Annotated in this window: 49 protein-coding genes and 1 tRNA gene (2 of these 50 running past the window's edge); 20 read left to right on the plus strand and 30 right to left on the minus strand. The window is 72.6% G+C overall.

Going from position 1 to position 57,671, the window contains the following annotated elements; genetic code table 11:
- From prmC to IE95_RS0102095, 10 genes are all read right to left on the minus strand, one after another.
- On the minus strand, positions 1-954 hold the 5' portion of the coding sequence (gene prmC / locus IE95_RS0102050; protein WP_051702642.1) for a peptide chain release factor N(5)-glutamine methyltransferase. The gene continues 54 nt to the left of window position 1, outside the view; only the first 954 of its 1,008 coding nucleotides appear in the window; its start codon is at positions 952-954; its stop codon lies beyond the left edge, outside the window.
- A gap of 50 nt (positions 955-1,004) precedes the next feature.
- Positions 1,005-2,093 carry a peptide chain release factor 1 gene (gene prfA, locus IE95_RS0102055; RefSeq protein WP_030149965.1) on the minus strand — a complete coding sequence of 363 codons (1,089 nt, stop codon included), beginning with the start codon at positions 2,091-2,093 and terminating at the stop codon, positions 1,005-1,007.
- 187 nt (positions 2,094-2,280) lie between these two features.
- On the minus strand, positions 2,281-2,499 hold the full coding sequence (rpmE, locus tag IE95_RS0102060) for a 50S ribosomal protein L31 (RefSeq protein ID WP_030149966.1): 219 nt from the start codon (positions 2,497-2,499) through the stop codon (positions 2,281-2,283).
- A 149-nt stretch (positions 2,500-2,648) separates the two neighbouring features.
- Entirely contained in the window at positions 2,649-4,721 is a 2,073-nt protein-coding gene (gene rho / locus IE95_RS0102065) for a transcription termination factor Rho (protein WP_030149967.1), read from the minus strand.
- Between the two features lie 326 nt (positions 4,722-5,047).
- Positions 5,048-6,016 (minus strand): homoserine kinase, encoded by a 969-nt coding sequence (gene thrB, locus IE95_RS0102070; RefSeq protein ID WP_051702599.1) that lies wholly within the window; start codon positions 6,014-6,016, stop codon positions 5,048-5,050.
- 65 nt (positions 6,017-6,081) lie between these two features.
- Positions 6,082-7,185, minus strand: a complete 1,104-nt coding sequence (thrC, locus tag IE95_RS0102075; protein WP_030149969.1) for a threonine synthase — start codon at positions 7,183-7,185, stop codon at positions 6,082-6,084.
- A complete protein-coding gene (locus IE95_RS0102080; protein ID WP_030149970.1) occupies positions 7,185-8,549 on the minus strand; it encodes a homoserine dehydrogenase in 1,365 nt (454 codons plus the stop codon). Before IE95_RS0102080 ends, thrC begins: the two co-directional genes overlap by 1 nt.
- 245 nt (positions 8,550-8,794) lie before the next feature.
- Positions 8,795-10,258 (minus strand): diaminopimelate decarboxylase, encoded by a 1,464-nt coding sequence (gene lysA / locus IE95_RS0102085; RefSeq protein WP_084689708.1) that lies wholly within the window; start codon positions 10,256-10,258, stop codon positions 8,795-8,797.
- On the minus strand, positions 10,255-11,949 hold the full coding sequence (gene argS / locus IE95_RS0102090) for an arginine--tRNA ligase (protein ID WP_030149972.1): 1,695 nt from the start codon (positions 11,947-11,949) through the stop codon (positions 10,255-10,257). Before argS ends, lysA begins: the two co-directional genes overlap by 4 nt.
- A 61-nt stretch (positions 11,950-12,010) precedes the next feature.
- Entirely contained in the window at positions 12,011-13,318 is a 1,308-nt protein-coding gene (locus IE95_RS0102095; RefSeq protein WP_084689709.1) for an MFS transporter, read from the minus strand.
- 188 nt (positions 13,319-13,506) lie between these two features.
- Here IE95_RS0102095 and IE95_RS0102100 point away from each other — a divergent pair.
- From IE95_RS0102100 to IE95_RS0102115, 4 genes are all read left to right on the plus strand, one after another.
- Positions 13,507-13,579, plus strand: a tRNA-Arg gene (locus tag IE95_RS0102100).
- Between the two features lie 148 nt (positions 13,580-13,727).
- Positions 13,728-14,891: a N(5)-(carboxyethyl)ornithine synthase gene (locus IE95_RS0102105; RefSeq protein WP_030149974.1), complete on the plus strand. Its 1,164-nt coding sequence runs from the start codon at positions 13,728-13,730 to the stop codon at positions 14,889-14,891.
- A gap of 22 nt (positions 14,892-14,913) precedes the next feature.
- Positions 14,914-15,540 (plus strand): CYTH domain-containing protein, encoded by a 627-nt coding sequence (locus IE95_RS0102110; RefSeq protein ID WP_030149975.1) that lies wholly within the window; start codon positions 14,914-14,916, stop codon positions 15,538-15,540.
- A gap of 118 nt (positions 15,541-15,658) precedes the next feature.
- A complete protein-coding gene (locus IE95_RS0102115; protein WP_030149976.1) occupies positions 15,659-17,359 on the plus strand; it encodes a cation:proton antiporter in 1,701 nt (566 codons plus the stop codon).
- A gap of 9 nt (positions 17,360-17,368) precedes the next feature.
- Here the strand turns inward: IE95_RS0102115 and IE95_RS0102120 are convergent, their stop codons facing one another.
- The 3 genes from IE95_RS0102120 to IE95_RS0102130 form a co-directional block, all read right to left on the minus strand.
- Complete coding sequence (locus IE95_RS0102120) at positions 17,369-18,160, minus strand: M15 family metallopeptidase (RefSeq protein ID WP_129429423.1); 792 nt, start codon at positions 18,158-18,160, stop codon at positions 17,369-17,371.
- 217 nt (positions 18,161-18,377) lie between these two features.
- Entirely contained in the window at positions 18,378-19,487 is a 1,110-nt protein-coding gene (locus tag IE95_RS0102125; RefSeq protein WP_030149978.1) for a hemolysin family protein, read from the minus strand.
- Complete coding sequence (locus tag IE95_RS0102130) at positions 19,484-20,968, minus strand: hemolysin family protein (protein ID WP_206053314.1); 1,485 nt, start codon at positions 20,966-20,968, stop codon at positions 19,484-19,486. Before IE95_RS0102130 ends, IE95_RS0102125 begins: the two co-directional genes overlap by 4 nt.
- Positions 20,969-21,187: 219 nt before the next feature.
- Between IE95_RS0102130 and IE95_RS0102135 the strand changes: the two genes are divergently transcribed.
- The 3 genes from IE95_RS0102135 to IE95_RS0102145 all read left to right on the plus strand — a co-directional run bounded on the left by IE95_RS0102135 (position 21,188) and on the right by IE95_RS0102145 (position 27,210).
- Entirely contained in the window at positions 21,188-21,949 is a 762-nt protein-coding gene (locus IE95_RS0102135; RefSeq protein ID WP_225227495.1) for a response regulator transcription factor, read from the plus strand.
- Positions 21,946-23,100: a sensor histidine kinase gene (locus tag IE95_RS0102140; RefSeq protein ID WP_084689712.1), complete on the plus strand. Its 1,155-nt coding sequence runs from the start codon at positions 21,946-21,948 to the stop codon at positions 23,098-23,100. Before IE95_RS0102135 ends, IE95_RS0102140 begins: the two co-directional genes overlap by 4 nt.
- Before the next feature lie 255 nt (positions 23,101-23,355).
- The gene (locus IE95_RS0102145) at positions 23,356-27,210 is read left to right on the plus strand and encodes a multifunctional oxoglutarate decarboxylase/oxoglutarate dehydrogenase thiamine pyrophosphate-binding subunit/dihydrolipoyllysine-residue succinyltransferase subunit (RefSeq protein WP_030149982.1); all 3,855 of its coding nucleotides are present in this window, start codon (positions 23,356-23,358) and stop codon (positions 27,208-27,210) included.
- Between the two features lie 85 nt (positions 27,211-27,295).
- Here IE95_RS0102145 and IE95_RS0102150 read toward each other — a convergent pair whose 3' ends face one another.
- On the minus strand, positions 27,296-28,291 hold the full coding sequence (locus IE95_RS0102150; RefSeq protein WP_030149983.1) for an aldo/keto reductase: 996 nt from the start codon (positions 28,289-28,291) through the stop codon (positions 27,296-27,298).
- A 146-nt stretch (positions 28,292-28,437) separates the two neighbouring features.
- Here IE95_RS0102150 and IE95_RS0102155 point away from each other — a divergent pair, with 146 nt between their 5' ends.
- Entirely contained in the window at positions 28,438-29,352 is a 915-nt protein-coding gene (locus IE95_RS0102155; protein WP_030149984.1) for an aldose 1-epimerase family protein, read from the plus strand.
- Positions 29,353-29,537: 185 nt separating this feature from the next.
- Positions 29,538-30,143 carry a GDSL-type esterase/lipase family protein gene (locus tag IE95_RS0102160; RefSeq protein ID WP_030149985.1) on the plus strand — a complete coding sequence of 202 codons (606 nt, stop codon included), beginning with the start codon at positions 29,538-29,540 and terminating at the stop codon, positions 30,141-30,143.
- Positions 30,144-30,338: 195 nt separating this feature from the next.
- On the opposite strand, the gene IE95_RS0102165 is transcribed toward IE95_RS0102160, so the two are convergent.
- The 3 genes from IE95_RS0102165 to IE95_RS0102175 are packed head-to-tail and all read right to left on the minus strand — an operon-like array spanning position 30,339 to position 32,811.
- Positions 30,339-31,232 (minus strand): DUF4097 family beta strand repeat-containing protein, encoded by an 894-nt coding sequence (locus tag IE95_RS0102165; protein WP_084689714.1) that lies wholly within the window; start codon positions 31,230-31,232, stop codon positions 30,339-30,341.
- The gene (locus IE95_RS0102170; RefSeq protein WP_030149987.1) at positions 31,229-31,831 is read right to left on the minus strand and encodes a PadR family transcriptional regulator; all 603 of its coding nucleotides are present in this window, start codon (positions 31,829-31,831) and stop codon (positions 31,229-31,231) included. The genes IE95_RS0102165 and IE95_RS0102170 overlap by 4 nt, the downstream gene beginning before the upstream one ends.
- Entirely contained in the window at positions 31,831-32,811 is a 981-nt protein-coding gene (locus IE95_RS0102175) for a DUF4097 family beta strand repeat-containing protein (protein ID WP_084689715.1), read from the minus strand. Before IE95_RS0102175 ends, IE95_RS0102170 begins: the two co-directional genes overlap by 1 nt.
- Positions 32,812-32,959: 148 nt before the next feature.
- Between IE95_RS0102175 and IE95_RS21330 the strand changes: the two genes are divergently transcribed.
- Positions 32,960-33,034 carry a 50S ribosomal protein bL37 gene (locus IE95_RS21330; RefSeq protein WP_156968370.1) on the plus strand — a complete coding sequence of 25 codons (75 nt, stop codon included), beginning with the start codon at positions 32,960-32,962 and terminating at the stop codon, positions 33,032-33,034.
- 135 nt (positions 33,035-33,169) lie between these two features.
- Here the strand turns inward: IE95_RS21330 and rsrA are convergent, their stop codons facing one another.
- Positions 33,170-33,493, minus strand: a complete 324-nt coding sequence (gene rsrA, locus IE95_RS0102180) for a mycothiol system anti-sigma-R factor (protein WP_084689716.1) — start codon at positions 33,491-33,493, stop codon at positions 33,170-33,172.
- The gene (locus IE95_RS0102185) at positions 33,490-34,266 is read right to left on the minus strand and encodes a sigma-70 family RNA polymerase sigma factor (RefSeq protein ID WP_276319040.1); all 777 of its coding nucleotides are present in this window, start codon (positions 34,264-34,266) and stop codon (positions 33,490-33,492) included. The genes rsrA and IE95_RS0102185 overlap by 4 nt, the downstream gene beginning before the upstream one ends.
- Before the next feature lie 184 nt (positions 34,267-34,450).
- On the opposite strand from IE95_RS0102185, the gene IE95_RS0102190 reads away from it, so the two are divergent.
- The 5 genes from IE95_RS0102190 (at position 34,451) to hisN (ending at position 39,368) form a co-directional block, all read left to right on the plus strand.
- On the plus strand, positions 34,451-34,996 hold the full coding sequence (locus tag IE95_RS0102190; protein ID WP_030149991.1) for a ferritin: 546 nt from the start codon (positions 34,451-34,453) through the stop codon (positions 34,994-34,996).
- 286 nt (positions 34,997-35,282) lie between these two features.
- The gene (locus IE95_RS0102195; protein ID WP_030149992.1) at positions 35,283-35,897 is read left to right on the plus strand and encodes a DoxX family membrane protein; all 615 of its coding nucleotides are present in this window, start codon (positions 35,283-35,285) and stop codon (positions 35,895-35,897) included.
- Between the two features lie 199 nt (positions 35,898-36,096).
- The gene (gene aroA, locus IE95_RS0102200; RefSeq protein ID WP_030149993.1) at positions 36,097-37,440 is read left to right on the plus strand and encodes a 3-phosphoshikimate 1-carboxyvinyltransferase; all 1,344 of its coding nucleotides are present in this window, start codon (positions 36,097-36,099) and stop codon (positions 37,438-37,440) included.
- Complete coding sequence (gene rsgA / locus IE95_RS0102205) at positions 37,440-38,585, plus strand: ribosome small subunit-dependent GTPase A (protein ID WP_030149994.1); 1,146 nt, start codon at positions 37,440-37,442, stop codon at positions 38,583-38,585. Before aroA ends, rsgA begins: the two co-directional genes overlap by 1 nt.
- Before the next feature lie 3 nt (positions 38,586-38,588).
- A complete protein-coding gene (hisN, locus tag IE95_RS0102210) occupies positions 38,589-39,368 on the plus strand; it encodes a histidinol-phosphatase (protein ID WP_030149995.1) in 780 nt (259 codons plus the stop codon).
- A gap of 150 nt (positions 39,369-39,518) precedes the next feature.
- On the opposite strand, the gene IE95_RS0102215 is transcribed toward hisN, so the two are convergent.
- From IE95_RS0102215 to IE95_RS0102225, 3 genes are read right to left on the minus strand one after another with little or no spacing between them, the layout of a single operon-like run.
- Positions 39,519-40,043, minus strand: coding sequence for a DUF6912 family protein (locus IE95_RS0102215; RefSeq protein ID WP_030149996.1), 525 nt, complete (start codon positions 40,041-40,043; stop codon positions 39,519-39,521).
- Positions 40,044-40,047: 4 nt separating this feature from the next.
- On the minus strand, positions 40,048-41,457 hold the full coding sequence (locus tag IE95_RS0102220; RefSeq protein ID WP_030149997.1) for a CpaE/TadZ family protein: 1,410 nt from the start codon (positions 41,455-41,457) through the stop codon (positions 40,048-40,050).
- On the minus strand, positions 41,454-42,143 hold the full coding sequence (locus IE95_RS0102225) for a hypothetical protein (RefSeq protein ID WP_030149998.1): 690 nt from the start codon (positions 42,141-42,143) through the stop codon (positions 41,454-41,456). Before IE95_RS0102225 ends, IE95_RS0102220 begins: the two co-directional genes overlap by 4 nt.
- Positions 42,144-42,321: 178 nt before the next feature.
- On the opposite strand from IE95_RS0102225, the gene IE95_RS0102230 reads away from it, so the two are divergent.
- Positions 42,322-42,537: a helix-turn-helix transcriptional regulator gene (locus IE95_RS0102230; protein WP_030149999.1), complete on the plus strand. Its 216-nt coding sequence runs from the start codon at positions 42,322-42,324 to the stop codon at positions 42,535-42,537.
- Positions 42,538-42,633: 96 nt separating this feature from the next.
- On the opposite strand, the gene IE95_RS0102235 is transcribed toward IE95_RS0102230, so the two are convergent.
- Positions 42,634-43,158, minus strand: a complete 525-nt coding sequence (locus IE95_RS0102235) for a hypothetical protein (RefSeq protein WP_030150000.1) — start codon at positions 43,156-43,158, stop codon at positions 42,634-42,636.
- Between the two features lie 172 nt (positions 43,159-43,330).
- Here IE95_RS0102235 and IE95_RS20800 point away from each other — a divergent pair, with 172 nt between their 5' ends.
- Positions 43,331-44,458, plus strand: a complete 1,128-nt coding sequence (locus IE95_RS20800) for a LysM peptidoglycan-binding domain-containing protein (RefSeq protein ID WP_030150001.1) — start codon at positions 43,331-43,333, stop codon at positions 44,456-44,458.
- Between the two features lie 93 nt (positions 44,459-44,551).
- Positions 44,552-45,082: an Rv3235 family protein gene (locus IE95_RS18550; protein WP_129429425.1), complete on the plus strand. Its 531-nt coding sequence runs from the start codon at positions 44,552-44,554 to the stop codon at positions 45,080-45,082.
- A gap of 31 nt (positions 45,083-45,113) precedes the next feature.
- Here the strand turns inward: IE95_RS18550 and secA are convergent, their stop codons facing one another.
- From secA to mtrA, 7 genes are all read right to left on the minus strand, one after another.
- On the minus strand, positions 45,114-48,131 hold the full coding sequence (gene secA, locus IE95_RS0102250; protein ID WP_030150003.1) for a preprotein translocase subunit SecA: 3,018 nt from the start codon (positions 48,129-48,131) through the stop codon (positions 45,114-45,116).
- Positions 48,132-48,316: 185 nt separating this feature from the next.
- Positions 48,317-49,588, minus strand: coding sequence for a winged helix-turn-helix domain-containing protein (locus IE95_RS0102255; RefSeq protein WP_030150004.1), 1,272 nt, complete (start codon positions 49,586-49,588; stop codon positions 48,317-48,319).
- A 95-nt stretch (positions 49,589-49,683) separates the two neighbouring features.
- Positions 49,684-50,331 (minus strand): ribosome hibernation-promoting factor, HPF/YfiA family, encoded by a 648-nt coding sequence (gene hpf, locus IE95_RS0102260; protein ID WP_030150005.1) that lies wholly within the window; start codon positions 50,329-50,331, stop codon positions 49,684-49,686.
- Positions 50,332-50,428: 97 nt separating this feature from the next.
- Positions 50,429-51,391: a ComF family protein gene (locus IE95_RS0102265; protein ID WP_206053315.1), complete on the minus strand. Its 963-nt coding sequence runs from the start codon at positions 51,389-51,391 to the stop codon at positions 50,429-50,431.
- A gap of 124 nt (positions 51,392-51,515) precedes the next feature.
- On the minus strand, positions 51,516-53,246 hold the full coding sequence (locus IE95_RS0102270) for an LpqB family beta-propeller domain-containing protein (RefSeq protein WP_084689718.1): 1,731 nt from the start codon (positions 53,244-53,246) through the stop codon (positions 51,516-51,518).
- Positions 53,243-55,042: an MtrAB system histidine kinase MtrB gene (gene mtrB / locus IE95_RS0102275; RefSeq protein ID WP_338068429.1), complete on the minus strand. Its 1,800-nt coding sequence runs from the start codon at positions 55,040-55,042 to the stop codon at positions 53,243-53,245. The genes IE95_RS0102270 and mtrB overlap by 4 nt, the downstream gene beginning before the upstream one ends.
- A complete protein-coding gene (mtrA, locus tag IE95_RS0102280; RefSeq protein WP_030150009.1) occupies positions 55,039-55,722 on the minus strand; it encodes an MtrAB system response regulator MtrA in 684 nt (227 codons plus the stop codon). Before mtrA ends, mtrB begins: the two co-directional genes overlap by 4 nt.
- A 217-nt stretch (positions 55,723-55,939) precedes the next feature.
- On the opposite strand from mtrA, the gene IE95_RS0102285 reads away from it, so the two are divergent.
- Together IE95_RS0102285 and IE95_RS0102290 are read left to right on the plus strand one after the other, a co-directional pair.
- Entirely contained in the window at positions 55,940-57,262 is a 1,323-nt protein-coding gene (locus IE95_RS0102285) for a glycerophosphoryl diester phosphodiesterase membrane domain-containing protein (protein WP_051702601.1), read from the plus strand.
- 2 nt (positions 57,263-57,264) lie between these two features.
- Positions 57,265-57,671 carry the 5' portion of a DUF4129 domain-containing protein gene (locus tag IE95_RS0102290; RefSeq protein WP_240666298.1) on the plus strand. Its footprint extends 343 nt past the window's final position, so the window shows 407 of its 750 coding nt (coding positions 1-407); it begins with the start codon at positions 57,265-57,267; its stop codon lies beyond the right edge, outside the window.

Below are 57,671 nucleotides of genomic sequence, written 5' to 3' on the forward strand. Positions count from 1 at the left end.
GCGTGCGCGCCGGGCCACGACCATACGTGGTCTGCCCGTGAGGTCGTCGGCCGTCCTGATGTCCTCGAAGGCACCGGTCGCGGCGACCATGTCGCGCGCGGAACGGGCCTGCACCTCGGCGTGCTCCATGACGTACAGGCCGCCGGGGGCCAGGAGCCGCGCGGCCGCGCGGGTCACCCCGCGAGGCACTTCGAGGCCGTCCTCGCCGAGCCCGTAGAGCGCGACCCGGGGGTCGTGCAGCGCGACCTCGGGGTCGCGCGGGACGGCGTCGGGCGGCACGTACGGCGGGTTGGACACGATGACGTCGCACGACCCGTCGAGCTCGGCGAGCGCCGTCCGCGCGTCCCCCCGGACCAGGTGCACGACGGCGCCGCTCGCCTCGCGCGTCCGGGCGACGTTGCGTTCTGCCCACGCGTGCGCGTCACGGTCGAGCTCGACCGCGTGCACCCGGGCGCCCGGGACCTCGGTCGCGACGGCCAGGGCGATCGCGCCCGACCCCGTGCACAGGTCCACGACGACCGGCCCCTCGGAGCCCCGGGCGACGACGCGGAGAACCTCGTCGATCGCGACCTGCGCGACCTGCTCGGTCTCGGGGCGCGGCACGAAGACGCCGGGTCCCACGACCAGGTCGAGGTGCCGGAAGGGGGCGGTCCCGACGAGGTGCTGGAGCGGCACGCGCTCGGCGCGGGCGTCGAGCAGACGCGCGAGCTCGTCGAGCACGGTGCGCACGGTGCGGGCCGGGAGAGCCTCGGCCCCGGCAGCCGTCGGCGCCGCGGCGGTCGGCAGCAACGACGAGACAGGGCGCCCCATGACCGCCGCCGAGACGACGCGCTCGCGCGGGACGCCCGCGGCGTGCGCGAGCAGCAGCTCGGCGTCCACGCGGGGCGTGTCGATCCCGGCGCGACCCAGGCGGGCCGCCGCGTCACGCACGAGGCGCGAGACGTCGTCGGGCAGGGCGAGGGCGGGACCGTCACCGGACGGGGACGGCGGGACCACCGGAGAGGTCACGACGCCGCGGCGGCGAGGCGCGCCGCCTCGTCGGCGTCGATGGCCGAACGGATCACGGGCTCCAGGTCACCGTCGAGGACCTGGTCCAGGTTGTACGCCTTGTACCCCGTGCGGTGGTCCGCGATCCGGTTCTCCGGGTAGTTGTACGTCCGGATGCGCTCGGAACGGTCGACCGTGCGCACCTGGGAGCGGCGCAGGTCGTTCGCAGCGGCGGCCTCCTCCTCCTGGCGTGCGGCCAGGAGCCGGGCGCGCAGCACGCGCATGGCCTGCTCGCGGTTCTGGAGCTGGGACTTCTCGTTCTGCATCGAGACGGTGATGCCCGTGGGCAGGTGCGTAATACGCACCGCGGAGTCGGTCGTGTTGACCGACTGCCCACCCGGGCCCGAGGACCGGTACACGTCGATGCGGAGCTCGTTCTGGTCGATCTCGATCTCGCCGGCGTCCTCGACCTCGGGGAACACGAGCACGCCCGCGGCCGAGGTGTGGATGCGGCCCTGCGACTCGGTCACGGGCACGCGCTGGACGCGGTGCACGCCGCCCTCGTACTTGAGGTTGGCCCACACCCCGTCGGCAGGGTCGGTGGAACCTGCTCGCGCCTTGACCGCGACCTGGACGTCCTTGTAGCCGCCGAGGTCCGAGTCCGTGGCCTCGATGATCTCGGTCTTCCAGCCCCGGCGCTCGGCGTAGCGCAGGTACATGCGCAGCAGGTCGCCCGCGAAGAGCGCCGACTCCTCGCCGCCCTCGCCCGCCTTGATCTCGAGGATCACGTCGCGCCCGTCGTCGGGGTCGCGCGGCACGAGCACCCGGCGCAGCTTCTCGGTCGCGGCCGCAGCCACCTCCTGGAGCGCGGGCAGCTCGGCGGCGAACGAGCTGTCCTCCGAGGCGAGCTCGGCCGCGGTCTCGGCGTCGTCGGTCGCGTCGCGCCACGCGCGGTAGGCCGCGACGACCTGGCCCAGCTCGGCGTAGCGGCGCCCGAGCGTGCGCGCCCGGCCGGCGTCCGCGTGGACCGCGGGGTCGGCGAGCAGCGTCTCGATCTCTGCGTGCTCGGCGAGCAGGTGTTCGACGGCGGCGAAGGACTCGGTCACGAGGTGTCCTGACGAGAGGGGTGGGTGGCTGGGGCCGTGCGGCTGACGACGGCTGATCGCGGCTCAGTGCGGTGCCGCGTGGTGCGGCGCGCTCGCTCCGGGAAAGACGACAGCGCCGGTGGAACGGGCACGCCGCCTGCCCCTGGAGAGGTTGACGGACGCCCGGACCACCGGCGCTGGAGAGTCGCTACTTGTCGGCGGCCTTCTTGCCGTAACGAGCCTCGAAGCGGGCCACGCGGCCACCGGTGTCGAGGATCTTCTGCTTGCCCGTGTAGAACGGGTGGCAGGCCGAGCAGACGTCGGACGAGATGCGCCCGGACTTCTCGGTGCTGCGCGTGACGAACGTGGAACCGCAGGTGCAGGTCACCTCGGTCACGACGTACTCGGGGTGGATATCAGCCTTCACAGGACTCTCCTCAGTGGGTTGCCCCCGGGTCGCCTGCGGACAGCAGCCGTGAACCGGAGACGGGGAAACCAACAGGACATTGTGCCAGACAGGTCCGGCACACGAAAAATCCGTGGGCCGCTCTCTCGGGGTGAGCGGCCCACGGTGGATCAGACGGCGCGGCCGACCTCTTCGTCGTTGTTGATGCCGCCAGGTGTGGTCTTCTGCACCTGGAGCAGGAACTCGACGTTCGACTTCGTCTCCTTGAGCTTGCCGAGCAGCAGCTCGATGGCCTGCTGCTGGTCGAGCGCACCCATCACGCGGCGCAGCTTGTAGACGATGCGGAGCTCGTCCTGCGGCATGAGGATCTCCTCGCGGCGCGTGCCGGACGCGTTGACGTCCACGGCCGGGAAGATGCGCTTGTCCGCGAGCGAGCGGGAGAGCCGGAGCTCCATGTTCCCGGTGCCCTTGAACTCCTCGAAGATGACCTCGTCCATCTTGGACCCGGTCTCGACGAGCGCCGAGGCGAGGATCGTGAGCGACCCGCCGTTCTCGATGTTGCGCGCCGCGCCGAAGAAGCGCTTGGGCGGGTAGAGCGCCGAGGCGTCGACACCACCGGACAGGATGCGTCCCGAGGCCGGGGCCGCGAGGTTGTACGCACGGGACAGTCGCGTGAGCGAGTCGAGCAGCACGACGACGTCCTGGCCCAGCTCCACGAGCCGCTTGGCGCGCTCGATCGCGAGCTCGGCGACGATCGTGTGGTCGGAGGCCGGGCGGTCGAACGTCGAGGCGATGACCTCGCCCTTGACCGTGCGCTCCATGTCGGTGACCTCTTCAGGCCGCTCGTCCACGAGCACGACCATGAGGTGGACCTCAGGGTTGTTCGTCGTGATCGCGTTCGCGATCTGCTGCATGATGATCGTCTTGCCCGCCTTGGGCGGTGCGACGATCAGACCACGCTGGCCCTTGCCGATCGGGGCGACGATGTCGATCACGCGCGGCGTGAGACGACCGACCTCGCCCGTCTCCAGGCGCAGACGCTCCTGCGGGTAGAGCGGGGTCAGCTTGTTGAACTCGGCTCGGTTGCGGGCCGCCTCGGGAGACATGCCGTTGACCGAGTCGAGCCGCACCAGCGCGTTGAACTTCTGGTTGCGCGGACCGGTCTGCTGGAACGACTCCCCGTCGCGGGGCTGCCGCACCGCCCCGACGATCGCATCACCGCGACGCAGGCCCGACTTCTTGACCTGGCCGAGCGAGACGTAGACGTCGTTCGGACCGGGCAGGTAGCCGCTGGTCCGCACGAACGCGTACTGGTCGAGCACGTCGAGGATGCCTGCCACGGGCAGCAGCACGTCGTCCTCGGACACCTCGATCTCGTCGAGGCCCACGACGTCGATGTTCCCGCCGCGGGTACGGCCGCGCTTGCGGTCCCGGTCGCGGTTGCGGTCGCGCCCACGACGGCGGCGTCCGCCGCGCTCGTCGTACTCGTCGGCCTGACGGTTGCCCTGACCCTGCTGGTCGCGCTGGCCGCCCTGCTGGTTGCCCTGACCCTGCTGACGCTGACCGCCCTGACGCTCCTGCTGGCCGTTCTGGCCGCTCTGGCGCTCGCCCTGGCCCTGCTGGCCCTGCTGGTCGCGCTGGCGCTCCTGGCGCCCGTTGCCTGCTCCGGCAGTCTCGGGAGCCGACTCGCGAGCGGTCTCGCCCTCGCCGCCGCGCGGGGCACCGGCGCCCCGTCCGGCGCGACGCGAACCCCGCTCGGGGGCGGCACCCGTGACCAGGCCGACGGCGGCGGCTGCACGGGCAGCCCGCTCGTCCGGCGTCTCTCCCCCGGCGGCGCGGTCGGCGTCGACGCGCGCGGCACGGCTGCCCTGCTCCAGGAGCGGGGCGACGATGTCGGCGGCCTGGTCGGCGCGTGCTGAACGCTGGCCCCGCTCACGGCGGGGGCGTTCGGTGCGCTCGACGTTCTCGGTCGCCGTGCGCATGGGAACCTCGACAGCAGGCTGCACGACGACCTTCTCGGTCTGGGTGTCCCTCTCGGGCGCGCGGCGCGCGGCGGAGGACGCCCCGGCGGTGCGCTCGGGAGCGCTCTTCTCGCCGGAGGTGGAACGGATGACGTCGACAAGATCGCTCTTGCGCATCTTGGACGTGCCCTTCACACCGAGCTGCGAGGCGAGTGCCTGCAGCTCGGGGAGGCGCAGCGTCGAGAGTGCGCCTGCACGGGCGGTGTCGGTGGTGTCTGTCACGAAGGACCCTTCCCCTCGTTTGCGCCCACTTGCTCTGTGCGAGGGGTGGGCCGCGGGTGATCGACGCTCGGCACGTGACGGCCGGAACGCAGTGGAACCACGCGTCAGTGGTACGACGACGTCAGCTGACGTGGGCTGGATTGCCTTCTCGCGGGGTATGAGTCGCAGTCAGTGGTTGCTCTGCCGATGCCCGGGGACTCGGCGGAGAATCGTCGAGGAATCACCGAGGCATCATCACGAACCTGCGAAGGCTCAATGGATTCTACCATCCGTAGCCCCCCGCAGGACCAGTCCCCCCCAGGGCTCCACGTGGGGTCGACGTCCGGTCAGCGCACCTGCCGTGGCGACGGTTCCGGGAGGCCCGTCGAGCCCAGGACGCGCTCCGAGCGCACGCCCCCCTGGTCGATGCCCGGACGATACGCGCGCCACTGGTCCGACCCGTGGAGCAGGTCGCGCAGCACGACGTCCGCCCGGTCGCGGTCCTCGACCCTTCCCAGCAGCAGGACCGTGGGTCCCGCACCCGAGATCGTCGCGGCCAGACCCTCGGCACGCAGCGCGCGCACGAGCTCCCACGACGCGGACATGACACCCGCGCGATACTCCTGGTGGAGCCGGTCCTCGGTCGCGTCGAACAGGTGCTGCGGCGAACGGGTCAGCGCCTCGACGAGCAGCGCGGCACGCCCCGCGTTGAGCGCGGCGTCGGCGTGCGGCACGGTCTCCGGCAGGACGCCACGAGCGCGGCTCGTCGCGAGCCGGACGGTGGGGACCAGCACGGTCGCCTCGATGTCCGGGTGGACGTCGAGGCGCACCGCGTGCGCCCCCTCGACCGTCGTCGTCCAGGCGATCGTCGCACCCCCGAGGATCGCGGGAGCGGCGTTGTCGGGGTGGCCCTCGAACTCGGTCGCGAGCCGCAGCACGGTCGCGTCGTCGAGGGCCGCCGGGTCCGCGACCAGGGCGCGCGCAGCGACGATCCCTGCCACCACCGCGGCGGCCGAGGAACCGAGACCCCGACCGTGCGGGATCGCGTTGGTCGCCGTCAGGTGCAGCCCCGTCTGCGGTGCGCCGACCAGGTCGAGAGCGGCGCGCAGGGCACGCACGACCAGGTGCTGCTCGTCACCCGGGACCTCACCGGCCCCCTCCCCCTCGACGTCGACGACCACGTCGCCGTTGCCGAGCGCGCGCACCTCGAGCACGTCGTACCGCGCGAGGGCCAGCCCCATGGCGTCGAAGCCCGGGCCGAGGTTCGCACTCGTCGCGGGCACACGCACGCGCACATGGTCGGCTCCGAGCTGCATCTCGCGGGACCTCTCTTCGGGGAGCTACGGGGACGTCGGGGACGGACGGGACGGACGGCGCAGGGTCAGCCGAGCTGGAGCGCGTCGGCGATCGAGACGACGTCGGCGCTCACCCGGGTCGGCGTCACGTCGGCGCCGTCGAGCGTCTTGAGCGCCCACTGCGGGTCCTTGAGGCCGTGGCCCGTGACCGTGACGACGATGCGCGCGCCCGCGGGCACGAGACCGCGCTCGGCCCGCGCGAGGATGCCCGCGACACCGGCCGCCGAGCCGGGCTCGACGAACACGCCGGCCTCGGCCGACAGGATGCGGTGCGCCGCGAGGATCTGCTGGTCGGTCACGGCCTCGATGACGCCACCCGACTCGTCGCGCGCGGCCTCTGCCTGCGCCCAGGAGGCAGGGTTGCCGATGCGGATCGCGGTCGCGATGGTCTCGGGGTGCGTGATGGGGTGGCCCGCGACGATCGGGGCGGCACCGGCAGCCTGGAAGCCCCACATGATCGGGGTCCTCGTCGAGACCGCGGGCAGGTGAGCCCCCGGGGCGTCGGGGTCGCCCAGGCCCGCGTACTCGCGGAATCCCTTCCAGTACGCGGTGATGTTGCCCGCGTTGCCCACGGGCAGCGCGTGGATGTCCGGGGCGTCGCCCAGTGCGTCGACGATCTCGAACGCACCGGTCTTCTGCCCCTCGATGCGGTCCGGGTTGACCGAGTTCACGAGCTCGACCGGGTACGCCTCGGCGAGCTTGCGGGCCGCGACCAGGCAGTCGTCGAAGTTGCCGTCGACCTGGAGCAGCTTGGCGCCGTGCGCGATCGCCTGGCTCAGCTTGCCCATCGCGATCTTGCCGTCCGGGACCAGGACGGCGCACACCATGCCGGCCTTGGTCGCGTACGCGGCGGCCGAGGCCGACGTGTTGCCCGTCGAGGCGCACACCACGGCCTTCGCGCCCCGGCCTGCTGCCGAGGAGATCGCCGCGGTCATGCCGCGGTCCTTGAACGACGCGGTCGGGTTCATGCCCTCGACCTTGAGGAAGACCTGCGCCCCGGTGCGGGCCGAGAGCGCGGGCGCCTCGACGAGCGGCGTGCCACCCTCGCCGAGCGTCACGATGCGCTCGGTGACGTGGGCGGGCATGCGGTCGGCGTACTCGGCGATGATGCCTCGCCACTGGTGGGCCATCAGGCTCCCTCGACTCTCAGGACGGACGTGATCTCTCGGACGGGTTCGAGCACCGCGATCGCGTCGACCGTCGCGGCGAGCGCGGCCTCCGCTGCGGCGTGGGTCGTGATGACCAGGTGCGCGACGCCGGTCGCACCGTCGTCGGCGCCGTGCGTGTCCTCGGCCCCGGGCGCGGCGGCTTCCGAGGGCTGGCGCACTGCCTCGATCGAGACGCCCTTCGACGCCAGGACCTGGGCGACCTGGGCGAGGACGCCGGGGCGGTCGTCGACCGCGAGACGGACCTGGTAGCGCGTGACCGCGGTGCTGGCCGGCAGGATCGGCAGGGCCGCGTAGGTCGACTCCTCGGGCCCCTTGCCGCCGAGCACGCGGTGGCGGGCGGCGGACACGACGTCGCCGAGCACGGCGGACGCCGTCGGCGCCCCGCCCGCACCGCGGCCGTAGAACATGAGCTCGCCCGCCGCGTCGGCCTCGACGAAGACCGCGTTGAAGGCCCCGCGCACACCCGCGAGCGGGTGTGCGAGCGGCACGAGCGCCGGGTGCACTCGCACCGAGACGCCGTGCGAGCCGTCGTCGTCCGTCACGGACTCCGCGATGGCGAGCAGCTTGATGACGTGACCCGTCTGCGCGGCCCACGCGACGTCGTCGGCGGTGATCCGCGTGATGCCCTCGCGCGCGACGTCCTCGAGCGAGACGCGCGTGTGGAACGCGAGGCTCGCGAGGATCGCGGCCTTGGCCGCGGCGTCGAAGCCCTCGACGTCGGCGGTCGGGTCGGCCTCGGCGTAGCCGAGGTCCTGGGCCTGGCGCACGGCGTCGTCGAACGACATGCCCGTGCTCGCCATCTGGTCCAGCACGTAGTTCGTGGTGCCGTTGACGATGCCCAGGATGCGGCGCACGCTGTCGCCCGCGAGCGACTCGCGGACGGGGCGGACGATCGGGATCGCCCCCGCGACCGCGGCCTCGAAGTAGATGTCGACGCCCGCGGTGTCCGCGGCCTTGTAGAGCGTGGGGCCGTCCTCGGCGAGCAGCGCCTTGTTCGCGGTCACGACGGCGGCGCCCGCCTCGATCGCGCGCAGCAGCAGCGCGCGGGCCGGCTCGATGCCGCCCATGACCTCGATGACGATGTCGGCACGCGCGACGAGCCCCTCGGCGTCCTCCGTCAGGAGCGAGCGGTCGACCGACTCGGCGAGCGGCCGCGGGGCCGACGCGTCCCGCACCGCGATGCCCACGAGCTCGAGCGGCGCCCCGACGCGCGAGGCCAGGTCGGCGCTCTGCTGCGTCAGCAGCCGAGCCACCTCGGACCCGACGACGCCGCACCCGAGCAGCGCGACGCGCAGCGGACCTTGCTCCTGCTGGCTGGCTCCCACGAAGCTCCTCCTCCATCACCCGGCCCGCACGGTCAGCGGTGCCGTCGTTCTCCTGCCCTGTCGGACGCGATCACGTCGCAGGGCCCTCGGCCCGGCCGGTCACGGCACCCGGTGCCGCACATCCCGACCGGTCGGTCCTGAGCATGTCGATCCTCGCCCGGTTGCCCGGATCCTGGGCGCTCGTCTCAGGATACGGGTGCGTGGGCACCGGGCCGCGAGGCGCCACGCCCCGGGCCCGGCGGGCGTCAGCCCAGGTCGAGCGCGAGCAGGTCGTCCTCGGTCTCGCGACGGACCAGGACCCTGGCCTCGCCGTCGGTCACGGCCACGACCGGGGGCCGGGGCACGTGGTTGTAGTTCGAGGCCATCGACCGCCCGTAGGCGCCCGTCGCCGCGACGGCCAGCAGGTCGCCGGCCCGTACGTCTCCCGGGAGCAGCACGTCGTGGATCACGATGTCGCCGCTCTCGCAGTGCTTGCCGACCACGCGTGCGAGCACCGGCTCGGCGTCCGAGAGCCGGTTCGCGAGCTCGGCGTGGTAGTCCGCGCCGTACAACGCCGGGCGGATGTTGTCGCTCATGCCGCCGTCGATCGAGACGTACGTGCGCACGGTCGTGCTCTCGGCCTCGCCGTCCCCAGTCGGCCCGCCGACCCGCACGGGCTTGACCGTGCCGACCGTGTAGAGCGTCAGGCCCGCGGGCCCGACGATCGCACGGCCCGGCTCGATCGAGAAGCGCGGCAAGGGCGTGCCGAGGTCCGCCGACGAGGCCGCGACCGAGGCCGCGACGTCCTTCGCGATGCGGTCCGGGTCGAGCGCGACCTCGCCCGGCAGGTACGCGATGCCGTACCCACCGCCCAGGTCCACCTCCGGGACGAGGAAGCCCGTACGCTCCGCGAGCGCGGCCCGCAGCTCGAGGACCTTGCGCGCCGCGACCTCGAAGCCCGACGGGTCGAGGATCTGCGAACCGATGTGCGAGTGGATGCCCAGCAGCTCGAGCTCGGGGTGCGCGAGCACCGCCAGGAGCGCAGTCATGGCCGGGCTGTCCTCGACCTGCGCGCCCGGCGCGCTCGCGACCGAGCCACCGGTCGCGAGCGAGAGCCCGAACTTCTGGTCCTCGTGCGCGGTCGAGATGTACTCGTGCCCACCTGCGTGCACACCCGTCGTCACGCGGATCATGACCGGGGCCGGAGCCCCGCCCCGCGCCCGGGACGCCGCAGCCACCCGCTCGACCTCGACGAGCGAGTCGACGATGATCCGGCCCACGCCAGCCTCGAGCGCTCGCGCGATCTCCGCGTCGGACTTGTTGTTGCCGTGCAGGCCGATGTGCTCGCCCGGCACGCCCGCGCGCAGCGCCACCGCGAGCTCGCCGCCCGTCGCGGTGTCGACCCGCAGGCCCTCGGCGTGCACCCAGCGGGCCACGGCGACCGACAGGAACGCCTTGCCCGCGTAGTACACGTCGACGCCCGCGCCGACCTCGGCGAACGCGGCCTCGAACGCCCGACGGTAGGACCGCGCCCGCTCGCGCAGGTCGGCCTCGTCGAGCACGTAGGCCGGGGTGCCCTGGGCGACCGCGAGCTCACGCACGTCGACCCCCGCGACCGTGAGCGCGCCGTCGGGCCCGCGGCGCACGCCGCTCGACCACGGCTCGCCCGGCACGTAGGTGCCGGTCGGCGAGAAGGCGGGCGGCGTCGTCGGGCCTGCCGACGCGCTCACATGCGCTCCGGCGCGGACACGCCCAGCAGGCCGAGGCCGTTGGCGAGCACCTGACGCGTCGCGTCGTTGAGCCACAGGCGCGTGCGGTGCACGTCCGTGACCTCCTCGTCGCCCAACGGCGTCACACGGCACTCGTGGTACCAGGAGTGGTAGTCGCCCGCGAGCGCCTCGAGGTAGCGCGCGACGCGGTGCGGCTCGCGCAGCTCGGCCGCCTGGCCCACGACGCGCGGGAACTCGGTGAGCGCACCGAGCAGGACCGACTCGGTCTCGTGCGTCAGGAGCGACGGGTCGAAGGCCTCGCTCCCGTCCTCACGGAACCGCGAGACCCCGTGCGCCTGCGCGTTGCGCGCGACGTTCGCGGTGCGCGCGTGCGCGTACTGCACGTAGAAGACCGGGTTCTCGTTGGTCGCCTTGGACAGCAGGTCCAGGTCCAGGTCGATGCTCGAGTCGGTCGACGAACGCGCGAGCGAGTAGCGCGCGGCGTCCACGCCCACGGCGTCGACCAGGTCCTCGAGCGTCACGACGGTCCCGGCGCGCTTGGACATGCGGACCGGCTGACCGTCCTTGACCAGGTTGACCATCTGGCCGATGAGGATCTGCAGGTTCTTGCCCGGCTCGTCGCCGAACGCCGCGCACACGGCCATCATGCGGCTCACGTACCCGTGGTGGTCCGCGCCGAGCATGATGATGACGTCGTCGAACCCGCGCTCGCGCTTGTCGAGGTAGTACGCGATGTCGCCCGCGATGTACGCGGCCTCGCCGTCCGACTTGATGATGACGCGGTCCTTGTCGTCACCGAAGTCGGTCGTGCGCAGCCACGTCGCGCCGTCGGCCTCGAACACGTGGCCGCCCTCGCGCAGGCGCTGGACCGCACGCTCGACCGCCCCGGACTCGTGCAGCGAGTCCTCGTGGAAGTAGACGTCGAAGTCGACGCCGAAGTCGTGCAGCGCGGCACGGATCTCGTCGAACATGCGCTCGACGCCGCGCGCCCGGAAGACCTCCTGGGCCTCGTCGTCGGGCAGCGTGCGCGGGTCCGGGTCGCCTGCGGCGATCGCGTCGGCGATGACGGCCTCCGCGATGTCCGAGATGTACTGCCCCCCGTAACCGTCCTCCGGGGCGTCCTGACCCTTGGCGCGCGCGAGCAGCGAGCGCGCGAAGCGGTCGATCTGCGCGCCGTGGTCGTTGAAGTAGTACTCGCGCTCGACCACGGCACCCGAGGCCTGGAGCACGCGGGCCAGCGAGTCGCCGACCGCGGCCCAGCGCACGCCACCGATGTGGATGGGGCCCGTGGGGTTCGCCGAGACGAACTCCAGGTTGATGCGCGTGCCGGCCTCGGAGTCGTTGTTACCGTACGTCGCGCCCTGGGCGAGGATCGTGCGGGCGAGCTCGCCCGCGGCCGCCGCGTCGAGCGTGATGTTCAGGAAGCCCGGCCCCGCGATGTCCACGGACTTGATGCCCGGGTGCGCGGCGAGGCGCTGCGCGAGGTCCTCGGCCAGGACGCGCGGGGCGACGCCGGCCTTCTTCGCGAGCTGCAGGGCGACGTTCGTGGCCCAGTCGCCGTGCTCGCGCTGGCGGGGTCGCTCGACGTGGACCGACGCGGGGACCGCGTCGGCGGGCAGGGCGAGGGTGCCGTCGGCGACGGCGGAGGCCAGGGCAGCGCTCAGCGCTTCGGAGAGCTCGTTGGGGGTCACCCGACGATTCTAGCGAGCGACGCCAGGGCTGTGCGTCGCCGTCCGCGGACCGCGACGAGGGTCACCCCCGCCGAGCACGCGGAGCCCACGTGTCCTCGATCATCACGGGCCGGCACCCCGCGACCGCGGCGACGAGAATCACCACCAGGGTGCCGAACAGGACGACGAACGTGCTGTCCCACGTCCCGCTGCGCCCGTACAGGATGCCCGCGGTCAGCGGCCCGGCCCCCGCGATGAGGTACCCCACACCCTGCACGAACCCGGACAGCGCGACGGCGCCGGCCGAGGTGCGGCTGCGCAGGTTGATGAGCGCGAGCCCCAGCGGGAACGTCGAGGCCCCGAGCCCCGCGAGCACGACCCACACCCAGGTGGCGGGGCCGGCCTGGGCGCCCATGAGCCCGGCGTAGCCGACCGCGAGCATCGCGACGAAGAGCACGACCAGCAGGTACGGGTTGCGCATCCGGGCCGCGAGCAGCGGCGTGACGATCGACATGGGCATGCCGACGAACGCGTAGAGCGCGAGCGCGCTCGCCGCGACCGGCTCGGACATGCCCGAGTCGATCAGGACGTGCGGCAGCCACGCGAACATGACGTACGTGTTGACCGAGTTCAGGCCGAACATGCCCGCGATGCCCCACGCGAGCGGGCTGCGCCACGCACGCCCCTCGTGACGGTGCCGCCCGTCGAGGCCCACCGTGTGCTCGGGCGAGTGCTCGAGCACCGACGCGAGCTCGGCGCGGGCGCGGGCCGAGCGGGCGATCACCACGGTCCACGGCACGGCCGCGAGCAGCCCCACGAGCGCCCAGCCGCCCAGGGCCGGACGCCAGCCCAGCGACGAGGCGATGCCCACCACGAGCAGAGGCGGGATCGCGGTGCTCAGCGAGAGCGTCACGGTGTACACCGCGGTCACGGCCCCGATCCGGTCCGGGAAGTACCTCTTGACCAGGGGCGGGAGCAGCACGTTGCCCATGCCCATGCCCGCGAGCGCCACAGCGGTCCACACCAGGAAGGACGGGGCCGTGCTCGACAGCGACCGCAGGATCTCCCCGACCGAGCTCACGACCAGGGCGGCGACGAGCGTCGGCTCGAGCCCGAACCTGCGCGACAAGACCGGGACGAGCGAGCCGAAGACCGCGAACGCGATGACCGGGACCGTGCCCAGCAGGCCCGCCACCTGGTCGCTCAGGTCGATGTCGGTCCGGACCACGTCCAGGATCGGGGAGACCGAGGCGACCGCGATCCGCAGGTTGAACGCCGCGAGGACGATCCCGGCAAGGACGACGAAGCGCCCCTTCCACGGGCGGTGCGCGTCGTCGGGCGTGCTGTCGGGGGTGCTGTCGGGGGTCGAGCTCGAGTCCTGGCGATCCACTCCAGGAGGGTACGCATCCGTTTCCCGGGGCACCCGTCCCGGAGGGGGTTCCGGGCTGGTGAGTCCGGTCACGCCGGCCCCTCGGGGCCGGGCGTCCCGGACGCCTCCCGGCAGGTGGGAGCACGAACCCACCGGAGACTGGTAGTCTCGTGCACCGTGCCGGATGCTCGTCAGAGCGAACGCATGCTGCCCTCGTAGCTCAGTGGATAGAGCGTCTGCCTCCGGAGCAGAAGGTCGTAGGTTCGAGTCCTATCGAGGGCACCGCAGACCAAGCCCCTGGACCCCTCGGTCCAGGGGCTTCGTCGTGCCCGGGAACCACCGAGACCTGGACCGGGGTGGTCCCTGCGCCCCGCGCACCCGTGTAGCGTCCGCACTACTGGGCCACCGTGGTCTCGTTGACGGGACAAGCGTGACAACAGCATCGAACGACACCATCCTCGGCCTCCTCGGGAGGTCGCGGAAGCCCGACGAGCACCGGCTCCCCCTCCACCCCGACCACCTCGAGCGCATCGCCCCCGAGCTCCGGTCGCGGATCGTCGTCGAGCAGGGGTACGGCGAGCGCTTCGGCGTGAGCGACGAGCAGATCGCCCCCTGGGTCCGCTCCCTGGGCACCCGCGCCGAGGTCGTCGAGGCCGCCGACGTGATCCTGCTGCCCAAGCCACAGCTCGAGGACCTGCGCGACCTGCGCCCCGGCCAGACCCTGTGGGGCTGGCCGCACTGCGTCCAGGACCGCGACCTGACCCAGGTCGCGATCGACGAGCGGCTCACGCTCGTCGCGTTCGAGGCCATGCACCACTGGGCGGCGGACGGCGGGTTCGGCCTGCACGTCTTCCACAAGAACAACGAGATGGCCGGCTACTGCTCGGTGCTGCACGCGCTCGAGCTGTGCGGGTCGACGGGTGACTACGGCAGGCGCCTGACCGCCGTGGTCATCGGCTTCGGCGCCACCGCCCGCGGAGCCGTCACGGCTCTCAACGCGCACGGCATCCACGACGTCCGCGTGCTGACCAACCGCCGGGTCGCCGCGGTCGCGGCGCCCATCCACTCGGCGCAGATCGTGCAGTTCGACCACGACGACGCGCCGTACCTCAGCGAGGTCATCACGGACGAGGGCCGCCTCCCGCTCGCCCCGTTCCTCGCCGAGAGCGACATCGTCGTCAACTGCACCCTGCAGGACCCCAACGCGCCCCTGCTCTACCTGCGCACCTCGGACCTGGGGGCGTTCCGGCCGGGCAGCCTGATCGTGGACGTGTCGTGCGACGAGGGCATGGCGTTCGACTGGGCGCGCCCGACCACGTTCGCCGACCCGCTGGTCACGGTCGGCGAGAACGTCAGCTACTACGCGGTGGACCACAGCCCCTCGTACCTGTGGAACTCGGCGACGTGGGAGATCAGCTCGGCGGTCCTGCCGTTCCTCCCGGCGGTCATGGCGGGTCCGGCGGGCTGGGACGCCAACGAGACGGTCCGCCGAGCGATCGAGGTGCGCGACGGCGTCGTCCTCAACCCCGCGGTGCTCGAGTTCCAGCACCGCGAGGCCGCGTACCCGCACCGCCTGGTCCCGGCCCAGCCGTGAGCGACCGCGTACGGTATGTCCTATGACGGACGGTGGTAACGGAGACTTCGAGTTCGAACGTCGCTTCCTCGTGAAGGACGTCCCGGTCGACCTGCTCGACGCGCCCGCGCTCATCGTGCAGAGCTACTTCCTGGCCGAGGACGGCTACGCGCTGCGCCTGCGCGCCCAGGCGAGCGCGACGGCCGCCGACCTCAGCGCCGCCACGTCGCCCCTGAGCGTCCTGGACCGGCACACCTTCGACTTCTGCGCACTGACGGTCAAGGGCCCGCAGGTGGGCGGCACCCGCTACGAGGCCGAGCGTGAGGTCGACGTCAACGTCGGGGTCGAGATGATCCGCCGCGGGGGCGGCCGCATCGTCAAGACCCGCTACTCGGCGTGGCTCGGGGCGGACGGCTGGGTCATCGACGTGTTCGGCGGCGCGAACCATCCGCTCGTCATCGCGGAGTGCGAGCGGTCGGGCCCGGTCGTGGACCTCCAGATCCCGGACTTCTGCGTCACCGAGATCACCGACGACCGCCGGTTCTCGAACGACTCGCTCTCGCACACCCCGTACTCGGCGTGGGCCGGGTCGTTCGCCGCCGAGCTGGCGGTGTCCGGGCCGCGGTTCCGTCAGGACTTCGGGCACAACGCCCACCTGCCCACCGAGTAGGTCCGACGCCGGAGCACCGGTCGCGAGGACAGCGGACAGGTGGGTGCACCCGGCGGGGAACACGCCGTCGGGCCTCCCTCCCGCGCCGTCCCGGCCGAGCCGACGGACAATGCAGGGCATGGACGAGGCCGTCGTACTACTGGTCATCACCGGCGCGCTGGCCGTCACGGCTGCCGCACGGCACTGGGACCTGCCCGCCCCCCTCGTGCTCGTCACGGTGGGTCTGGGCGTCTCGCTGATCCCCGGCGTCCCCCACATCGAGCTCGAACCCGACGTCCTCCTCGGCGTGATCCTGCCGCCGCTGCTCTTCTCGGCGGCCACCGGCAGCTCCTACCAGGACTTCCGGTCGTCGCTCCACGCGATCGTGCGCCTCGGCGTCGGGCTCGTGATCGTCACGGCGCTCGCCGTCGCATGGGTCGCGACGCTCCTGCTGCCCGACCTGCCGTTCGCTGCCGCTCTCGTGCTGGGGGCCGTCGTCGCACCGCCCGACGCCGTCTCCGCCGCCGCCGTCGGGCGCCGCCTCGGCCTACCCCGACGCGTCATGACGCTCCTCGGCGGCGAGAGCCTCATCAACGACGCGACGTCCCTCACGCTCTACAAGGTCGCCCTCGCCGGCGTCGCCACGGGCGCGTGGGTGTGGACCGAGGGCATCGGCGTCTTCACGCTCGCCGTCGTCGTCGGCGTGGGCGTCGGGCTCGTCATGGGCATCGGGATGCACGCCGCGCGGCTGCGGCTCGCCGACCCTCTCCTGACGAGCGTCGCCGGGATCATCCTCCCGTTCGCGGCCTACTGGATCGCCGAGGAGCTCAGCGGCTCGGGCGTGCTGGCCGTCGTCGCCGCAGGCCTCTACCTCGGACACACCGCGCCGACCGCGGGCTACGAGACACGCCTCGTCGAGGAACCCCTGTGGGACAGCCTCGACCTGCTGCTCGAAGCCATCACGTTCGCGCTCATCGGTCTCCAGCTCAAGTTCGTCGTCGAGACCGTCGTGGACTCCGACGAAGGGCTGCGGACCGCGATCTGGGTGTCCCTCGCTGCCCTCGTCGTGACCATGGCCGTCCGTCCCCTGTACGTCTTCGCCACGGCCTGGCTCGACCGCGTCCACCTGCCCGGCTCGACACGCTCGCGCGCCGACCGGCTCGACTGGCGCGAGTCCCTCGTGGTCTCCTCGGCCGGCATGCGGGGCGTCGTGACGCTCGCCGCCGCGGCCGCCATCCCCGCGACGCTCGGCGGGGCCGAGTTCCCCGGCCGCGCGACCATCCAGCTCGCGGCCTTCACGGTCGCGATCGGGACGCTCCTGCTGCAGGGCGTGACGCTGCCGTGGGTCATCCGGAGGCTCGAGGTCGGGGGCGAGGACGAGGCCGCGAGCGACGCCGCCGAGGAGGCCCGCGTCCGTCGGCTCATGGCCGACGCCCAGGCCCGGACCATCGCGCACGCCGCCCGGGAGTGGGCGCCCGTGATCGGCGAGGAGAAGGCCGAGGCGACCCGGGCCGCCATGTCCGCCGCGATCCTCGGACGCGCCCAGGCCGCGGCCCGCCTGCTCTCGCCCGAGTCGGCGGCCGAGGAACCCGTCGAGCAGGGTCCCGTCCGCGCGCGTCCCACTGGCGGGCGGGCGTATCCCGTGGCCAGGCGCGGCGACCGGTCGCAGGACCTGCGCCGGCTCAACGACCTGCGCGCCGACATGAACAGGGCCCAGCGCCAGGTGCTGGTCGACGAGCGCGACGCCGGACGCCTCAACGAGGCCGTCATGCGCAGGATCCTGCGCGAGCTGGACATCGAGGCCGAGGCGCTCGCCGGGTCCTGGGTCAACCGGATCTGACGGGCTCCGTCAGGTGGGGCCGCCGAGCTCCACGACGCCCTCGGTGAACTCGAAGTGCCACGGCTCGTAGGCCCCGCCACCGCCGCGCTTGGCCCACGACGGGTTGGCCCAGCCGTACAGGCCACCGTTCTTGTTGATCCACGAGTAGACCTCGCGGTTGCCCGTCTCGCTCGAGCACAGGTCGATCGCCAGGCCCCACCCGTGGAACGACGTGCCCGGCTTGGCCGCGAACGCCCCGCGCGAACCCTTGAGAGAGACCTGCGACGCGATCGTGCGGTAGCTCGAGACCAGGCACATGTCCCGTCCGAACGTCGACCGGAAAGCCTCGTTCATGGCCGACAGCGCGACCGCCGCATCCGGCCGCAACGACTCCCCCGGCTGCCACAGGTCGCACAGCTCGTGGCCCGTGAGCCTGCCGTTGGCGCTGGTCGTCCTGACCGTCGGGTCGCAGTCCGGCAGCGGGGCGCGCTCGACCGAACGGCTCGCGGCCTGCGCCCGACCGTCGATCTTCGGGGCAGCGGCGACGTACTCGGACGTCGGCTCGGCCGCGGTCGGGTTGTTGACGAGGTCCAGGGCGCTCGGCCCGGTCGGCTTGCCGTCCGGGCCGAAAGGCGCGGCCGGCCCGTCCTGCGCGCCTGCCGAGAGCGGCATCGCGATCGTCGCGACCGCGAGCGTCCCCAGGACAGCCATGCGGGGCGCCCAGCGCTGGTGCGACGGGATCTCCGCCCGACGGCGCCCCTTGTGCCCGCTCTCCGCCTCACGTCGAGCGCGACGGGAGTCGGAGGACTGGGACGTCGACACCGACTCCACCGGACCTCCGCTCGAAGAGACGCCCGGGACACCTCATGGTGGCCGGAGCGGCACAGACGACAAGAAACGCGCTGCACCTCGCAGAAAGGACGACCCTCCTGTAGGGGAGGAACCGTGCGAGACGAAGCACCGGACACGATATCCGCGGGCGCCGGGGAAGCCAAGTCCCCTGTTCAACGGGCTGAGGGCCACCCGTCCTCGACCACGATCAGTGCACCCGCCGCTGCATCGCGTCGCGCACCTCGCCCACGAGCTCCTCCAGGATGTCCTCGAGGAAGACGACACCCAGCGCACCCCGTGCACCGACCGGCGCGACGCCGTCGGGCAGCGCGGGGACGTCGGCGACGCCGTCCTCTCGCGCCGGCACCCCGGGGTCGACACGTGCCAGGTGCGCGCCCGAGCGCTGCATCGCCCGCAGCGCGTCCTCGATCTCGTCGCCCGGCTCGGCCGTCGCGAGCGCACGGACCCGCCACGAGGGGACCGGCCGGAACCGGTCCTCACCGCTCGCGTACAGCACGTCCTTGAGGTGCAGGTAGCCGACGAGCTCGCCGTGCACGTCGGCGACCGGGAAGCGGCTGAAGCCCGTCTTGGCGACTAGACGTTCGATCTCGTCGGGCGTGCACCCCTCGACCACGGTCACGAGACGGTCGACCGGCACCATGACCTCGGCCGCCGTGCGCTCCGAGAACTCGATGGCCCCCGAGAGCAGGCCCTGCTCGTCCTGAAGGATGCCCTCGGCCTGCGAGTGCTCGACGATCGACTGCACCTGCTCGGCCGTGAACACCGACGCGACCTCGTCCTTGGGCTCCACCCCGGTCCAGCGCACCACGTGGTTCGCGAGCCAGTTGAGCGAGACGATGATCGGCTTGAGGATGCGACCCAGCACCACGAGCGGCGGACCGAACCACATGACGGCCTTCTCGGGACCGGACACCGCGAGGTTCTTCGGGACCATCTCGCCGAGGACCACGTGCAGGTAGACCACGATCGCCAGCGCGATCACGAACGCGATGGGATGCGTGAGCGACGGGCTCACGCCCAGGGCGTGCAGCGGCACCTCGATGAGGTGCGCGACGGCCGGCTCCGCGACGACACCCAGCCCCACCGAGCACACCGTGACGCCGAGCTGGGCGCACGCGAGCATGAGCGAGACGTGCTCCATGGCCCACAGGACCGTCTGCGCACGACGGTTGCCCTGCGCGGCGAGCGGCTCGATCGCGCTGCGCCGGGCCGAGATGATGGCGAACTCCGCACCCACGAAGAACGCGTTCGCGGCCAGGAGGAACAACCCCAGGAGAAGGGCAGGGGTCGAGCTCATCGGGCACCTCCCTGCGAACCGTCACCCGGGTGCCGGTCGGCGCTCGACCTGCCCGGCGCTCCGGTGCGCTGGCCCTGCTGGGCACCCTGCTCGACCGCGTCCTGTGCGGCGAGCACACGGACCCGGAGACGCTCGACGCGGCGCCCCTCCATGGCCTCGACGCGCAGCACGACATCGCCGACCCGAACCTCGTCCCCGACCTCCGGCACCCGGCCCAGGTCCGCCATGACGAGTCCTCCGAGGGTCTCGTAGGCGCCGTCCTCGGGCACCACGAGCCCCGTCGACTCCACGAGCTCGTCCGGGCGGACGACGCCCGGCACGATCCACGAACCGTCAGCCCCACGAGCCGTGCCGGCCCGGCGCGGGTCGTGCTCGTCGGCGACGTCGCCCACGAGCTCCTCGACCACGTCCTCCAGGGTCACGACCCCCGAGGTGCCGCCGTACTCGTCCACGACCACGGCCATCTGCAGCCCGAACCCGCGCAGCTCGACGAGCAGCGGCCCCAGCGCGACCGTCTCCGGGACGCGCGGGGCGTCGACCATGAGCGCGGCCGCCGGCACCTCGCCACGGCGCTCGTGGGGCACCCCCACGGCCCGACGCAGGTGCACCAGTCCGAGCACGTCGTCACGGTCCTCGCCGATCACGGGGAAGCGCGAGTGGCCCGAGGTGCGGGCGAGCGCCACGACGTCCTCGGCCGTGTCGTCGCGACGCAGCACCACCATGCGCATGCGGTCCGTCATGACGTCGACCGCGCTGAGCTCGTCGAGCTCGATCGAGTTCGTCAGGAGCATCGCGACCGAGGTGTCCAGGGTGCCCTCCTGGGCCGACCGCTTGACGAGCGCCGCGAGCTCCGACGCCGAGCGCGCGCCCGACAGCTCCTCACGCGGCTCGACGCCCATGCGGCGCAGGATCGCGTTCGCGGACCCGTTGAGCACCGAGATCACCGGTCGGAAGAGCTTGGTGAACTGGCGCTGGACCGGGACCACCTGTCGCGCGGTGGCGTACGGGGTCGACAGCGCGAAGTTCTTGGGGATGAGCTCGCCGAAGAGCATCGAGAACAGGTTCACGACGACGAGCGCCAGGACCACCGCGAGGACCGTGGCCGCGCTCGCCCCGAGGGCCGTGCTGCCGAGCGCGTCGCCGATGAGGCTCTGGAGGGCCGGCTGAGCCGTGTACCCGAGCAGGATGGTCGTGATCGTGATGCCGACCTGCGCCGACGAGAGCTCCGTCGAGAGGTGCTTGAGGCCCGCCCGGACGCTGCGGTCACGGCGGCTGCTGCGAGCCTCGGGGACGTCGACCTCCCGCACGCCACCCGGCACGCCGTCGGTGCCACCCTGCCCGGCGCCGTGGGCCTCGTCGCCGTCCGGCTTGGCCAGGACGGCCGGATCGAGGGTGACGAGCGAGAACTCGCTCGCCACGAAGACTGCTGTCCCTGCGGTCAGGAGCACCCCCAGCGCGACCATCAACCAGTCGCCTACCACGGGGTGCTCCACGGATATCGGGGTGTGCTCTTCATCGTGCCAACGATGGTATCGGCCGAGGGGCCGCCGTCCATCCGTGGCACGACCCGCTCGGGCCGCCGTCCGGCGGCGACGACGTCACACGACCCACGCCCGACACCCACCGGAACACCACAGACATCAGCGGGACTTTCGTCCGTCCTGCGACCATCGACGCCCCGGTTGTGCCACGCTGGTGCCATGACAGCCAGCGCATTCCCCACCGGCACCGGCGCGACGAGCGCTGGTGGACCCGCAGGCACACCCGCGCAGTCCGCGAACATCCTCGTCGTCGAGGACGAGCCGGCCATCGCCACGGCCATCGCCCAGCGCCTGAGCGCCGAGGGCTGGCGCGTCGAGGTCGCACGGGACGGCCTGTCGGGCGTCGAGGCGGCGACGCGCCTGCGCCCCGACGTGATCGTGCTCGACGTGATGCTGCCGGGCATCGACGGCCTCGAGGTCACGCGCCGCATCCAGGCCGAGCAGCCCGTGCCGATCCTCATGCTCACCGCGCGCGACGACGAGACCGACATGCTCATCGGGCTCGGCGTCGGCGCCGACGACTACATGACCAAGCCCTTCTCGATGCGCGAGCTCGTCGCCCGGGTCAAGGCGCTGCTCCGGCGCGTCGACCGCGCGGCCCAGGCGGCGACGTCGACCCCCACGGACCCGCCCATGGTCGTCGGCGACGTCGTGATCGACCGCGCCCAGCGGCGCGTGCACCGCGCGGGCGAGGAGGTCCACCTGACCCCGACCGAGTTCGAGCTGCTCGTCATGCTGGCCAGCTCGCCCAAGACCGTGCTCACGCGCGAACGGCTCCTCGCCGAGGTCTGGGACTGGGCCGACGCGAGCGGTACCCGCACGGTCGACTCCCACATCAAGGCGCTGCGCCGCAAGCTCGGACCCGACCTGATCCGCACGGTCCACGGGGTCGGGTACGCGTTCGAGCCCCCGGTCGCGTGACCTCCGGCCCCCGGACCATCCGCCCCCACCTCCCGGACGTCCGGCCCCTCGACTCGTTCCGGTCGCTCAAGATCAAGCTCGGCGTGCTGGTCTTCGCGACCGTCACGCTCGCGGTCCTCATCACCTGGCTCGGTCAGCAGAACAAGCTCGGCCCCACCCGCACGTTCCCGCTGGCGATCGTGCTCTCGCTCCTGCTCACGCAGATCCTCGCGCGCGGCATGACCTCGCCCCTGCGCGAGATGACGGCGGCCGCACAGTCCATGGCTGACGGCGACTACACCCGGCGCGTGCGCGCGACGAGCCGTGACGAGGTGGGCCAGCTCGCGGTCGCGTTCAACATCATGGCCGAGGACCTGGCGTCCTCCGACCAGATGCGTCGCGAGCTCATCGCGAACGTGTCGCACGAGCTCCGCACACCGATCGCGGCGCTCCAGGCCCAGCTCGAGAACGTCGTCGACGGCGTGAGCGAGGCGAACCCGGCGACCATGGAGATGGCGCTCGCCCAGACCGAGCGCCTGACCCGCCTCGTGACGTACCTCCTGGACCTGTCCCGGATCGAGGCGGGCGCTGCGGCCCTCAGCTTCCAGGACATCCCGCTCGGCGACTTCCTGGAGGAGAACGCCGACGCCGTCTCGATGGTCGAGGCCGGCAAGCAGCTCCAGTACGTGGTCGACGTGACCCCCGAGGACCTCACGCTGCCCGCAGACCCCGAGCGACTGCGCCAGATCATCACCAACCTGCTCCAGAACGCGATCCGGCACTCACCCCAGCACGGAGAGATCCGGCTCGAGGCCTACCCCGTCGACGACGACGTCGTGATCGAGGTCATCGACCAGGGCCCGGGCATCGCGAAGAAGGACCGCGAGCGGATCTTCGAACGCTTCGCGCGGGGCAACGCCCCCTCGCAGGGCCACTCGTCGACCGGCGGGACCGGGATCGGGCTCGCGATCGTGCGCTGGGCGGTCGACCTGCACGGCGGGCGCATCGAGGTCGCGGACTCCCTGCAGGGCGCGACCATGCGCCTGACCTTCCCGGCACACCCCCGGCCACACACGACGGGCCTCCCGGACGACCTGCCGGAGATCCTGGGGCACCCCGGCACGCCTCGTCCGAACGACCCCGAGCGGCGCCCCTCCGACACCGCCGAGTGAGACCTTCGTCACACTCGGTGGCCGGCATACCCGGCGATGGTCTAAACGACCTGACCTTTGGTCAGGGAACAGGTCGCTGTTGCCCCCCTGTTTGCCTCTGGCAGACGTCCCGTGAAGAACCGGCCGACACCCTGTGCGCCTTCGCCGGTCAAGGCTCGGTCGAGCGGGCAGGAGGGCCTAGGCTTGACGGGTCCGGTTCCGGACTAGGTACCCGATATCCAGTGACGATCAGTGGTGAAAGTGGGCGATCCTCGCGTGTCCCCGAAGGCTGAGTCAGAGTCGATCAGCGCAGCAAGCTCTGTGTTCGGCGCCAACGAATGGCTCGTCGACGAGCTCTACGAGCAATACCTCAAGGACAAGAACGCGGTCGACCCCGCGTGGTGGGAGTTCTTCGCGGACTACCGTCCCGGGGACAAGGCGAGCGAGGTGAACGGGAGCAGCGTCACCGCCGCCCCCGCCGCAGGAACCTCGACGCCCACCGTCGCGACCCCGGCCCCCGCGGTCCAGATCCCGGCGGAGGCACCGGCCACGCCGTCGGCCCGCTCCACGAGCGCCGTGCCCGCGACCGACGGCTCTGCCGCCGGCGAGTCCGCACAGCGCCCCAAGTCCCCCGTGGTCCCCGCCGACCCGACCGTCAACGCCGCGATCGCAGCCGTGAAGGCCAACCGCCCGGTCGCGACCGCGCAGCCCGCCACGGCCCCGTACGCAGCCGTGGCCGCCGCGAAGTCGAAGTCCGACACGCCCGACGCCGCGGACGACGTGCAGAAGCTGCGCGGCCCCGCCGCGCGCGTCGTCGTGAACATGGAGGCGAGCCTCGAGGTCCCCACCGCGACCTCCGTGCGCGCCGTTCCGGCCAAGCTCATGGTCGACAACCGCATCGTGATCAACAACCACCTCGCCCGTGGGCGCGGCGGCAAGATCTCGTTCACGCACCTCATCGGGTACGCGCTCGTCGAGGCCCTCGGCGAGATGCCGGCCATGAACGCGAGCTACACGCAGCTCGACGGCAAGCCCGCGGTGAACAACCCGGCGCACGTCAACTTCGGTCTCGCGATCGACCTCGCCAAGCCGGACGGCACCCGCCAGCTCCTCGTGCCGAGCGTCAAGAAGGCCGAGCAGATGGACTTCGCCCAGTTCTGGGCGGCCTACGAGGACCTGGTCCGCCGGGCCCGCGGCAACAAGCTCACGGTCGACGACTTCGCCGGCACGACGATCTCGCTCACCAACCCGGGCGGCATCGGCACCGTGCACTCGGTCCCGCGCCTCATGCAGGGCCAGGGCACGATCATCGGCGTCGGCGCCATGGACTACCCCGCGGAGTTCGCGGGCGCCTCGGTCGAGCAGCTCGCCCGCCTGGGTGTCTCGAAGGTCCTGACGATCACGTCGACCTACGACCACCGCATCATCCAGGGCGCCCAGTCCGGCGAGTTCCTGCGCATCCTCGGGACCAAGCTGATCGGTGAGGACGGCTTCTACGACCGCGTCTTCGCCGCGCTGCGCATCCCCTACGAGCCCGTCCGCTGGACCCGCGACAACACCACGGACGCCGAGATCGAGGCGGCCAAGCCCGCCAAGATCGCCGAGCTCATCCACTCGTTCCGCTCGCGCGGCCACCTCATGGCCGACACGGACCCGCTCGCCTACCGCCAGCGCAAGCACCCCGACCTGGACGTCCAGACCCACGACCTCACGCTGTGGGACCTCGACCGCAGCTTCCCGACCGGTGGTTTCGGCGGCAAGACCAAGTCGACGCTGCGCGACATCCTCGGCCTGCTGCGCGACTCGTACTGCCGCTCGATCGGCATCGAGTACATGCACCTCGCGGACCGCGCCCAGCGTCGCTGGCTCCAGGAGCGCCTCGAGTCCGGGTACGCCCGCACCCCGCGCGAGGACCAGCTGCGCATCCTGCGCCGCCTGAACTCGGCAGAGGCGTTCGAGACGTTCCTGCAGACCAAGTTCGTCGGCCAGAAGCGCTTCTCGCTCGAGGGCGGCGAGTCCGTCATCCCGCTGCTCGACGCCGTCCTGTCCAAGGCGGCCGACAGCGGCCTCGACGAGGTCTGCATCGGCATGGCCCACCGTGGCCGCCTCAACGTCCTCGCGAACATCGCGGGCAAGAGCTACGCGCAGATCTTCGCCGAGTTCGAGGGCAACCAGGACCCCAAGAGCGTCCAGGGCTCGGGCGACGTCAAGTACCACCTCGGCACCGAGGGCACGTTCTCGGCCGAGTCGGGTGCGCAGACGCGCGTCTACCTCGCGGCCAACCCCTCGCACCTCGAGGCGGTCGACCCCGTGCTCGAGGGCATCGTGCGCGCCAAGCAGGACCGCATCGACCTGGGCGGCGACGGGTTCTCCGTCCTGCCGATCCTCATCCACGGCGACGCGGCCTTCGCGGGCCAGGGCGTGGTCCCCGAGGTCCTGAACCTCGCGCAGCTGCGCGGTTACCGCACGGGCGGCACGATCCACGTCATCATCAACAACCAGGTCGGCTTCACCACGGGCCCGTCCTCGTCGCGCTCGACGCTCTACTCGACCGACGTCGCCAAGGGCTACCAGGTCCCGATCTTCCACGTGAACGGTGACGACCCCGAGGCGTGCGTGCGCGTCGCCGAGCTCGCCTTCGCGTTCCGCGAGCAGTTCGACCGTGACGTCATCATCGACATGATCTGCTACCGCCGCCGCGGCCACAACGAGGGCGACGACCCCTCGATGACGCAGCCGCTCATGTACAACCTGATCGAGGCCAAGCGCTCGGTGCGCAAGCTCTACACCGAGAACCTCGTCGCACGCGGCGATATCACGCTCGAAGAGGCCGAGCACGTCCTGCAGGACTACCAGGCCCAGCTCGAGCGTGTCTTCACCGAGACCAAGGAAGGCGGCTTCACGCCGTCGCCCGCCTCGGAGCCCGTCGCGGGCCTCGAGCGACCCGAGTCGCAGCGCGAGGACGCCGGCACGATGGTCGGTTGGAAGACCGCGGTCGACCAGTCGATCATCGAGCGCGTGGGCCAGGTGCACGTCTCACCGCCCGAGGGCTTCACGGTCCACCCCAAGCTCGCGCAGCTCCTCGAGAAGCGCCACCAGATGTCGTCCAACGGCGGCATCGACTGGGGCTACGGCGAGCTGATCGCGTTCGGCTCGCTGCTCGTGGAGGGCACGCCCGTGCGCCTCGCCGGGCAGGACTCGCGTCGTGGCACGTTCGTGCAGCGCCACGCGGTCCTGCACGACCGCGAGACGGGCGCCGAGTGGACGCCGCTGCTGTACCTCTCGGCGGACCAGGCGAAGTTCTGGGTTTACGACTCCTCGCTCAGCGAGTACGCGGCCCTCGGGTTCGAGTACGGCTACTCGGTCGAGCGCCCCGACGCCCTGGTGCTGTGGGAGGCGCAGTTCGGCGACTTCGTCAACGGCGCCCAGACGGTCATCGACGAGTTCATCTCGTCGGCGGAGCAGAAGTGGGGCCAGAACTCCTCGGTCGTCATGCTGCTGCCGCACGGCTACGAGGGACAGGGGCCGGACCACTCCTCGGCCCGCATCGAGCGGTTCCTCCAGCTCTGCGCGGAGAACAACCTCACGGTGGCTCAGCCGTCGACGCCCGCGTCGTACTTCCACCTGCTACGTCAGCAGGCGTACGCCCGCCCGCGCCGCCCGCTCGTCGTCTTCACGCCCAAGCAGCTCCTGCGCCTCAAGGCGGCCGCGTCCGGTGTCGAGGACTTCACGACCGGTACGTTCCAGCCGGTCATCGGGGACACGACGACGAACCCGGCGAACGTCGACCGCGTCCTGCTGTGCACGGGGCGCGTGTACTACGACCTGGTCGCCGAGCGCGCCAAGCGCGGTGACGACAAGACCGCGATCGTGCGGCTCGAGCAGCTCTACCCGCTCGACGTCGACGGCATCCGCGGTGAGCTCGCGAAGTACCAGGGCGCCGAGGTCGTCTGGGTCCAGGACGAGCCCGAGAACCAGGGTGCGTGGTCGTTCGTCCACGTCAACCTGCCCGAGGACCTGCCGCGGGTCCGGGTCGTGTCGCGCCCGGCGTCGGCCTCGACGGCTGCCGGCACGGCCAAGAAGCACCAGGCCCAGCAGGCGGTCCTGATCGAGCAGGCGTTCGCCCGCTGAGCAGACGTTCGCCCGCCGAGCCCCTGAGGGCCACGACGAAGGCCGCCTCCCCCGTCCGGGGAGGCGGCCTTCGTCGTGGCACCGCCTACCAGCGGCCGTGGACCTGCTCCCGCAGGTACTGGTCGTAGATCTCGCGGACCCCCGACGCGAACAGCGGTCCGAGCACGTCCGCGGAGCCGGCCTGGGCGTTGGCGCGCGCCTGCTCGACGTTGCGGGCACCGGGGATCACGGTCGAGACCCCGGGCTGCTGCCAGATCCAGGCGATCGCGGCCTGGGCCGGGGTCGTGTCGGGCCCGAGCACGTCGTGCACGAGCGCGGTGAACTCCCCCGCCGCGGTGAGACCGGTGGCGAAGTCGACCCCGGAGAAGGTCTCGCCGACGTCGAACGCGGAGCCGTCGCGGTTGAAGCTCCGGTGGTCGTTCTCGGCGAAGGTCGTCTCGCGCGTGTACTTCCCGGACAGCAGGCCCGAGGCCAGGGGGACGCGGGCGATGATCCCGACACCCGCGTCCGAGGCCGCGGGCAGCACCTCGTCGAGGGGCTTGAGCCGGAACGCGTTGAGGATGATCTGGACGGTCGCCACGCCGGGGCGCGCGATGGCCGCGAGCGCTTCGTCGACGGTCTCGACGCTCACGCCGTAGGACGCGATCGCCCCCTCGGCCACGAGGGTGTCGAGCGCGTCGTACACCTGGTCGTCGGCGACGACCGAGGACGGCGGGCAGTGGAGCTGGACCAGGTCGAGACGCTCGGTCCGCAGGTTGCGGCGCGAACGGTCCGTCCACTCGCGGAAGTTCTCGAGCGTGTAGCTCGCGGGCTCCTGCGGGGCTCGTCGGCCCATCTTGGTCGCGACCGTGATGCCGGCACCGGGGTTGTCCGCGAGGTAGGACCCGATGATCTCCTCGCTGCGGCCGTCGCCGTAGACGTCGGCGGTGTCGAAGAGGGTCACTCCCGACTCGGCGGAGGCGTCGAGCACGGCGCGGGCGTCGGCCTCGCTGACCTCGCCCCAGTCCGCCCCGAGCTGCCAGGTGCCGAGCCCGACGACCGAGACCAGTCGTCCGGTGCGTCCGAGCACTCGTCGTTCCATGTGTTCCTCCTCGTCCTGCGGGTGGTGCTCCCGTCCCCGGCCGCGCCGGGGACGGTGCGTCGCTGGGCCGTGCGCCCGGGAGGGCGGCACGACCGGGTTCTACTGTCCCTGCTCCTGGGGACTTCCGCACCCAGTAGCGTGTGCACGTGAACATCCATGCACCGTCCGGCATCCAGGTCCGCATCGAGCACGGGGACCACCGTGCCACGCTCACGGAGGTCGGTGCGACCGTCCGGACGTACTCGGTCGCGGGGAGGGACGTCTTCACCCCCTTCTCCGAGGACGAGATCGCCCCTGCGTCGCACGGCGCCGTGCTGCTCCCGTGGCCCAACCGGCTGCGCGACGGGCGGTACACGTTCGACGGTGTGGACCACCAGCTCCCGATCACCGAGGTACCGCGGAGCACGGCCATCCACGGCCTGGTGTGCTGGGAGCGCTGGGACGTCGTCGAGCGGTCGACCTCGGCCGTGACCTTCGAGCTGCACCTCGTCCCGACGCCCGGCTACCCGTTCGACCTCGTCGCGCGCGTGACGTACGCGCTGGACGACGCGGGGCTGCGCGTCAGCGCCCGCACGACGAACGTGGGCACGACCGACGCCCCGTACGGTGTCGGGTTCCACCCGTGGCTGTCGCCGGGTGCGGCGACGGTCGACGAGTGCACGCTGCGCCTCGACGCGCGCACACGCGTCACGACGGACGAGAGGCTGCTGCCCACGGGCACCGAGCCAGCGGCGGGCGAGTTCGACCTGCGCGAGCCCCGCCTGCTCGCGGGCATCGACCTCGACGACGCGTACGTCGACGTCCTGCGGGACGAGGACGGGTTGTCGTGGATGCGTCTGACTGCTCCCGACGGCCGGACGTCCGCGGTGTGGATGGACGCCTCGATGGATACGTGGCAGGTGTGCACGGGCGACCACGTCTCGGCTGCCGGCTACCGGCGCACGGGGGTCGCGGCCGAGCCCATGAGCTGCATCGCGGACGCCTTCCGGACGGGCGAGCGCCTCGTGCGCCTCGCTCCGGGCGCCTCGCACGACGCCGTGTGGGGTGCGACCCTCCTCTGATGCGACGTGGCGCCGGTCACGTCCTGTCCGGCCCGGCACCCGGGCGCCTCTCTCCCCCGGGGCGCCTCCGCACGAGGGAGAGGTCGACGATTCCCGGTCCGGGTCGCACCGACCGGCCGGACATCCCGCACGGGAGCCATGTCGTGACGGACAATGGTGCGCGAGCGAACGAGGAGCACATCACCGTGGGAGAACCTGAAGTACGGATCTGCGTGGTCGGCGACGAGCTGAGTGCGGGTGTCGGCGACGCCAAGGGCCTCGGCTGGGCCGGGCGCGTGGTCGCGCGCACCCGTTTCCCGGGGACGGCGATGGTCTTCCCTCTCGCGATCCCGGGCGAGACGACGACCGCGATGAGCCAGCGCTGGGACGCCGAGACGAGCAGGCGCTTCGACCACGACCCCGAGGCCGACAACCGGCTCGTCCTCGCCCTGGGTCGTCACGACCTCGATGCGGGGCTGTCCGTGGCGCGGTCGCGGCTCAACCTGGCGAACGTCCTCGACGTGGCCGAGCACCGTCGTCTGCCCACGTTCGTCGTCGGGCCGCCGCCTGGCCGGACCGAGGACAACGACCGGGTCGCCGAGCTCTCCGCGGCCTTCGCGGACGTGGCGAACCGCCGCCGCGTGCCGTACGTCGACACCTTCACGCCCCTGGTCACGCACGAGCAGTGGCTCGCGGACCTCGCGACGAGCGGCGGCGGGTATCCGGGGCAGGCGGGCTACGGGCTCATGGCCTGGCTGGTCCTGCACACGGGCTGGCACGCGTGGCTCGGCCTGCCCGACGACGTCGCGTAGCCAGGGCGCCCGGCCCGCCGACGGCGACGCCTGTGTCCGCCGACGGTGACCGAACCGCCGCCGACGGTGACCGACTCGCCCGCCGAGGGTGACCACCCCTCGGCTGCGAGAGCGACGACAGCGGCCTGCGTCCACCCCGTCCAGGGATGACCGCAGGCCGCTGTCTCGTCTCCGGGCGCAGACCGCCCTGGGTCCTCAGCCCCGCGAGACCGTGAGGTTGCCCGAGACCGTGCTGACCGACACGTAGGCGCCGCTCGTGCCCTCGGAGTGGTCCACGGACGTGGTGCGGGACTGCGCGCTGGGGACGGGGGCGCCGTCGAGCACGACCTTGCCGGTGACCGCGCGCGCCTTGAGGTTGACCCCGGCGCCCTCGCTCAGGCGCAGCGTGACGTCGCCCGAGACGGTCTTGGCGGTCACGAGGGGGGTCGTCTCGCGGGCCTCCACCACCACGTCTCCCGTGACCGTGCTGATCGTGACCCGTCCGAGCGCGCCCTCGGCCTCGACGCGCCCCGAGGCCGTGCTGACCTTGACGTCACCCTCGTGCGTCGCGACCGCGACCCGGCCCGCGACGGTCTTGACCGAGAGAGGGCCCACGGTGTCGGTCACGGTGACCGACCCGTCGGCCGTGGTCACGGACACGGGCGCGCGGGTGCCGCTGACCGTCGACGCGGCGCGGGCGGTCGCGATCTTGACGGGCAGGTGGGCCGGGAGCACGACCCGGACGGTGGCCGTGTCCTTGTCCTTGAGGCCGCGCAACCGGTCCACGGCCCCCTCGACGCCGTCGAAGTCGTAGGCGATCTTCAGCTCGCCCGCGTGCGTCGTGACCCGCAGGGGCCGGGGGCTCACGTCGGTCACGTCGACGGTTGCGCCGGACTCCCTGCCCGGGTCGCTCACGACCTCGACCGCCCCGTTCGTGAGGCCCACGACGAGCGACGCCACGTCGGCGACCTCGATCTGCTGCGGTGCTGCGATGACCCAGGACTCGGTTCCCATGTCGTTCTCCTTCGTCGTCTGCGTGTCGTGCCGGTCGTCGTGCTGGTTCGGGTCGTGCGGGTCGTGCGGGTCCGCCGCCTCGGGGCCGCCGGTCACGGCAGCGTCCCCCGGACCGCCCGCCGGGCGGAGTCCAGGACCGTGCGCAGCGTCTCGAGCGTCAGCTCGGTGACCGCGCTGCTCGCGTCGGCACGCCGGAGGTCGGCGCGCACGTCGTCGCGGAACCGTTGCACCATGGCCTCGGCCTCGACGCGTCGGGCGTAGGACTCGCCGCGGCGAGGGTCCGGGGTGGCGGCGGGCCGCGGGCGGACGCGCGCCTCCTGGGCCGCGGCCGCGAGCTCGGCGCGCAGCCCCTGCATCGAGCCCTGGATGTCGGCGCGCAGGGCGTGCGCACGGGTGCGCACGGTCTGGGCGATCCCGTCCTCGAGCGCTGCGACGTCGGCCCGGCGGGCCGCGACCTCGGCCCGACCGGCGGGCGTGAGCTCGTAGGTGGACTTGCGGGCGCTGTCGCTGCGGCGCACGAGCCCCTCCCCCTCGAGCCGGGCGAGGCGCGGGTAGATGGTGCCGGCGCTGGGACGGTAGGTCCCTCCGAAACGGTCGCTCAGCTCGGTCATGAGCTCGTAGCCGTGCTTGGGCCCGGACTCAAGCAGCGCGAGGAGGTAGAGCCGGAGCTCCCCGTGGGCGAAGACGGAGGCCATCAGCGGTCCGCCGGTCCGTCCGCGGGACCGCCACCGGGCGCGCCGGTCCATGTCGCGCGACTGTCCGCGGTGCCCCAGGGGGCACCGTAGCCCGGGTACGCGTCGGTCGGGGCGTCGTCGAACGACCAGGCCGGGGCGCTGTCCGCGACACCGCCGGGTGCGTCCCACGCGACGGCGTCGGTCGGCTCGCCCCGCAGCACCGTGACGTTCCCCGAGACGGAGTTGACCTGGAGCTTCTTGCCCGGGGTCCCGGACGGACCCGCCTGGCGGTAGGAGCCACCGGGCGTGCCGCGGTGCTCGACGCCGTCGACCACGAGGCGACCGCTCACGCAGCGCAGGGTGTAGTCGAGGGCGTCGGGCTCGGGCACCCGCACCAGGACGTCGGCCGAGACGGCGTTGACGTTCATCACGTCGGGCGTCGCGCTCGAGTCGAGCGTGACGTTCCCGGAGACGGTGTTGAGCTTGACGTCGGTCAGCGCGCCCGAGGCCGTGAGGTCGCCCGACACGGAGTCCATGACGAGGGTGCCCACGTGGTCGCGGACCGTGACCTCGCCCGAGACCGTGTCGACGCGGACCGCGCCGGTCGTCTGTGTCGTCATGACCGAGCCGCCCACGGTGGCGACGGAGACCTTCGCCTGGGTCCCGGCGACGAGGCCGTCGCCGCGCACGGTCGCGAGCTTGACCCGGACGTGGGCGGGCACGCCGACGTAGACGTCGGCACGGTCCTTGCCGCGGTAGTTGCGGAACGAGTCGAGGAAGCCCTGCCAGCCGCCCGTGGGCGAGTACCCGACCGTGAGCCGGTCGCCGTCGAGGCGGACCTCGAGCGGACGGCCCTCGATCGAGTGGACCTCGACGCGGACGCCGGGCTCGTCGTGCACCACGACGTCGATGCGTCCGTTGAGCAGGTTCGCGTCGAGGCGGGCCACGGGCCCGACGTCGATCGTCTGCGGACCGGTCACGGTCCAGTTCTCGGTCGCCATGTCTCTCCTCGCGTTCCTGCGGTGTCCCGCCCGGTCCCGTGAACGCGATGTATCGCGTTTCTGATCACACGATATATCGCGTCTTGGACCAGGACAAGCCCCAGATGTGGGAACATGGAGCAGACAGAATCCGGCGTGAGGAGCAATCATGAGCAAGCGCGGACGCAAGCGTCGCAGCCGCAAGGGCAGCGCAGCGAACCACGGCAAGCGCCCCAACGCCTGATCACGAGCCCGCCAGGGCCGCGATCACGCGCCCTGCGGGCGAGTGCGACGAAAGGGCCCGTCCTCACCTCGGTGAGGACGGGCCCTTTCGACGTTCTCGGGTCCCGACGGCGCCACGCCCCCGGGGGCGCGGGCGTCAGATGCCGTCGACGACCGTCGTCGTACGCAGTACGGTGAACTGCGCCTGGATGCGCAGGCGGAGCTCCGCGGGAGCCTGCTCGTGGCACGAGCGGCGCACGAGCTGCTTGACCAGCTCCTCGGCGCTCAGCTCGGCCAGGCACGGCGAGCAGTGCGCGACGTGCGCACGCATGCGCACCTCGTCGTCGGAGGTCATCTCCGAGTCGAGGTACTCGTACAGGTGCTTGAGCGCGTGCTCGCACTCGGTCTCGCCCTCGGTCGAGTGGGGGATCGGCACGATGACCTCGTCCTGGGCCTCCGTGCCCACGTTCTGCTGACTCACGACTCACCTCCGGGGGTCTTGGCCCCCACCAGTCCTCGGTCCTTTGCGTAGTCGCTCAGGAGGTCACGCAGCTGGTGCCGACCGCGGTGGAGCCGCGACATCACGGTCCCGATCGGCGTGCCCATGATCTCGGCGATCTCCTTGTACGGGAAGCCCTCGACGTCCGCGTAGTACACGGCCATCCGGCGGTCCTCCGGCAGCTCCTGGAGAGCCTTCTTCACGTCGGAGTCCGGGAGCCGGTCCAACGCCTCGGCCTCGGCCGAGCGCAACCCCTGCGACGTGTGCGACGCCGCGCGGTGGATCTGCCAGTCCTCGACGTCCTCCGCCGCGGACTGCAGCGGCTCGCGCTGCTTCTTGCGGTAGTTGTTGATGAACGTGTTCGTGAGGATCCGGTAGAGCCACGCCTTGAGGTTGGTGTCCGGGCGGTACTGGTGGAACGCGGCGAACGCCTTGGTGAACGTCTCCTGGACCAGGTCCTCCGCGTCGGTCGGGTTGCGCGTCAGGCGCAGCGCCGCCGAGTAGAGCTGGTCGAGGTACACGAGCGCGTCGCGCTCGAAGCGCGCCGAACGGGCCGCGTCGTCCTCCGTGGAGGGAGCCCGGTGGGTGTCCTCGGCGTCATCGGCGCCCGAGAGGTCGCCTGCGCTGCTGCTGATCTGGTCCGTCATCGACAACGAGCCTAGTCCTCCTGCCGGTCGGGTGTCCGCCGAGAGCGCAGAAGGTGCGACCGCGCCGAACGGCACGACCTCGAGGCTCGGTGCGGCGGGGGCGTTCACGGCCGCTTCCGCTTCCAGTACACATGTCACGCTCAGCACAACCGCCGGGTACGCCGTGTCATTCCCGCAGGGGCCGGATCCCGCGGTTCGCGCGCTTCCCGGGGCGGGCAGAGGCAAGCCTGTGCTCGGTGAGGACAGGCAACCATCGGGTGTGCTCGGGCCCGATCCTCGCTAGCGTGACCGCATGACGACCACGACTCCCGACTCCCGGTTCCGCACACTCCTGCGCGAGCAGGTCGGCCACGAGCTCGACGCCCACCAGCAGTACATCGCGATCGCCGTGTGGTTCGACTCGCACGACCTGCCCCAGCTCGCCGCGCACTTCTACCGCCAGTCGGTCGAGGAGCGCAACCACGCCATGATGATCGTCCAGTACCACCTCGACCGTGACCTGGAGATCTCGATCCCCGGCACGGGCGCGGTGCGCAACGACTTCGACTCGGTGCTCGAGCCTCTCCAGCTCGCGCTCGACCAGGAGAAGCAGGTCACCGACCAGATCGAGGCCATCTTCCGCGCGGCCCGCGAGGAGGGCGACGCCCTCGGCGAGCAGTTCCTCCTGTGGTTCCTGAAGGAGCAGGTCGAGGAGGTCGCGTCGGCCACGACGCTGTTGACCGTCGCCCGCCGCGCCGGCGAGAACCTGTTCGACCTCGAGAACTACGTGGCCCGCGAGACCATCGGGGACGGCGGCGAGTCCGCGGACGCCCCCGAGGCCGCCGGCGGCGCGCTCTGAGCTGACGAGCCCACGGGCGGAGCCGGGCAGGTCCCGGCTCCGCCCTCGCCGTGCCGGTGCCCGTCGACGCCCCTTCCCGCCCGACGGCGCCGCTCACCCCCGGCGTTCACCGTCACGGCCTCGTCTCCTGTCCTCGATCCCCCTCCACCGGCGCGCATCGCACCGCACGTGCACGCCCGGTGGCATGCTGAGCAGCGATGGGACAGGCTGGGTCGACCGGGGGCGGCTCCGGCGTCCCCGTGCCCGCCGCTCCCACCGGCACCCGCTCGACGAAGGAGACCCACCGATGCTGCTGCGTCACGTCGCGAGGCCCATGCTGGCCTCCTGGTTCATCTACGACGGCGTGCAGGCCGCCCTCAAGCCCGCGGAGCACGTGCGCGCCGCCCGACGCGGTGCGAGCCTCGTCGGTCAGCAGCTCGGTGTCGAGGAACCGCTCAGCGAGAAGCAGGTCACGGCACTGGTCCGGGTGCACGGCGCTGCGACCGCGGTCGCCGGACTCTTCCTCGCGGTCGGCAAGGCGCCCCGGACCGCAGCCCTCACCCTCGCGGCGCTGAGCGTCCCCCTCGCGGTCGTCAACCAGCCCTTCACCCCGAGCGACGTCCCCCGCGACGTGCGCACCCGCAAGTTCGTGGGCAACCTCGGCGCGATCGGCGCGGCCCTCATCGCCGGGGCCGACTACGAGGGACGCCCCGGCGTCCGCTGGCGCGTCGACCGCGCCCGCAAGGACCTCGACCTCGCCAAGAACGCCAAGCACCAGGTCGACGCGGCCAAGCACAAGGTCGAGTCCGCGACCGACAGGGCCACGCACGCCGTGACTTCGAGCGCCCGCACCGCACGTCGCGCCGCGAGATCGGCGGCGAGCACCGCGGCCGGGAACGTCAAGGGCGCCGTCTCGCACTGAGGGCTGCACCACGGCCACCACCAGCAGTACCGGGGAAGGCCGCACCGGCTCTCCCGCCGCACCGCCTCCGGTGCCGCCGACGTGCCGCCCGCCGCAGCCCGACCGCGGCGGGTGAGCGACGCCGTCGGGCCGTGGACGGGCCCGGCCGAGGACCGGACGGAAGGCCCCCGCGAGGGCCCGGTGCCATAACCTGGGGCATGTGACCAGCGACCTTCCTGCCGCCCGCCCCGACGAGACGACCCCCGCGCTGCCGGCGTGGCCCGCACCCAGCCGGACCGGCGCGACCGCCGGGGCCCCGCTCGACGCGACCGTCGCGGTCCCGGGCTCCAAGTCGCTCACCAACCGCCTCCTCGTGCTCGCGGCCCTCGCCGACGGGCCGGGCGTGCTGCGCGGAGCGCTGCGCAGCCGCGACACCGACCTCATGGCCGCAGCGCTGCGCGACCTGGGCGTGAGCATCACCGAGGGTGAGGACCCGAGCGAGCTGCACGTGACACCCGGCGCGCTGCGCGGCCCCGCCGAGATCGACTGCGGCCTCGCGGGCACGGTCATGCGCTTCGTCCCCGCGGTCGCGGCCCTCGCCGACGGCACCGTGCGGTTCGACGGCGACGAGGGCGCACGCGTGCGCCCCATGGGGCCCGTGCTCGACGCGCTGCGCGACCTGGGCGTGCCCGTCGCGGGCAAGGACACCCTGCCGTTCACGATCACCGGACGCGGCGCGGTGCACGGCGGGCACGTCGACGTCGACGCGTCGGGGTCGAGCCAGTTCGTCTCGGGCCTGCTGCTCGCCGCCGCGCGCTTCGAGCAGGGCGTCACGCTGCGCCACACTGGCCCGACGCTGCCGAGCGTGCCCCACATCGACATGACGGTCGAGGTCCTGCGCGAGGTCGGCGTCGAGGTCGACGACTCGCGCCCCACGATCTGGACCGTCTCCCCCGGGCCGATCGCCGCGCGCGACGTGTACGTCGAGCCCGACCTCTCGAACGCCGGGCCGTTCCTCGCCGCTGCCCTCGTGGTGGGCGGCACGGTGCGCGTCCCGGGCTGGCCCGCCGTGACGACCCAGCCGGGCGCCATGATGGCCGAGCTCCTCACCGCGATGGGCGGCCACGCCGAGCTGACGGACGGCGTCATGGCCGTGACCGGGACGGGCGAGGTCCGCGGGATCGACGTCGACCTCCACGAGGCCGGCGAGCTCGCCCCGACCATCGCGGCCCTCGCCGCGATCGCCGACTCCCCCAGCCGCCTGCGCGGCATCGCGCACCTGCGCGGCCACGAGACCGACCGCCTGGCCGCGCTCGCGACCGAGATCACGCGCCTCGGCGGGCAGGCCGAGCAGACGCACGACGGCCTCGTCATCACCCCGCGCCCGCTGCACGGCGCCACGTTCCGCACCTACCACGACCACCGCATGGCGACCTCGGGCACCCTGATCGGGCTGCGCGTGCCCGGCGTGCTCGTGGAGGACGTCGAGACGACCGCCAAGACCCTGCCCGGGTTCACCGCCATGTGGGACCGCATGCTGAGCGCCGCAGGATCGGCAAGCTGATGGCGCGGCGCGTCCGCGACGAGTCCGACTTCCGCGACCGGGCGAGCAACAAGAACTCGCGCCCGCGGACCAAGCAGCGTCCCCAGCACGAGGACGCCGAGACCGGGCTCGTCACGGGCGTCGACCGCGGGCGCTACACGCTCCTGCTCGACGAGGACCGGCCGACCGAGCGCACCATCCTCGCGATGAAGGCGCGCGAGCTGACCCGCAACCGCGTGGTGTGCGGCGACCGCGTCGACATCGTGGGCGACACCACGGGCGAGGACGGGACCCTCGCGCGCATCGTCCGCATCCAGGAACGCACCTCGACCCTGCGGCGCACGGCCGACGACACCGACCCGTACGAGCGCATCATCGTCGCCAACGCCGACCAGCTCGTGATCGTCACGGCCCTCGCCCAGCCCGAGCCCCGCACCCGCATGATCGACCGCTGCGTCGTGGCCGCGTACGACGCGGGCATGGACGTCCTGCTGTGCCTCACCAAGGCGGACCTCGCCGACGCGACGCCGCTGCGCGAGCTCTACGAGCCGATCGGGGTCAAGGTCGTCGTGACGCGGCGGGTGCACGACGAGGACTCTCCTGCCGGGACCGACGACGGTGCCGGGCACGGCGGGCACGGCGGGCACGGCGACGAGCCCGGCCACAACTCCTCCGACGAGGCCGAGGACGCGTGGCGCATCGAACCGCTCGAGGCCGTGCGCGCCGAGCTCGAGGGCCGCACGTCGGTCCTCGTGGGCCACTCGGGCGTCGGCAAGTCGACGCTCGTCAACGCCCTGGTACCGGACGCGTACCGGGCCACGGGCGTCGTCAACGACGTCACGGGCCGTGGTCGGCACACGTCGACGTCCGCCGTCGCGCTGCGCCTGCCCGACACCGACGGCAACCCCGCGGGGTGGGTCATCGACACGCCCGGCGTGCGGTCGTTCGGGCTCGCGCACGTCGACGTCGAGAACCTCCTCAAGGCGTTCGACGACCTCGACGTGGTCGCCGAGGACTGCCCGCGCGGCTGCACGCACCTCGACGGCGCGCCCGACTGCGCGCTCGACGACTGGCTCGAGGCCTCCCCCGAGGACGAGAAGGCGGCGCGCACCGCGCGTGTCGAGTCGTTCCGACGTCTGCTGGCGGCGCGCACCGGTACGGTGTGAGCCATGCCGACCTACGACGACGACCTGCGCCTGGCTCACGTGATCGCCGACCAGGTCGACTCGCACACCATGTCCCGCTTCAAGGCGCTCGACCTGTCCGTGGAGTCCAAGCCGGACAACACCCCGGTCAGCGACGCCGACCGCGCCGCGGAGGAGATCATCCGCAGCCACCTCTCGCGGGCCCGCGGGCGCGACGCGATCGTCGGTGAGGAGTTCGGCGAGACCGGTCACGGCGCCCGCCGCTGGATCGTCGACCCGATCGACGGGACCAAGAACTTCGTGCGCGGGGTCCCGGTGTGGGCCACGCTCATCGCGCTGGCCGACGGCGACGAGATCGTCGTCGGGCTCGTGTCGGCTCCTGCCCTGGGCCGCCGCTGGTGGGCCGCCAAGGGCACGGGTGCGTGGAGCGGGCGCTCGCTCGCGGCCGCGAGCCGGCTGCGCGTCTCGCAGGTCGGCAGGCTCGACGACGCCTCGCTGTCCTACTCGTCGCTGTCCGGGTGGGAGGAGCGCGGCAAGCTCGACGCGTTCCTCGACCTGACCCGCGAGACCTGGCGCACGCGGGCCTACGGCGACTTCTGGTCCTACATGCTCGTGGCCGAGGGGGCCGTGGACGCCGCCGCCGAGCCCGAGCTCGAGCTCTACGACATGGCGGCCCTGGTCCCCATCGTCACCGAGGCCGGCGGGACCTTCACGTCCCTCGACGGCTCGCCCGGGCCCTGGGGCGGCAACGCCGTCGCCACGAACGGCCTGCTCCACGACGAGATCCTGGGCCGCCTCTCCTGACCGGGCCGGCCGGGCGGCTGACCGGCTGCCCGGCTGCCCGGCTGCCCGGCTGCCCGGCTGCCCGGCTGCCCGGCGGACGAGAACGGACCTGAGGTCGTCATCCGGTGGATGGCGGCCTCAGGTCCGTTCTCGGCACCTGCTACCTCAAGGTCACTTCGCGCGCGGGACGCTCTTGAGCTCCGACCAGTCGTACCAGAGCAGGTCGCGCTCGCTCACGCGGTCGAGCGCGGCGTCGAGATCCTCGTCGCGGTCCTCGTCGGCGGCCGCGAAGACCTCGGCGATGTCCGCCGCGGCCTCGGGCTCGTCGACGTGGACGCACACGATGCGCACCTCGGGGATGGACGCCGTGACGTCGACCGCGCTGGGCGCGAGGTCGTCGGCCGACTCGGCGTCGCCGGGCTGGGTCAGCGCGACCATCTCGTCGGGCACCTCGACCGTGACGACCAGGCGCTGACGGGGGGCGCCGACGCGACCGGCGATGAGCGCGAGGGAGTCGTCGGCGGCCTCGAGGGCTGCGGCGAACTCCAGGCCCTCCTCGTCCTCGTCGGGCAGCTCGCGGGAGAGGGCGGACGTGACGGCGTGGGCGGCTCGCGGAGCGAGGGACCACACGGCCTCGTCGCCGGTCACGGTGACGGCGTCGAGCTCGTCGACGGTGGCGGGAACGTAGATGCGCATGGGATCAGTGTGCCGGTTCCGGGACGCGTTCGCGTGGTCCGCCCGGCGGGGACGTACTCACGGGAGGCCCGACCGCCCCTCGCACCCGCCGGGCGAGCTCGGCGACGGCCCGTCGGACCGGGGCGTCCGGCGCGTGCTCGGCGAGGGTCCTGCCCGCGAGCAGCGCCGCGTCGAGGGTGTGCCGGTCGTCGGGGAGGACGTGCAGGTCCGTGACACCGCCGTACCGGCCGAGCGCGTCCCGGACCGCCGCCTCGGGGCGGGGCCCGGCCGCCGAGGAGCGGACCCGGTTCGCGACCACGATCCGCAGTGCCCCGCTCGTGGCGCCCGTGTCCGCCAGGTCTCCCAGGCCCCGGACGAGCCGCTGGATCCCGACGGCGTCGGATCCGCCGACGACGAGCACGACGTCCGCGGCGGCCAGCGCGCTGAGCGTCGCGCCGTTGCGCTGCGGGGCGTGCGTGTCGTACGACAGGAGCTCGTCCTGCTCGAGCCCGAACCCGCAGTCGATCACCGTCCAGTCCGCGAGCGCTCGGGACAGCCCCCAGACCACGTCGAGCGACGTCGCCGGGAGCTCGGGCCAGCGCGCGGCGCGCGTGATCCCTGTCAGGACACGCAGACGCGGCACGACGACCGGGGCCAGGCGCGCCAGGCCCGCGAGGTCGAGGGTCCCCTGCCCCGCGCTGCGGGCGGCCGCCGCGAGGCCCGGCGACTCGTCGAGCAGGCCGAGGTGCTGGGCCACCGAGCCGGCGTAGGTGTCGGCGTCGACGAGGAGCACCTCGGCGTGGTCTGCGCCCTCCGTGCCCGACGGCGCGCCCTGGTCCCGGCGGCGACGTCGCCCACCGCGTCGCGCCCGTCGGGCGCCCGCCCCGACCAGCTCGGCCGCGAGGTGCACGGCGAGCGTCGTCCGCCCGGGGGCACCGGTCGGCCCCCAGACCGCGACGATCTTCCCGGCCCGCGGGGCGGGGTCGTGCACGCCGTCTCCACCGGGCCGCTCGGTGAGGTCGCCCGACGGTGGGCCTCCCGGACCGCTGCGCTGCCCCCGCCCGTGGGCCTCGTCGCGGACGGTCGCGACGAGGACCTCGCTCGGGGTGTCCTCGTCGAGGACCACGTCGGCACCGATGGCACGCAGCCGGTCCCCGAGCCACTCCTGCCGACCGGCGAGCACGACGACCCGCACACCGCACCCGTGCAGGTGCGCGATCGACTCACGGTCGATCCCGGGGAGGTCGGCCGAGATGATCGCGGCCGTCCCGGCGCCGGCGCCGGCCGCGGCGAGCAGCTCGGTGAGGTCCGCACACCGGCGCGCCACGGCGACACCGGAACCGGGGGTCGTCAGCGCCGTCACGACCGCGGTCTCGCCGCTGCCCCGCACCGCGCACAGCACCGAGGCGACAGGAAGGGTCGCGTCGGCGGTCATGCGCTGCCGCCGGCGACGGGAACGACCGCGATCTCGCCCTCGGCCGCGAGAGCCGCGAGGACTCCGGGCAGCTCGTCCGTGGGAACCAGCACGTGGAGCGTGGTCGGCCCTCCTGACACGAGCGTCCCCCCGGACTCGGCGACCTGCGCGACCACGACCTGCGCCGCGAGCGTGTAGGGCTCGCTCCCGTCCTTCGCGTCCGCCGTCTTCCGGTCGGGCGCCGTGGCACCGCCGTCGGCGGCCGGGACGAACCAGACGTCCACGAGCGCACCGTCGGTGACCCTGTCGGAGAGCGCCCCCGCCACCGGGATCGCCACGGCACGGACCGCGAGCTCGTCCGAACCTCCCACCGCGGACCGGGCCACGAGCTCGCCGTCGCCCACCACGCGCAGCGCCACCAGGTCGTCGGGCAGCGGTCGTCCCGCGAGGAAGTACTTACCGTCCCCGGAGCCGAGGCGCACCTCGACGACCCGCAGGCTGCTCGCGTCGACGGGCTCACCGGGTGTGAGGGGGCCCGCTGCGGCGTAGACGGCGACGGTCCGGCTGGCCGACGACACGGCCCACGAGCCGAGGGCGACCGAGGCTGCGACGAGCACGAGCCCGAGGAGCAGGCGAGGGTCCCGCCAGCCTGGTCGTCGCAGTCGGGCGACGGTGGGGCTCGGCAGCGCGTCGAGAGAGGTCGTCATGAGCGTCCGTTTCGTGGTCGGGAGGTTCGTGCGGGCGGGGACGGGAGGGGCACCCCCGCAGCGAGAGCGTCAGGAGGCCACGGGGCCATCATGCCGATCGGCGCACCCCTCGCGGGCGCGGGGGGCGGTCGCCTGTGGACAACCCGGAACGGTGTCGGTGCCGTGAAAGACTGTGCCCATGTCACAGCGCTTCCTCACCCTCGCCGACGTCACGGAGGAGCTCAACATCTCTGCGGCGCAGGCCTATGCGCTGGTCCGCAGCGGTGACCTCCCGGCGATCCAGGTCGGCGGACGGGGGCAGTGGAGGGTCGAGGCGAGCGAGCTCGAGAACTACATCCAGCGCATGTACGCGCAGACCCGCACCCGCATCGACGCGGGCGACTTCGAGTCCTGAGGCCCCGCGCACGAGCGGGCGTCCTCGGCGTGGCGCGCTCGTCGCACGACGCACCTCCTGCTCCCCCTGCACGTCCTCTGCCCCCCGGCCCGTCGCCTACGACTCGCTCACGCAGAGCAGCGCTGCGAACGGGACGACACGGCTGCTTCTCGTGCCACCCGCGGTGTCCATGACGTCGAGGTGGTCCTTGCCGACCCGTGCGACGCGTCCGTCGACCTCCCCGGCGAGCGTCCGCACGCGGACGACGGCACGGTCGCGCATGAGCGCCCTCAGCAGGGTCGGCAGCCCGCGCCCTGCTCCTGTGCCGGAGGGCGCCGGGACGGCGTGCGCGGTGAGCCCGTCGAACACCGTGGTCGCGAGAAGAGGCACGACGTGGCGCCGTTTCCCGTCCTCGAGCAGGAACCAGTCGGCGGCGACTGTCCGGACCTGACCGGTCAGGTGCGAACCGTCGACGAGACGGACACCGACGGGGTGCCCCCCGATGCTCCCCCGGAGGCGGTCGGCGAGCGAGATCGTGGCCTGCTCGGCTCGGGTGAGGTCCCCGAGGACGTGGGCCTCCGCCTGGACGTCGGCGGCGTCGAGCTGTGCCTCGAGGTCGGCGAACAGCAGGTCCCAGCGCACGCCCACACCGTAGCGGTCGCCCCGGGGGTTTCGTCCAGAGGCGTCCGCTCTGCGAACTACCTCTGGACAACTGCGGAATGGTCTAGTTGGATGTAGCACGATCAAACTGCATCAAACGCGATGATCGACCCGACCGCGGGCTCGACGTCGTCGTCCATCTTCAGGGGGAAGCATGGCGCAGCACTCCGGACCCGACCACGCGAACGCACGGCGTGAGCCCCGCCGTGGCCGGCGCCTGACCGCTCTCCTCGCCCTCGCCGCCGCGACGGGCGCCACCGCAGCCCTGCTCACCCTGCGGGTCCTGACCCTCGCGGGTGACCTCCCCGCCCCTCGCATCGAGACCTATCTGGAGCTGCCGCTCGTCGGGGCGGGAGCCCTGCTCGCCGTCTGGGTGTCGATCAACTCCGCGCTCGCCGCGTCGTGCGTCCTCGTGCGCGCCGCAGGACTCCGGTGGACGGCCGGTGAGAACTTCGTCCTCCGGCTCGCCCCCGCCCTCGTCCGCAGGCTCGCCGGCACGGGCGTCGCCGTGTCCGTCGGGGCCGGGCTCGTCCTGGGGGCAGGGAGCGCGCAGGCGGTCGAGCCCGACCCGGCCGCGCCCGTCCCGGCACCGACCGTCGTCGACCTCGGCTGGCAGAGCACGTCCCCCGGGCAGCCCCTCAACCCGGAGCTTCCTCTCCCGGCCGCCGTACCGACGGAGGTTCCCGCCGGGTCCGCCCTGGACGACGCAGCGATCGTGCCCCCGCTGTCCGACGACCGGGAGACCCCCGCTGAGGGCCCAGGGACGCGGACCGTCACCCCGTCGGTCGCACCCGCCAGCCCGAGTTCCCCTGACCTGGACACACGGCAGCGGGAAAAGCCCACACCGGCGACGGACACGTCACCTGCCCACGGCGCAGGGAACCAGGCGTCAGCCCCACCTCTCAGGGTCCCGAGCACCGCGACGACGGGGCCCGGTCACGTCCCCCTCAGCGGGCTGCTGGGCGGCACGCAACGCGCCGTCCCGGCACCGCACGACGAGCCCCTGCTCACCGGCGCCCCGTCGGGCACGGCTCGACCAGACGGAACCGGGCGCTCCGTCACAACGCCGGTCGTCGGGGACGACGCCTCGACCGTCTCGGTCGTCGTCCTGCGCGGCGACTCCCTCTGGTCCCTCGCCGCGCGGGCACTCGGCGAGGGAGCGACCGACGCTCAGGTCGCCGCGGAGTGGAGACGCTGGTACGCGGCGAACGCCGAGATCATCGGCCAGGACCCCGACCTCATCAGACCGGGTCAGGTCCTGCAGGCACCCCGAACGCCCTGACCCAGCATCCAGCGCTTTCGCACCACCGACCTCGTACACCGTCCCACCGGGCGTCCGTCGACGCACCGGCCCTTGCCGACCCCAGGAGACGCCATGTCGATCACCGCCGTCCGCCCTCACGCCCGCCCGATTCGTTCCGGCGCGGCTCCTCGCCTCGCCGTTCCGGCAGCCACGCTTCCCCGATCCGTCCCGCGGGGGCCACGGGTCCTGACCTTCGGCGGCGCGCCGCAGTTCCCCGTCGCCGAGGACCTCGCCGACAACGGTCGGCCCGTCACGGCGACGACCGATCCCGTGCTGCCGGACCCGACCTCGATCTGCTGCTCGGTCGTCCGGGCGGCCGTCGAGGTCCTGCGTGGTGAGCGACCCGTGGCGCAGCTCCAGCGGTGGCTCGCACCGGACGTCTTCGACGCGCTGGGCCGGCGCGCGCTGCTGATGCAGGGCACCACCGAGCCGGACGCCGCCGCGCGGCCCGTCGTCGTCCGCCGGGCCCGGCTGGTGCGGCTCGGCGAGGCCACGGCCGAAGCCACGGTGGTGCTGGAGGACATGGACAGAGTGCGAGCGGCGGCCCTCCGACTCGAGGCCCGACGCGGCATGTGGCGCGTCGTGGTCCTCGAGATCGGCTGACCGCCGCTCGCAGGTGCCCTCGCGGGGAGGGCTACTCCTCTTCGTTCAGCCCGTGGCAGAGCTTGTACTTCTTGCCCGAGCCGCAGGGGCACTTGGCGTTGCGGGGCGTGCCGGGGAACGTGCGCCCGTCGCCCTCGACCGCGGTGGCCTCGCCGTGCAGGGCCCGGCGGGCGCGGCGCGAGCCGTCACCCGAGACCACGGCCTGACCCGAGCCGTCGTCGGCCGGTGCCGAGTACTGCAGCGGCACCCGCTCGCTCGGGCCGTCGAGGCCCTTCGCGATGAGCGTCGGCTCGGCCTTCGGGGCAGGTGCGACCGGAGCGTCCACGAGCTCGTCCTCGACGGGCTCGTCCTGAACGGCGTCGGCGTGCGCCTGCGACGCAGCCTGGACCCGTGCAGCCTCAGCAGCCTTGGCGTCCGCCGCAGCCTTCGCCGCAGCTCCGGCCGCCGCGGCGGCCCCTGCCGCCCCGGCGGTGCCGCCGAACGCCTGACCGGCCGCCGACTGCGCGGCAGCCGCGGCCGACACCGGGTTGACCGGCGACGCGTCGGGCTCGGCGACCTTGACCTCGAGGTTGAACAGGAAGCCGACCGACTCCTCCTTGATGGCCTCGGTCATGGCCTGGAAGAGCTGGAAGCCCTCGCGCTGGTACTCGACGAGCGGGTCACGCTGCGCCATGGCGCGCAGGCCGATGCCCTCCTTGAGGTAGTCCATCTCGTAGAGGTGCTCGCGCCACTTGCGGTCCAGCACCGAGAGCACCACGCGGCGCTCGAGCTGACGCATGTTCGAGCTGCCCAGCGACGCCTCACGGTCCTGGTAGGCCACGCGCGCGTCGGACAGGATCTCCTCGAGGATCAGCTCACGCGTCAGGCGCGTGGCTCCCCCGGCCTGCTCGAGCACCTCGTCGACCTCGATCGAGACGGGGTAGACCGCACGCAGCGCCGTCCACAGCGCGTCGAGGTCCCAGTGCTCCGGGTTGCCCTCGGACGTCGCGCCGTCGACGTAGGCCGTCACGACGTCGGTGATGAAGTGCTGGACCTGCTCCTGCATGTCCTCGCCCTGGAGCACGCGGCGACGCTCGTCGTAGATCACGGTGCGCTGGCGCGAGAGGACGTCGTCGTACTTGAGGACGTTCTTGCGGATCTCGAAGTTGCGCGCCTCGACCTGACCCTGCGCGCTCGCGATGCCGCGCGTGACGATCTTCGACTCGAGGGGCACGTCGTCGGGGAAGCCCGCACGGTTCATCATGGACTCGGCGAGACCCGAGTTGAACAGGCGCATCAGGTCGTCCTGCATCGACAGGTAGAAGCGGGACTCGCCCGGGTCTCCCTGACGGCCGGAACGACCGCGGAGCTGGTTGTCGATGCGGCGCGACTCGTGACGCTCGGTGCCCAGGACGTAGAGCCCGCCGAGCTCGGTGACCTCGTCGTGCTCCGCGGCCACGGCGGCCTTGGCGCGCTCGACGGCCTCGGGCCACGCGGCCTCGTACTCCTCGGGGTTCTCCGCGGCGTCGAGCCCGCGCGCGGCGAGGTCGGCGACCGCCATGAACTCGGCGTTGCCGCCGAGCATGATGTCGGTACCACGGCCGGCCATGTTGGTCGCGACCGTGACGGCGCCCTTGCGGCCCGCCTGCGCGACGATCGCGGCCTCGCGCTCGTGCTGCTTGGCGTTGAGGACCTCGTGCGGGACGCCCTGCTTCTTGAGCTTCGAGGACAGGAGCTCGGACTTCTCGACGCTCGTGGTGCCGACCAGGACCGGTTGCCCCTCCGCATGGCGCTCGACGATGTCCGCGACCACGGCGTCGAACTTGCCCTCCTCGTTCTTGTACACGAGGTCGGGCTGGTCCACGCGCTGCATCTTGCGGTTCGTGGGGATGGGCACGACGCCCAGCTTGTACGTGCCCTGGAACTCGGCGGCCTCGGTGTCGGCCGTACCGGTCATCCCGGAGATCTTGTCGTACAGACGGAAGTAGTTCTGGAGCGTGATCGTGGCGAGCGTCTGGTTCTCCGCCTTGATCTGCACGCCCTCCTTGGCCTCGATGGCCTGGTGCATGCCCTCGTTGTAGCGGCGGCCCGCGAGGATACGACCCGTGTGCTCGTCGACGATCATGACCTCGCCGTTGAGCACGACGTAGTCCTTGTCGCGCTTGAAGAGCTCCTTGGCCTTGATCGCGTTGTTGAGGAACCCGATGAGCGGCGTGTTGAGCGACTCGTACAGGTTCTCGATGCCGAGGTAGTCCTCGACCTTCGCGATGCCGGGCTCGAGCACACCGATGGTGCGCTTCTTCTCGTCGACCTCGTAGTCCGTCTCCGGGCTCAGGCGGCGGACCACCTTGGCGAACTCGCCGTACCAGCGGTTCGCGTCGCCCGACGCGGGGCCCGAGATGATGAGCGGGGTGCGCGCCTCGTCGATGAGGATCGAGTCGACCTCGTCGACGATCGCGAAGTTGTGGCCGCGCTGCACCAGGTCGTCGGTGCTCCACGCCATGTTGTCGCGCAGGTAGTCGAAGCCGAACTCGTTGTTCGTGCCGTACGTGATGTCCGCGGCGTACTGCTCGCGGCGCACGGCGGGCGTCTGGCCCGAGATGATGCAGCCGGTCGTGAGGCCCAGGGCGCGAAAGACGCGGCCCATCAGGTCGCTCTGGTACTTGGCGAGGTAGTCGTTGACCGTGACGACGTGCACGCCCTTGCCCGTGAGCGCGTTGAGGTACGCGGGGAAGGTGCCGACGAGGGTCTTGCCCTCACCGGTCTTCATCTCGGCGATGTTCCCCAGGTGCAGGGCCGCGCCGCCCATGAGCTGCACGTCGTAGGCACGCTGCCCGAGGGTGCGGCGGGCGGCCTCACGGACCGCGGCGAACGCCTCGGGGAGGATCTCGTCGAGCGTCGCACCGTTCTCGAGCCGTTCCTTGAAGCGGTCGGTCTCCTCGCGCAGCTCCTCGTCGGTCAGGTCCTCGAAGCTGGGCTCCAGCTTGTTGACCTGCTCTGCCAGGCCGGACAACTTCTTCAGGATCCGGCCCTCGCCGAAGCGCAGGACCTTCTCGAGGATCGCAGGCACGCAGTACTCCCGTATCGATCGCGCCCCCGGGCCGGACGGTCCGGGGCGAATGCGAGGCGACCACCTGGCGGCAGTCGGCTGGATCACACCACAGACCATCGTAGGCGAGTCCGGCGCGTGGGTGGTCTTCTGTCCGGTACCTGTGGTTTCGCTCTCCGGCGAAACGCACGGCCCGGGTGCGTGGGCTACCCGGCAGCCCCGGCGTCCACCCGTCCGACCTCGGCCGCGAGCGCGGGCGCCAGGTCCCCCGCCGGCCCGACGACGACGTCCGCCAACCCCAACCAGGTCGCCATGAGGCGGAGCTCGGCCGCGAGCGCCGGCGCGGTGCCCGAGTCGGCGTGCTCCTCGCGGTGCGCCGACATGACGCGGAGCAGCCCGGCGCGACGGTCCGCCTTGAGGTCGACCTTCGCGGTGATGCGGTCGCCCTGGAGGAACGGCAGCACGTAGTAGCCGTGGACCCGCTTGGCCGCAGGCACGTAGATCTCGATGCGGTAGTAGGTGCCGAAGAGCCGTTCGAGGCGCGTGCGCTCGAACACGAGGGGGTCGAACGGGCTGAGCAGCGCGCGTCCCTGGGCGCGGCGCGGGAGCACGGCGTCGCGGTGCAGGTACGTGGTCTCGTCCCAGCCGCGAACCTCGACCGGGCGGAGCACGCCGTCCTCGACGAGCTCGGCCAGCGCACGGCGCGGGGCCGGGCCCTTGAGCCGGAAGTAGTCCTGGAAGCAGCGCAGCGTCCCGACGCCGTGCGCCCGTGCCCCGATCTCCAGCAGGCGGCGGACCGCGTCCTCGTCGCTCACGGGCGGTGCGGCGAGCACCGCGGGCGGCAGGACCCGCTCGGTCAGGTCGTAGCAGCGCTCGAACGCGGCGTTGCGGCGTGCTGCCGTGATCTCGCCCGTGAAGAAGAGGAGCTCGAGGGCCCGCTTGGCCAGCGACCAGTTCCAGCCCCACTCGGCGGTGCCGCGCGCCTCGCCCATGCCCTGGGCCTCGAGGATCGCGTGGACCTCGCTCGCCGTGACCGGCCCGCGCTCGGCCACGATCTGCCGGACGTGCTCCACGACGGCCGAGTGCGAGGCCTCGACCCCGCTGATCGACCCCCAGGCCTCGGTGCGGTACGCGCGCTGGCGCCACTCCAGGAGGCGGTAGGTCTCGGGCGGGACGTAGGACGCGACGTGCGCCCAGTACTCGACGAGCCGGCGCGGCGCGCGTCCGGCCGCCCGCTCGAGCAGCGACACGTCGTAGGGGCCGAGCCGCGAGTACAGCGGGACGAGGTGGGCCCGGGCCAGGACGTTGACCGAGTCGATCTGGAGGAGCCCGAGCCGGTCCACGGTGCGCTGCACCTGGCGCAGCGTGACCTGCCGGTGCGTGGCGGCGTCGGGCCGTGGGGTGTGCAGGCCCTGCGCGGCGAGGGCGACCCGGCGGGCCTGGGCGAGCGACATCGACTCGGTCTTCACCCCACTCATCCTGCCGCGCGCCACCGACACCCGCCCGGACGCGCCGACGGGGCGGCGCCGCCTGGTCGGCGACGCCACCCCGTCGGGTCGGCTGGTGGCGGCGGTCAGCTCGCCTCGGGTACGGCCTTGGTGCCGCCGGCGCAGGACGTGTCGAGCGCGATGACCCCGTAGCTCCAGCCGCGGCGCCGGTAGGCGACCGAGGGGCGGGCGGTCTCGACGTCGACGAAGAGGTAGAAGTCGTGGCCCACCATCTCCATCTCGTAGAGGGCGTCGTCGATCGTCATGGGCTCTGCGGAGTGGAGCTTCTGACGGATGACGACGGGCGAGTCGCCGAGCTGGGTCTCGATAGCGTCCCCCGGCGCTGCCGGGTGCTCCGGCGCGGGCTCGGGGTGCTTGTCCTCCGGGATGAACGGTCGGACGTCGACGGGCGGAAGCGGGTTGTTGTTGCGGTGGTTCTTGCGACGGTCGCTGACGCGTCGCAGCCTCTCCTGGAGCTTGTTCATGGCCAGGTCGAGCGCCCCGAACCGGTCGTCTGCTGCCGCCTCGGCGCGGACGACGGGTCCCTTGGCGCGGACGGTCAGCTCGACCCTCTCGCGCACCTCGGACAGTCGGGGGTTGTTCTCGTGGGTGACCTCGACGTCGATCCGCTGGGCGGTCGGTGCGAGCTGCTCGAACTTCGCGAGCTTTTCTTCCACGTGTCGGCGGAAGCGGTCAGCCACTTCCGTGTGCCTGCCGACGACAACGATCTCCATGTGAGCCTCCGCAAAGGGTCTCGGACGCTCTCGGTGCTTCCAGAGCGTCCCGTGTGGTCCTGGGTCTGGCTCCCCCGAGGGGGATCCGGAGTACCTATCACCTCCCTGCCCGAGGACCTTGCCTCGGGTCGATCGCTCTGTGGCCGCACGGGTCCCCTACCAACCGTTCCCCGTGACGACTGGTCCCCAGGTTAACCCTCCCGGTAGGTAAAGGCAGCATCTTCGGGAGATGAACTTCAGGTGGCGAGCCACCTCGCCGTGGAGGGGGTGTCGCGGCGAGCACGACCGCACCGAGGACCCGGGCTCCGGCGTCCTCCAGGACCCGCTCGCACGCCGCGAGCGTGGCCCCGGTGGTGAGCACGTCGTCCACCAGGAGGCAGACGGTGCCAGGTCGCAGGAGGCCCTGGCGCCCCGCGCGGCGCGCGGTCCGCACTCCCCGCAGGCGCGCGCCGCGGCTCCTCGACCCCAGTCCGACCTGGTCCCGTCCCCGCCGCCCTCGCTGCGCCAGGACGGGCGCCGCGAGCGCGGGGACCCCGGCGTCCACGAGGGCGCGGGCGAGGGCTGCGGCGAGCCCCCGGACCGGTTCGGAGCCCCGGGTCCGGCGCGCCGCGCCGGACGACGGTGCGGGCACGACCAGGATGCGCGTCGGGGTGCGCGCCCACGGGCCGTCCACCTGCCCGACGGCGTCGCGCACCCAGGGTGCGACGGCGCGCCCCGCGCGGTACGCGGCCCCCTGCACGACCGTCGAGAGGTCGTGGCGTCCCCTGTCCTTCCACGCCACGACGATGCCCCGGAGCGGGCCGGCGTACGACGCGAGCGCCCACACCGGCAGCGGCGGGGTCCCGTCCATCCGGTCGAGCCGTGGGGCGTCGGCCTCGCGGCGGGTCGGGGCGCGGTCCAGGACCTGCGCGCACGCCGCGCAGAGCGTGACGTCCTGCGCACCGCAGCCGGGGCACTCGACCGGGACGAGCAGACGTGCGAGGGTGCGTCCCCACCTGCTCACGGCCGCGAAGGATCCGGGGAGGCGGGCGGGCTCGGGCGGCTGGGGGCGGTGGCGCACGGCTGCATCCTGCAGGACGTCCGGTCGGTACCCTCGTCGTCGGGCACGCACCTGTGGGCGAGGGCGCCGTGCGGCGGCCTGTGCACGGCCTCCCACGCCCTCGCGCGGCGGGCCCGACCCGACCTCAGCCCGGGAACGCCGGCAGCGCGACGTCCTCGATCCGCTTCTCCCAGACGGCACCCGACCGGCTGCGCCCGAACAGCGTCCCGTCCTGGGTGAGGACCTGGACCGTCCGGTCGCCGTCCCCCGCGCTGATCGCCGTCGCCCCCGCCACCGGGGAGAGCCTCGTGGTCTCACCGCCGACCAGGACGAGATGGACCCCGGGTGCCGCCTCCATGTCGTCGGTGCCCAGCACCGCGAGCGTCGTCTCGTCGGCCCAGACGACCTGCGAGGCCGAGGTGAGGGGAGCCCCGACCCGGAACGGCTCCGAGAGCCCCGTCGGGACGTCCTTCTCGTCGCGCACGATCCCGGCGACCTCCACCCGGGTACCGACGCCGTCCGAGCTGACCACCGCGATCCGTGCCCCGTCGTGCGCGACACGGATCGACTGCACGGTGCGCCCGTCCAACCAGGGCGCCGCGACCGTGACGGGCTCGGCCGCCTCCGCGAGGTCCGCCCGGACGACCTGCAAGGTGCCCGACTGCACCCGGGGGCCGGACCACACCCCGCCGAACCGGTCGATGCTCGGAGCCAGGAGATCCTCCCCGGTCAGCAGCGGGACCTCCGGCAGGTTCTTGGTCGCGAGCCGGACGAGCCCGTCCGTGCCGTCGCGGACCACGAGCGGGCGCGCGTTGCTGCCCTGCGCCAGGGCGGTCGCGTTGGTCCCGGCGAGCGAGACCGCCGGGGACAACGAGCTCGCCTCGTCCCCGCCGCCGTCGAGCACCTTGACCTCACCCTGCGCAGCGACGACCTCGTTCCCCGCCGCCACGACCTTGGTCGGCACCGTCCCGCCCGTGGGGGTGCTCAGCAGGTCCTCCCCGCGATAGAGGTTCACGGTGAGCGGCAACGCGTCGAAGAGCGTCGCCTCGAGCTGGGCCTTGAGGAGCGCACGGTCCTCGGGCGGCGCGAGCGAGATCGTGTCCGTCAACCGGACCTCCGAGACGCCGCCCTCGCTGGGCACCGCGTCGATGCTCAGACGCGTCCCCTCGGGGACCACGGGCGCCGTCGCGCCCCTCAACCACTCGACCGGCCCGATCAGGACCTCCGACACGGCGCTCGTCTGCCACCCCCTGTTGGGGAACCATCGGTCGTCGGGGACGAGCACCTCACGATCGGCCGACGGGAAGTACAGGCGGGTCTGCCGGAAGGCCGCCTGGAAGCTGCTCTCGGAGAGCAGCAGCCCGTCCTCGGCCGTCTCGATCCGCCACTGCCCGTCACCCTGGCGGACCAGCCCGAACGACACCGGCACAGCCCCCTCCCCGCCGGGCACGTCCTCGGTGTAGACGCCACGCTTGTTCAGGGCCCCGACGACCGTCGCGCTGCCCGTCACCGTCACCTTCCCCGTCTTCACGGCCTCCTCGTCCACCGTCAGGTCGAGGTCGCCGTCGAAGACCAGGACCTGGGAGTCCCAGCTCCAGGCGTCGGCATCCGTGAGGAACTCCTGCGCGACGTCGAAGTCACCGGCCGGGCCGGCCGCCTGCGCCGTCAGGAAGCCCGACACGATCCGCACCGGGTCGTCACCCGCGACCGGGCCCCGCGCCCGCAGCCCCGGCGCGTTGAACCCCTGCACCACGTCGCTGCCGCGGATCACCGGGCCCGAGGTGGGGATCGACGCACAGCCGGACAGCACGAGGGCCACCGCGACGAGCACACCTCCCAGGGCCTTCACGGGTCTGCCAGGTCGTCGGGCGGTCATCGTGCCTGCTCCTCGTCGACGGACGTGCCGGGTCGTTCGGTGACGCCCACCTGGCGGACGAACGTGAGGTTCTCGTCGGGCAGCACCGGCAGGGCCGAGGGGCTCGTGGTCCCCTCCGTCGGGTCCTCGACCCGTTCGATCTGCCCCGTCGGCGGACGCAGACCGCGTCCTGGGGTCGGGTCCTCCGGCACCAGGGCGATCGGCGACGCCTCGAGCCGGATCCCGGCACGCAACGGGAGCGTGAGCCGGAACGCGGCCCCTCGTCCTGGGCGCCCCCACACCTCGAGCCACCCGCCGTGCAGGTGCGCGTCCTCGAGCGAGATCGCGAGACCGAGACCCGTCCCCCCGGTCGTTCGCGCGCGCGCCGGGTCGGCCCGCCAGAAGCGGTCGAACACGTGCAGCGCCTCCTCCTGGGTCATCCCCACCCCGTGGTCGCGGACCACCACCGCGACCGCGTAGCGGTCGTGGGCGACCGTGATCTCGACCGGCTTCTCCTCGGCGTGCTCGATCGCGTTGACCACGAGGTTGCGCACGATCCGCTCGACCCGACGAGGGTCCACGTCCGCGGTCACCGCCTCGTCCGGGAGGTGCACCGACATCCACACGCCCTTGCGCTCCGCGAGCGGCGCCGCGAGCTCGACGGCCGCGTTGACCACGTCCCGCACGTCGCGGCGCTCGGCGTCGAGCTGTGCAGCCCCCGCGTCGAACCGGCTGATCTCCAGCAGGTCCGCCAGGAGGTCCTCGAACCGGTCGAGCTGGGTCGCCAGGAGCTCGGCCGACCGCTTGGACGCCGGGTCGAAGTCGTCGCGCGAGGCGTGCAGGACCTCGCCCGCCATCCGGATCGTCGTGAGCGGCGTGCGCAGCTCGTGCGACACGTCAGACACGAAGCGGCGCTGCAGGAGCGAGAGCTCCTCCATCCGACCGATCTGGAGCTGCAGGCTCTCCGCCATCTCGTTGAACGAGCGGGCCAGCGTCGCGAGCTCGTCGTGCCCCTTGACGGGCAACCGTTCGTTGAGGTGCCCGTCGGCGAGCCGCTCCGCGACCCCTGCGGCGTTGCGGACCGGCTGGACGGCCTGGCGCGTCACGACCCAGGTGATGAGCCCCAGGATTCCCACGACGAACGCCGCACCCACGAGCAGCGTCCGTTGCAGGAACGAGAGGGTCTCCTGCTCGGGTGCGAGCGAGTACAGGAAGTACAGCTCGTAGACCCCGACGGTCGGCACCTGGACCTTCGACCCCACGAGCACCCCGGGATCCACGGGCGAGGCCGGGTCGGACGGGTCGCGCGGGATCGCGACCGACTGGAGCTCGCGACCGTCGCTCTCCAGGACCGCGTCGCGCAGCTCGCCCGAGACGAGGCTCGCGAGCTGGTTGTCGGTGCTCACGTCGTTGAGGCGCGACGGCGCCCCCTCGGGCCGCATGAGGAAGATCTTGCGGTCGGGGCTGCCGCTCGTGCGCAGGGTGTTGTGCACGTCGAGCAGGAGCGTCTGGATCTCCGAGTCCTTGGTCTTGGACACCGAGGCCGTGAACAGGCTCTGGGCCTGCTGGATCGAGTTGGCGCTCTCGACGTTGATCTGCTCGAGCCGCTGGTCGAACAACCCGTCCCGCATCGCGCTCGACAGGTACGCCCCGAGCGCCGCGACCGTGATGACCCCGACGACGAGCGCGGTCCCGACCACGCGCAGCTGCATCGACGACCGGGCCCGCCAGGTGAGACGGCCGACCACGGCGCGCACACGCCGTCGGGCACGACGGAACGACCGCCCCACCCGCGCGCGCAGCGACGGAGCGCTCACCCGCGCGCCGCGCCCGCCTTGTACCCGACGCCGCGCACGGTCAGGACGATCTCCGGGTTCTCCGGGTCGTGCTCGACCTTCGACCGCAGACGCTGCACGTGGACGTTGACCAGGCGCGTGTCCGCCGCGTGGCGGTAGCCCCAGACCTTCTCGAGGAGGACCTCGCGCGTGAAGACCTGCCAGGGCTTGCGGGCCAGCGCGACCAGGAGGTCGAACTCGAGGGGCGTGAGCGCGATGGGACGGCCGTCGCGCGTGACCCGGTGCCCGGTCACGTCGATCTCGACGTCGCCGATCGCGAGGTGCTCGGGGGCGGGCTCGTCCGAGCGGCGCAGGCGCGCGCGGATCCTCGCGACGAGCTCCTTGGGCTTGAACGGCTTCGAGATGTAGTCGTCCGCGCCGGACTCCAGGCCGAGCACGACGTCGACCGTGTCGCTCTTGGCCGTCAGCATGATGATGGGCACCCCCGACTCCGCACGGATCAGGCGGCACACCTCGGTGCCGTCCTTGCCGGGCAGCATGAGGTCCAGCAGGACGAGGTCCGGCTGGGTGCTGCGGAACGTCGCCAGGGCGAGGTCCCCGTCCGCACAGAACACCGGGTCGAACCCCTCGGACCGCAGCACGATGCCGATCATCTCGGCGAGAGCGGTGTCGTCGTCGACCACAAGCACACGTACCTTCATGGCCCCAGTTTGCCATCGACCGCGGGGGTGTCGGTCCGACCCACCGTGGGGCGGCCGGTGTTCACCCGAGGGGCCCGGCAGCCGCGCCGGCCCGTCCCCCGTACTAGGGTGGTCCGCTACCGGGCCGGACGCCGTCGTGGCGTCCTGCACGGCCTCACCAGGACGAGCCCTCGGGCCCGACAGAACCGAGCAGAACCGAGCGGGGACAGCAGAGCAGATGACGACGCCCGACGACGCCGGCACGCCAGCACCGGACGACACCCCGCGGTACGGCCAGCGCGCACCGCAGCCACCGGCGGGCCCGACGCCGCCCGGCGGCGCGACCCCCGCGCAGCCCGGCCGGTACGGCCCCCCGCCGCAGCCCGGCCAGCCCGCACCGACCCCGCCCACGTCGAACGCGTGGGGGCAGCCGCAGCACGGGCAGCCGAGCCAGCCCTCCGGCGAACCCGGCCAGCCCGGGCAGTACGGCCAGCCGGGCCAGTACGGTGCGCCGCAGTACGGGCAGTACGGGCAGCCCGGGCAGTACGGCACCCCGCAGTACAGCGGGCCCCAGCAGCCCGGCTACGGCCCGCCGTCCTTCGCGGGCAAGCCCTACGCGCCCCCCGCGAACAAGCCGGGGATCATCCCCCTGCGCCCGCTGAGCCTGGGCGAGGTGTTCGACGGCGCGTTCGGCGCGATCCGCGCCAACCCCAAGGTGATGCTCGGGATGAGCGCGACCGTGATCGCGGTCGCGACGGTCCTCGGGCTGGTCCTGGGCGTGCTGGTCAGCGGGATCTTCGCGCCCCAGATCGCCCAGATCGAGACCGAGCTCGGAGCCGACGCCACCGGCATCACGGAGATGTTCCCCCTGTTCGGGGCCTCGCTGGCGTCCTCGCTCGTGCTGAGCCTGGCCCTGCCCGTCGTCAACGGCATCCTCATCACGTCGGTGGGGCAGTCCGTGATCGGTCGCAAGGCGACCGCCGGGGAGGTCTGGGCGCAGGCCAGGTCGAGGGTGTGGCAGCTGCTGGGCTTCTCGATCCTGTGGTCGCTGGTGATCGGGATCGTCTGGTTCGGCTACCTCCTCCTGACCGTCCTCGCGTTCACCGCGGACGTCGGCCTGGGTGTCGCCGTCGCGCTCCTCGGCCTGCTCGCCGTCCTGGTCTTCATGGCCTGGTTCGGTGTCCGCACGCTGCTGGTCCCCCCGGCCATGGTCCTCGAGGGCCAGGGGTTCACCGCCGGGGTCAGGCGTGGCTGGACGGTCTCGCGCGGGTCCTTCTGGCGCCTGCTCGGGATCTACCTGCTGGCCTACGTCGCGGTCTCGGTCATCACGTCGCTCGTGGCGCAGCCGTTCGGGCTGGTCGGAGGCATGCTCTCGGTCTGGAGCATGTTCGCCATGTACGTGCTCGTGGCCGTGGGGTCGGTCGTCACCGGCGTCGTCAGCGCGGTGTTCCTCGCGGGCGTCGTGTCCCTGCTGTACATCGACGTGCGCATGCGTCGTGAAGGACTGGACGTCGAGCTCACGGCCGCGGCCGAAGAGCGCACGGGCCACGGCACGGCGTGACCGTGACGTCCACCGGGTCGCTCGCCGCCTGGCAGGGGGCCGGCTCGGCGCACCTCGGCCTGCCTCAGGGCGTCCGGTGGGACGTCCCGGTCACCCCCGACGCCGACACCGCACGGACGTGGTTGAAGGAAGAGCTCCTCGACCCCGTGTACGTGGACCAGCCCTCGCTCCTGATGCGGTTCCTCGACTGGTTGACCGGTCTCTTCAGCGACGTCCGCGTCCTCGACGTGAACCCCGTCGTGGCCTCGCTCGTGATCGTCGGGCTGGTCCTCGTCGTGGCGGCCATCGCCTACGTGGTCGCGGGCCCGGTCCGCCTGTCCCGCACGTCCCGCTCGTCGGTCGCGGTGTTCGACGACGACGAGCGCTCGGCCACCGAGCTCCGGGCCGCGGCCGACGCCGCCGCCTCGGC

Origin of the sequence: Oerskovia turbata, from assembly GCF_000718325.1 — a bacterium.
In the GTDB taxonomy this organism is placed as follows: Bacteria; Actinomycetota; Actinomycetes; order Actinomycetales; family Cellulomonadaceae; genus Oerskovia; species Oerskovia turbata.

Excerpts from the sequence above, each read along its gene's own strand:
- thrB (WP_051702599.1), bottom strand. The coding sequence starts at position 6,016 with ATGCAGCTCGGAGCCGACCATGTGCGCGTGCGTGTGCCCGCGACGAGT.
- thrC (WP_030149969.1), bottom strand. The coding sequence starts at position 7,185 with ATGGCCCACCAGTGGCGAGGCATCATCGCCGAGTACGCCGACCGCATG.
- IE95_RS0102110 (WP_030149975.1), top strand. The coding sequence starts at position 14,914 with ATGACGGACGGTGGTAACGGAGACTTCGAGTTCGAACGTCGCTTCCTC.
- IE95_RS0102115 (WP_030149976.1), top strand. The coding sequence starts at position 15,659 with ATGGACGAGGCCGTCGTACTACTGGTCATCACCGGCGCGCTGGCCGTC.
- IE95_RS0102125 (WP_030149978.1), bottom strand. The coding sequence starts at position 19,487 with ATGAGCTCGACCCCTGCCCTTCTCCTGGGGTTGTTCCTCCTGGCCGCG.
- IE95_RS0102135 (WP_225227495.1), top strand. The coding sequence starts at position 21,188 with ATGACAGCCAGCGCATTCCCCACCGGCACCGGCGCGACGAGCGCTGGT.
- IE95_RS0102150 (WP_030149983.1), bottom strand. The coding sequence starts at position 28,291 with ATGGAACGACGAGTGCTCGGACGCACCGGACGACTGGTCTCGGTCGTC.
- IE95_RS0102170 (WP_030149987.1), bottom strand. The coding sequence starts at position 31,831 with ATGGCCTCCGTCTTCGCCCACGGGGAGCTCCGGCTCTACCTCCTCGCG.
- IE95_RS0102175 (WP_084689715.1), bottom strand. The coding sequence starts at position 32,811 with ATGGCGACCGAGAACTGGACCGTGACCGGTCCGCAGACGATCGACGTC.
- IE95_RS0102190 (WP_030149991.1), top strand. The coding sequence starts at position 34,451 with ATGACGACCACGACTCCCGACTCCCGGTTCCGCACACTCCTGCGCGAG.
- IE95_RS0102195 (WP_030149992.1), top strand. The coding sequence starts at position 35,283 with ATGCTGCTGCGTCACGTCGCGAGGCCCATGCTGGCCTCCTGGTTCATC.
- rsgA (WP_030149994.1), top strand. The coding sequence starts at position 37,440 with ATGGCGCGGCGCGTCCGCGACGAGTCCGACTTCCGCGACCGGGCGAGC.
- hisN (WP_030149995.1), top strand. The coding sequence starts at position 38,589 with ATGCCGACCTACGACGACGACCTGCGCCTGGCTCACGTGATCGCCGAC.
- IE95_RS0102215 (WP_030149996.1), bottom strand. The coding sequence starts at position 40,043 with ATGCGCATCTACGTTCCCGCCACCGTCGACGAGCTCGACGCCGTCACC.
- IE95_RS0102220 (WP_030149997.1), bottom strand. The coding sequence starts at position 41,457 with ATGACCGCCGACGCGACCCTTCCTGTCGCCTCGGTGCTGTGCGCGGTG.
- IE95_RS0102225 (WP_030149998.1), bottom strand. The coding sequence starts at position 42,143 with ATGACGACCTCTCTCGACGCGCTGCCGAGCCCCACCGTCGCCCGACTG.
- IE95_RS0102230 (WP_030149999.1), top strand. The coding sequence starts at position 42,322 with ATGTCACAGCGCTTCCTCACCCTCGCCGACGTCACGGAGGAGCTCAAC.
- IE95_RS20800 (WP_030150001.1), top strand. The coding sequence starts at position 43,331 with ATGGCGCAGCACTCCGGACCCGACCACGCGAACGCACGGCGTGAGCCC.
- IE95_RS18550 (WP_129429425.1), top strand. The coding sequence starts at position 44,552 with ATGTCGATCACCGCCGTCCGCCCTCACGCCCGCCCGATTCGTTCCGGC.
- IE95_RS0102255 (WP_030150004.1), bottom strand. The coding sequence starts at position 49,588 with ATGAGTGGGGTGAAGACCGAGTCGATGTCGCTCGCCCAGGCCCGCCGG.
- hpf (WP_030150005.1), bottom strand. The coding sequence starts at position 50,331 with ATGGAGATCGTTGTCGTCGGCAGGCACACGGAAGTGGCTGACCGCTTC.
- IE95_RS0102270 (WP_084689718.1), bottom strand. The coding sequence starts at position 53,246 with ATGACCGCCCGACGACCTGGCAGACCCGTGAAGGCCCTGGGAGGTGTG.
- mtrA (WP_030150009.1), bottom strand. The coding sequence starts at position 55,722 with ATGAAGGTACGTGTGCTTGTGGTCGACGACGACACCGCTCTCGCCGAG.
- IE95_RS0102285 (WP_051702601.1), top strand. The coding sequence starts at position 55,940 with ATGACGACGCCCGACGACGCCGGCACGCCAGCACCGGACGACACCCCG.